Below are 49,371 nucleotides of genomic sequence, written 5' to 3' on the forward strand. Positions count from 1 at the left end.
GATACAAAGCTTCCTAATTACCGAAACTGGCTCCAGTCCAACACATTAAGAACTCATTGGAGCCTTCCATGCGCAAGCCGCTTCTCGCAGCCTCCCTTCTCGCACTTGCCGTCGCCTCTCCGCTGGCCCAGGCCCACAAGGCCGGCGACGTGATCGTCCGCGCAGGCGCAGCCACCGTTTCCCCGAACGAAGACAGCTCCAACCTGTCCCTTGCCGGTACCAAGGTCGGCGGCACCAAAGCCACCCTGGACAGCGACACCCAGCTCGGCCTGACCGGCACCTACATGCTGACCGACCATGTCGGTATCGAACTGCTGGCAGCCACCCCGTTCCAGCACGAAGTGGGCGTGAAAGGCCTCGGCGGCGCCCTTGACGGCAAACTGGCTGACATCAAGCACCTGCCGCCGACCCTGAGCCTCCAGTACTACCCGATGGACCCGAACTCCGCGTTCCAGCCCTATGTCGGCGCCGGCCTGAACTACACCCTGTTCTTCGACGAGGACCTGACCAGCTCGCGCAAATCCCAAGGCTTCAGCAACCTGGACCTGGATGATTCCTGGGGCCTGGCCGCGCAGGTCGGCATGGACTACATGCTGACTGACAAGATCCTGCTCAACGCCGCTGTCTGGTACATCGACATCGACACCCAGGCCACCACCGACCTGGCAGGCGTGGGCAAGGTAAAAGTCGATGTGGACGTCGACCCGTGGGTATACATGGTCGGCCTCGGCTACAAGTTCTGAGCGGGCTCTTCTTCAAGAGGAACACCCCCGCCAAAAGGCGCCTTCGGGCGCCTTTTTTTGTGCCTGGAGATTTATGAGAAAGCGGGGCCGCTTCCTTCATCGGGACCGAACGTAGGGTGCGCCGCGTGCACCGACCTCGCTTCCCGATCAGCGCAGCCTTCCGGTGCGTACGACCGCCCTACAGACTCAGGCAAAGCGCGGTTGGCGGCTCAACGCCCCAAGAGACGCGCCACACCCTCGCGCAGCGGAGTCGCCACTGGGAATTCGTAGCGCAGCAGGAGACGGGCGTTGTTGGCCCGTGAATGGCGAATGTCCCCGGCGCGGGCTTCGGCGTAGGTCACCGTTGGCATTTCGCCCAGCACATCACCGATGGCGGCGAGCAACTGTTTGAGGCTGGTGGCGCGGTTGAGGCCCACGTTCACTGGCCCGGCTTCCAGCCAATCCGCTTCCAGCGCCTGCACCAGCACCTGCACCAGATCGCCGACGTAAACGAAATCGCGGGTCTGCTCGCCATCGCCGAATACAGTGATCGGCAGGCCAGCCTGGGCGCGCTCGGTGAAGATGCTGATCACGCCGGAATAGGGCGAAGACGGGTCCTGGCGCGGGCCGAAGATGTTGAAGAAGCGGAATACCGCCGGCTCAAGACCGTGCTGGCGGCGATAGAAATCCAGGTAGTGCTCGCTCGCCAGTTTGTCCGCCGCGTAGGGCGTCAGCGGTGCCTTGGGTGTGTCTTCGTCGATGGCCATGCCTTCGCCGTTCTGGCCGTAGACCGCAGCGCTGGAGGCGAAGATCACCCGTTTCACGCCGTGCTCGCGCATGGATTCGCAGACGTTCAGGGTGCCGATGAAATTGCTCTGGTGAGTCGCCACCGGATCGTCCACCGACGCCTGCACTGAAGCCACTGCAGCCAGGTGGGCCACCGCCTTGCAGCCGGACATGGCGCGAGCCACCAGGGCAGCGTCGGCCACATCGCCTTCGATCAGTTCCAGGCGTGGATTGGTCAGCGCCAGGTTGGAGCGTTTGCCAGTGGAGAGGTTGTCCAGCACACGCACAGCGTGGCCCCTGGCAAGCAACGCATCGGCCAGGTGCGAGCCGATGAAACCGGCGCCGCCGGTGATGAGGATGGGGGAATCAGCCATGGCGATAGTAACGGTCCAGCAGGGTTGGCAACGCGGCGCGCCAGGCGCGCGGCTTGATACCGAAGGTGTGGAGGATTTTCTTGCAGGCCAGCACCGCGTTCTGCGGTTCGTCCGCCGCATCGGGACGGGCAGCGTGAGCCTGCGGGGTGATGTCCTGCACCTTCAGCGGATGCAGGTTGCGGGCCTCGCTGAGCAGGGCCTGACCGAGGGCCAGGGGCGTCGTGGCTTCGTGGCCGCCGTAGTGATAGGTGCCCCAGAGCGGCGCCTGGCAATCCAGTTGCTTGATCACCGCGAGCAGCACGCGCGCGGCATCGTCCACCGGCGTGGGATTGCCGCGACGGTCATCCGCCAGGCAGATTTCGTCCGCTTGCTCGGCACGGGTGAGGAAGCGCCCCAGGGAGCCTTCCCGGCTGTCGTCCAGCAACCAGCCGAAGCGCAGCAGCACATGCTTGGGGCAGGCCGCACGCACGCTCTGCTCCATGCGCCAGATAGCCTGGCCACGTTCGCTGAGCGGGGCGGACTCGTCCTTCTCGCTGTAGGCGGTGGCGCGGGAGCCATCGAATACCCGGTAGCTGGACGGTTGCAGCAGGATGATGCCGTGGTGTTGGCAGAGCTCGGCAAGTCGCTCCACACCGCGTTCCTGGGCTGCCAGGCGGACGTCACTGACCTCTTCGGCCTGGAACCAGTCGAAGTAGTAGGCGAGGTTGATCACGGCGTCGGGCCGGGTGTCATCGAGCAGCTGGGTCAGGCTGGCGGCGTCCCAGCCCTGCTCAGGCGGACGCGGAGCGAGAAAACCTATGTCTTCCTCGGCACCCAGGCGAATCAGCGCCTGTCCGAGTGAATTGCCGCCACCCAACAGCATCAAGCGCATTCGCATAGAGAAAAAGGTCGCTTAAAGCCGGTTAGAAGGAGTTGGCGGGAAAATTGCCCGCCACATAAGAGCCGCATTCTGCGGGTTTCACCGGCCCACGTCACTAGCCGCGTAGCGGTTACGCCTGGCCCGGGCGGTAGAGATGGGCATGGCTGGCGCGGTAGAGGGAGGAATCGGTGAAGCCATCTGCTGCCAGCACCTTGCCCACGAGGATCAACGCCGTGCGGCGGAAGTCCCGCGCCGCCACTTTGGGGAGGATGTCGCCGAGGGTACCGGTGACCTGCTCCTGGTCCGGCCAGCTGGCGCGATGGATCACGGCGATCGGGCATTCGGCGCCGTAGTGCGGCAACAGTTCTTCGACGATTTTCGCCAGTTGGCTCACACCCAGGTGGATGGCCATGGTCGCGCGATGCCGGGCCAGATCGCCCAGCGCTTCCCCTTCGGGCATGCGCGTTTTGCTGGCGTAACGGGTGAGGATCAGGGTCTGCGACACGTCCGGCAGGGTCAGCTCGCATCCCAGCAGCGCGGCGCACGCGGCAGTGGCGGTCACCCCCGGCACAATTTCGTAGGGGATATCCCGTTCGCGCAGGTGGCGGATCTGCTCGCCAATGGCGCCGTAGACCGACGGGTCGCCGGAATGCACCCGCGCCACGTCCTGGCCCTTCGCATGAGCCTCGGCAAGCAGGGTGACGATCTCGTCCAGGTGCAGCTCCGCCGTGTTCACCACCCGCTCGGCGCTATGCCCAGTCAACACGGCTTCGGGCACCAGGGAGCCTGCGTAGAGAATTACCGGGCAGGTGCGAATCAACCGCTGGCCCTTCACCGTGATGAGCTCCGGATCGCCAGGGCCGGCGCCGATGAAATAGACCGTCATGGCTGTTCAGCCTCCTGGGGGACACAGGCCAGGGCACAGGTGGCGCTGGCGCTGCAGCGTTTGTCGATGAGCAGGGTGGCGTGGCCGCCGAACAGGGCCTCGGCCTGGACCAGGGCGGCTGCCTCGGCGACTCCGGGACTGCCAACGACGTCCCGCACCCGTTCGGACGGCTGGCTCAGGCATGCCTCTTGGGCTGCGAGCGTATCCACGGGCAGGAAATACAGCGACAGGCCTAATCGCTCGGCCAGGGCGACCAGCCCCGGCTCTGCCGCCTTCACCTCACTGCTGGCCAGGGCGACCAGTTCATCGAGGGAGGCCCCAGCCTCGGCAAGGCACTGCAGCAGCAGGCCTTGCAGCTCATCCGCCGCGCAACCGCGTCGGCAGCCCAGCCCGGCGACCAGCTTCATGGGACGCATCATCGTAGGCCGTCATGCTTGAGAGTGACGCTGGTACAGCCAGGCAGCGGCCCAGCCGAGCACCATCCAGAACGCGGCATTGGTGATCAGCGAAGCCGCGATGAACTCGTGCCCCAGCGCTTCCGGCGCCAGGCTGGAGTGCACCTCCGGCTGCGGCGCGCCCACTACATGGGGGATCACCAGCAGCACGACGCCCGCCACACGCAGCCCCCAATGACGGCCGAAGGCGATCAGCGCGAGGCCAACGGCCGTGGAGGCGGCGGTGCCGATCCACCAGGTCTGGCGCTGGGCCAGTTCAGCGGCGGCGGTGCCCGGCAACTCCGGCGGCAGACCCAGGGAGGGCGCCAGCGCGAAGGTGGCGAAACCGCCCAGGCCCCACAGCAGGCCATGCCAGGCGCGGGTCGGGCCGCGCAGGCTGAACAGCCCGGCGAGGATCAGGGCGAAGCCCACAGCCACCACCAGGTTGCTGCCGCCCGTGGACAGAGTCCGCTGCCAACCATCTTCCGGGGCCCAGGCTTCGTCATTGTGTTCATGCACATGGGGAACAGCGGCGCCGCCGTGTTCATGGTCGTTGGCCTGCTCGACGGGGGCCGGCTCGGCGCTTTCATAGGTCTCCGCCTGGAGAATCAGCGGGGTGACCCACAGGCTCTGCAGCAGGGTCAGCACCAAGGCCGCGATGAGGCCGGCGAACCCTGCGGTCTGGGCGATGCGCTTGATCATGGATGCATCACTCAGTGGCAGGGGAAGGCGGCGCTGTGGCGGGTGTCGTGGGCAGCGTTGTGCACGGCCTCGATGTGCGAGAAACCGGCGAAGTACACCAGGGACAGGCCGACCAGGCCGGCACCGATGGCCAGCACCAGGCGTTGGGCCAGGGTCGAGGAGGAAGCGGCGGAATGGGACAGGGTGCGGCTGGACATGGAGGTTCCCTCTGCGTTGCTAGTGATACCGGCAGAGGAACGCGCGCGAGGGAAGCGGACGCACGGGCGCCCAGATTTCCGGCTTGCGCCCGCCCACCGCGGGTTGCCAAAACGTGATCAGGCCGGTCTCCGGGCTTGCGACGCCAGCCTTGGGCTGGATGGGCATGCCTTCCCATGCCGGATCGGCACAGTGGCGTACTTAACCCTACGATCGCTTACCGTTGCGGGGGCAGCGTCGGACTTGTCCGAAAACGGACGCACCGATTTCCCGTTTCACCTCGCGTACGGCGACGCAAGGCACCTGAAAAAACCGTGCTAGGACATCACGAGTCCGACCAAGCGTCAACTGCTGCGATTGACCGCTGCTGGCACGCTGCGTAGCCTTCGCTCTTTCGAGGTTCTCCGGATATACGCCGGAGCTAAGAGGGAACGTGGTCAAGGCCACGGCTGCCCCCGCAACTGTGAACGCCCCCAAGGCCCTTCGAAATGCCACTGCGCAAGCGGGAAGGCGAAGGTGCCGCGCAACGCGCAGGGTCGTGAGCCAGGAGACCTGCCTCGACGACATTCCAGACAACCGGGCGGGGTGATCCGGTGGCGAATCCGTTGCGCGGGGCCGGCCCCGCTGCGTTCGTCATGCCCGCCGACCGACCACGCAGAGGCGCGCATGAAAACCCTGGCCAAGCTCCCCGTCACCATCGTCACCGGCTTCCTCGGCGCCGGTAAGACCACCCTCCTCCGCCACATGCTCGACAACGCAGAAGGCCGCCGCATCGCGGTGATCGTCAACGAGTTCGGCGAACTGGGCATTGACGGCGAAATCCTCAAGCAGTGCTCCATCGGCTGCACCGAAGAAGAGGCCGCGGGCCGCGTGTTCGAACTGGCCAACGGCTGCCTCTGCTGCACCGTGCAGGAGGAGTTCTTCCCGGTGATGCGCGAGCTGGTAGCGCGCCGTGGCGACCTCGACCAGATCCTCATCGAGACCTCCGGCCTCGCCCTGCCCAAGCCCCTGGTGCAGGCCTTCCAGTGGCCGGAAATCCGCAACGCCTGCACCGTCGACGCGGTGATCACCGTGGTCGACAGCCCGGCCGTGGCCGCCGGCACCTTCGCCGCCCACCCGGAGCAGGTGGACGAACAGCGCAAGCAGGACCCGAACCTCGACCATGAATCCCCGCTGCACGAGCTGTTCGAAGACCAGCTCGCCAGCGCCGACCTGGTGGTGCTGAACAAGGCCGACCTGCTCGACGCCGAAGCCCTCGCCGCCGTGCGCGCCGAAGTGGCCGAAGAACTGCCGTCGGCGGTGAAGATCGTCGAAGCCCGCGCCGGCAAGCTGCCGCTCGATGTCCTGCTCGGGCTGAACGCCGAAGCCGAACTGCACATCGACAGTCGACCCACCCACCACGACCACGAAGGTCATGAGGACCACGACCACGACGAGTTCGACTCCTTCCACGTCGACCTGCCGGAAGTCGAGGAAGCTGCGCTGCTCACCGCCCTCGGCCAGTTGGTGGAGCGCCACGCCATCCTGCGCATCAAGGGCTTCGCCGCCATTCCCGGCAAGCCGATGCGCCTGCTGATCCAGGGTGTCGGCAAACGCTTCGACAAGCACTTCGACCGCAAGTGGCTGACCGATGAAACCCGCGGCACCCGCCTGGTGGTCATCGGCCAGGAGCTGGACCAGGCGGCCATCGCCAACGAACTGCGCACGGCGCTGGCATGAAACGCGTTCAACTCCCCTCTCCATCTGGGAGAGGGGCCGGGGGTGAGGGCAACCTCCGCGCGCTGGGACTTTCCCTCACCCCAACCCTCTCCCAAAGGGAGAGGGGGTAAAAACCATGCACCTCCTCCGCACCCAACCCGGCGGCTTCGTCCCCGACGACGGCATCGCCCACCTGGCCCAGACACCTGCCGAGCTGGTGATCCTCTGCAGCGGCGATTCGCACCTGGCCCTACTGGCAGAAGCCGCCCGCGAACTGCCGGAGGACTACCCGAGCCTGCGCCTGGCCAACCCCATGCAGTTGCAGAATCACGCCTCGGTGGACCTCTACGTCGACGAGGTGCTGCAGCACGCGAAAGTCATCCTCATCTCGGTGCACGGTGGCGTCGGCTACTGGCGCTACGGCATCGAACAACTGGTGGCGTTGGCTGAGCGCGGTGCAACGCTGATCCTGGTACCCGGCGACGATCGCCCCGATCCCGAGCTGGCGGGTCTCTGCAACGTCCCAGGGGAAGACGCCGAACGCCTGTGGCAGTACCTGCGCCAGGGCGGGCTGGACAACGCGCGGCAGCTCTTCAACTGCCTGGCCTCTTGCTGGTTGGAGCGTGATTACCCCTGGCGCGAACCGCAGGTCCTGCCCCGCGTCGCCCTCTACCACCCACTCATCCGCCCTGCGCAACTGCAGGACTGGCAGGCCGAATGGCTGGCGGATCAGCCCGTGGCCGCCCTGCTCTTTTATCGAACGCACCTGCAGGCGGCGAATACCGCCTTCATCGATGCCTTCTGTGAGCGACTGGCTGCCCAGGGCCTGAATCCCTTGCCGATTGCTGTCGCCAGCCTCAAGGAAGCCGAGTGCCTGGAGGTTGTGGAAAACTGGCTGGACGCCGCGGGCGCCGGGCTGATCATCAACACCACCGGCTTCGCCCAGTCCAACCCCGACGCCCCCAGCCTTCGCCCATTCCGCCGCGACATCCCGGTGCTGCAGGCCATCTGTTCCCTGGACAACGAGCCGCTCTGGCGCGACAACCCGCAGGGCCTGGGCCCGCGCGACCTGGCCATGCACATCGCCCTGCCAGAACTGGACGGCCGCATCATCACCCGCCCCATCAGCTTCAAGGGCATGGCCTGGCGCAGCGAGCGCAGCCAGAGCGACGTGGTGTGCTATCTCCCTCAACTGGAACGTATGGATTTCGTCGCCGAACTCGGGCGGCGTTGGTGCGAACTGGCGCGCAAGGCCAATGCCGACAAGCGCGTCGCGCTGATCCTGGCCAACTACCCCACCCGCGATGGCCGCATCGGCAATGGCGTAGGCCTGGACACCCCGGCCGCTGCGTTGAACATCCTCCGCGCCCTGGAAGACGAGGGCTATCCGGTCGCGGGCCTGCCGGACAGCGGCACAGCACTTATCCACAACCTGCTCGGCGGCGTCAGCAACGATCTGGACAGCCTCGACCTGCGCCCTTGCGCTCAGAGCCTCGCGCTTGCCGACTACCTCGCCTGTTTCTCGCGCCTGCCCGAGGCTAACCAGCGTGCCGTACTCGAACGCTGGGGCGGACCGCAGCAGGACCCGATGTTCCGCAGCGGCCGCATGATGATCGCCGGCCTGCGCCTGGGCCTGACCTTCGTCGGCATCCAGCCGGCCCGCGGCTACCAGCTCGACCCGGCGGCCATCTATCACGACGCCGACCTGGTGCCGCCCCACGGCTACCTCGCCTTCTACTTCTGGCTGCGCGAAGTGTTCGCCGCCGATGCGCTGATCCACGTCGGCAAGCACGGCAATCTGGAGTGGTTACCGGGCAAGGGCGTCGGCCTTTCCGCCGAATGCTGGCCGGACGCCGCGATGGGCCCGCTGCCGAACATCTACCCCTTCATCGTCAACGACCCGGGCGAAGGCGCCCAGGCCAAGCGCCGCACCCAGGCGGTGATCATCGATCACCTGATGCCGCCACTGACCCGCGCCGAGAACTACGGTCCGCTGCGCGACCTGGAACGCCTGGCCGACGAGTACTACGACGCCTCCCAGCTGGACCCGCGCCGCGCCGTGCAGCTGCGCGGGGAAATCCTCGAACTGGTGAAGGCCACCGCCCTGGACCGCGAGCTGAACCTCGCCATCAGCGATGACCCGGAAAGCTGGCTACCGCAACTGGACGCCTACCTCTGCGACCTCAAGGAGTCGCAGATCCGCGACGGCCTGCATGTGTTCGGCGAATCCCCAACCGGACGCCTGCGCGACGACACCCTGCTCTCCCTGGTGCGCATTCCGCGCGGCGACGGCAAGGGGGCCAACGCCAGCTTGCTACGCGCCCTCGCCAGCGACCTGCAATTGGGCACCGACCCGCTCGACCTCAACTTTGCCGAGCCCTGGCAAGGCCCACACCCGGCGGTGCTGGAAGCGGTCAGCGATGAGCCCTGGCGCAGCAACGGCGACACCCGCGAGCGCCTGGAATTGTTGGCGCTGGGTCTGATCGAGACTGCCGATATCGGTTCCATCGGTCCCGCCAGCGATGCGGTTATCCACAACCTGCGGGCCGTGATCGCCCCCACCCTGGATGCCTGCGGCAGCGCCGAGATTGGCGGCGTACTGGCGGCACTCAAAGGCCGCTTCGTGCCGCCCGGCCCCAGCAGCGCTCCCAGTCGCGGACGCCTCGACGTACTGCCCACCGGGCGCAATTTCTTCACCGTGGACGTGCGCAACCTGCCCACACCCACGGCCTGGCGCCTGGGATTCCAGTCCGCCAGCCTGCTGCTGGAACGCCACCTGCAGGACCACGGCGATCACCTGCGCCAACTGGGCATTTCCGTCTGGGGCACCGCCACCATGCGCACCGGCGGCGACGACATCGCCCAGGCCCTGGCGTTGATGGGCGTGCGGCCGGTATGGCAGGCCGGCAGTCAGCGGGTCGAGGACTTCGAAATCCTGCCGTTGTCCCTGCTGGACCGGCCTCGCGTGGACGTGACCTTGCGCGTCTCCGGTTTCTTCCGCGACGCCTTCGCCAACCTCATCCGCCTGTTCGATGCCGCGGTGCAGGCAGTCGCGGAGCTGGACGAGCCCGAGGACATGAACCCGCTGGCCGCGCGGGTGAAACAGGAAAGCGAACGTCTCGCAGCCGAAGGCCTGACCGAGGAGGATGCGCGGCTGCAAGCCGGCTGGCGGGTGTTCGGCGCCCAGCCCGGCGCCTACGGTGCGGGTGTGCAGGGCGCCATCGAAGAGCGCCAGTGGCAGGACCGTGCCGAGTTGGCCGAGGTCTACCTCAACTGGGGCGGCTACGCCTACGGCTCCCAGGACGCCGGCACCCCGGCGCGGGAACGCTTCGCCCAGCGGCTGCAACGGTTGCAGGCCGTCCTGCAGAACCAGGACAACCGCGAGCACGACATCCTCGACTCCAACGACTACTACCAGTTCCAGGGTGGCATGCTCGCCGCCGCCGAAACCCTGCGCGGCGAGAAGGTGGCGAGCTACCACGGCGACCACAGTCAGCCCGACCTGCCACGAATCCGCTCGCTCAAGGAAGAGCTGGGCCGCGTGGTCCGCGCCCGCGCCGCCAACCCGAAGTGGATCGCCGGCATGAAGCGCCACGGCTACAAGGGTGCCTTCGAGCTGGCCGCGACCGTGGACTACTTGTTCGCCTTCGACGCCACCAGCGAACTGGTGGACGACCACCAGTACCAGTTGCTGGCCGATGCCTACCTGCTGGACGAAGACACCCGCGAGTTCATCCGCCAGCACAACCCCGAAGCGCTGCGCGACATCGCCGAGCGGCTGGTGGAAGCCCAGCAGCGCGGAATGTGGGAGAACCCCGGGGAGTACCGCGAGGCGATCGAGAATCTGTTGCTGGATATCGAGGAACAGTGATTCGCACTGCGGTCCAGGCAACCTGTGGGCGAATTCATTCGAGAAATGGTTGGGCACCGAGCCGGCCGGCTGCTGCCCTCTCCCCCGGCCCCTCTCCCGCAGGCGGGAGAGGGGTGACTCTCGGCCCACCGCTGTCTCTCCCTGTGGGGCACATTCCCTGTGGGGGCGATTTCAATCGCCAAGCAGGACGTAGTCCTGCCTAGCTACAGGGGAAAACCTGTCGGGTCCTCACCCGCGCAACCGCTCCGCCGCCTCCCGCAGGATGCGCTCGGTGCCTTCCCAGCCCAGGCACCCATCGGTAATCGAAACGCCATAGCGCATGTCGCAGGACAGCGATTGCGCGCCATCGAACAGGTGACTCTCGATCATCACGCCGCGCAGGGCGTCCTGGCCGGCCAGGCGCTGATTGACCACATCTTCCAGCACGGCGGGCTGGCGAAGCGGGTCCTTGCCGCTGTTGGCGTGGCTGCAATCGACCAGGATGCGCGGTGCGATGCCGAGTTTCTCCAGCCCCTCGCGTGCCGCCTGCACGCTGGCGGCATCATGGTTCGGCCCCTTGTGGCCGCCGCGCAGCACCAGATGGGTGTCCGCATTGCCGGCGGTCTGCACCAGCGCCGGACGACCCAGGGTGTCGATGCCGAAATGCTGGTGGGCATGGGCGGCCGAGCGCATGGCGTCGGTTGCGATGCCGAGGCTGCCGTCCGTTCCGTTCTTGAAGCCCACTGGCAGGTCCAGCCCGCTGACCATCTCGCGGTGGATCTGCGACTCACTGGTGCGCGCGCCGATGGCGGCCCAGCTCAGCAGGTCATCCAGGTAGCCGGCCACCAACGGTTGCAGCAGCTCCGTGGCGACGGGAAGCCCCAGCTCAGCCATCTCCAGCATCAGCCGGCGGCTCAAGGCCAGGCCCCCGGCCATGTCGCCGCTGCCATCCAGATGCGGGTCGTAGACCAACCCCTTCCAGCCCACGGTGGTGCGTGGCTTCTCGACGTAGGCGCGCATCACCAGCAGCAACTGGTCGCTGACTTCCGGCGCCAGCCGGGCGAGGCGACGTGCGTAGTCGAGGGCGGAATCGGCATCGTGGATGGAGCAGGGACCCACCACCACCAGCAGGCGCGAATCCTCGCCGTCCAGCACAGCGCGCACAGCCTCACGCTGGGCGCGGATCTGATGGGCGAGCTCATGGGACAGCGGCAGGCGCTGGCGCAGTTCGGCGGGAGTGGGCAGTGGCTGGGTGCTGCGCGATGGGGGAAGGGCAGCCTCCAGTGCCATGGCATGGAGCGGCTGTACAGCGGTGGGAAGAACGGATTGGTGCGAATTCATGACTGGCGTCCTCAGCCGGCGCGGCTCGATCCGCGCGCGGCGCTATCTGGGTGTTCGATTCAACGGTGTCTGAGCGGTGCCTGCGCGGCTAAATCGCCAGTCGGAGTTGCGGTAATAGGTCTGATAGGTGCGGTAGCTGATCATGGTGCGATCCTCGAATCTCATGTGTTTGGCCTTGTGGGCCGGAAAACAAAAACCCCCGGTCGGGTTGCCGACCGGGGGTTTCGTGGAGCTTTGGCGGCGACCCTGCTGGAGTGGGCCGCCTGATTGGGTATCAGGCCAGCCCGTGGCTAAACCAATACCCATAGAAATAGCTGGCCGCAGCGGCCACACGCACACGCGCCAGGACCTGAGTCTGGCGAGCGGTGAGCGAAGTGGAAGCGAGTTGCGGCATGACAATCTCCAAAGCGAATGCTGGATAACCTACTGGATCGCCGCGCGCCGTTCAATCACTGATTTCTATCGGCCACCCCGACCTTTCGCTACCATGCGCGACACGCTTTCCCAGGATCCCGCCATGTCCGACCTTCTCCACTTTCCCCTGAGCGCGGTCGTCGGTTCCGACGAACTGAAGCTGGCGCTCTACCTCGCCGCCATCGACCCCGCCATCGGCGGCGTGCTGATCGAAGGTCCGCGCGGCATGGCCAAATCCACCCTGGCGCGCGGTATCGCCGACCTGCTGCCGGAAGCCACCTTCGTCACCCTGCCCCTGGGTGCCAGCGAAGAGCGCATCGTCGGCACCCTCGACCTGGACGCTGCCCTCGGCGAGGGCCGCGCGCGCTTCTCGCCCGGCGTGCTGGCCAAGGCCCACGGCGGCGTGCTCTACGTGGATGAAGTGAACCTGCTGCCCGACCACCTGGTGGACCTGCTGCTCGACGTGGCCGCCAGCGGTGTGAACCAGGTGGAGCGCGATGGTCTTTCCCATCGTCACCCCGCCCGCTTCGTGCTGATCGGCACCATGAACCCGGAAGAAGGCGAACTGCGCCCGCAATTGCTGGACCGCTTCGGCCTCAAGGTCCGCCAGGACGGCCAGCCGCAACCGGCCGACCGCGCCGAGATCGTTCGCCGCCGCCTGGCCTTCGATGCCAATCCGCAGGCCTTCATCGCCCAATGGAGCGGCGAACAAGAGGCCCTGGCCCGACGTTGCCAGGACGCGCGGGAACGCGTGCCCGGCATTCCCCTGGACGATGCTGCCCTCGATGACATCGCCCAGCGCTGCTTCGCCGCCGGCGTCGACGGCCTGCGCGCCGACCTGGTCTGGCTGCGCGCCGCCCGTGCCCACGCTGCCTGGCGCGGCGCCGAGCGCATCGAAGCCGAAGACATCGACGCCGTCGAAGACTTCGCCCTCGCCCACCGTCGCACCCACACGCCACCACCCGCCGCACAACCGCCGCAAGCTCCACCGGCTGCCTCGCAGTCGCAGGCTTCCGGCGGTGAGGGCCAATGGGGCGAACTGCCCCCGCAAGCGGTACCCACCGGCGAGCGACGCGACCTGCCGCGCTGGCCAAAAAAGCCCTGAGCATCCGCCCGCGCACGGTCACAGGGGCGGGTGCCCGGCCCAGACCCGGCACTCTTGGCAACGGCCGCAGCGGCGCTCGCCGTGCGGGTGCCAATGGAGCCATCCAGTGGTTGCCCACGCTCCTGCGTGGCCGTCCGCGCAAGGCCTCAGACCTGGTGCGTGCGCCACGCAGTCAGCGCCCCGACCAGCTCTGGCTGGTGGTGGTGGATGCTTCCGCCTCCACCCGCCGCCACGGCGCCCTGGCCCAGGCCAAGGGATTGCTCGCCACTCTGTTCGAAGCCGCCTACCGCGAGCGGGCGCGCCTTGCCGTACTCCACGCCACCGGCCACCAGCCCCGGTGGCTCTGGCAGGGCCAGAAGGCCTCCCCCGCTCTGCATCACTGGCTTGCGGAACTAGGCGCCGGCGGCGGTACGCCCGTCATCGAAGCGCTACAGCAATCCGCCCACTGGCTGGCCCGCCGGCAGCGGCAGAAGCCGGCCGAGGAACAGCGTTTGCTGGTGCTCACCGATGGGCGTTTGAAGGACTGGTCGTCACTGCAGCCGCCGGGCTGCCCGACGCTGCTGGTGGATATCGAAAGCGGGCCGATTCGGCTGGGCCGGGCGAAGAAGCTGGCGGAGGAATTGGGCGCGGAATACCGGGTCATTTCCGAGCTGTGAGTCGATGGGTTTCGCTACTCAGCGGAACGCCCACGCCCCTTCCGGCGAACTAGATCCCGGTAATCAGCAGGTCCAGAGCCGCAATGATTTCATTGCGCATGCAAGATAGATCGGCGACCTGCTTTCCCAGTACTTTCCTGGACACCCCGGCCAGCTGAGGAGTGAGCATGACGACGGGCGTTCCCTCCACCTCGAAGACCGGCATCAGGGTCTTCAGCACCTTGTCCTTCATCACCTCGACCGTATAGAGAGGCACGACGACACGGGTACTCAACTCGGCGATCAGGTCGCTCTGTACATCGAGCAAGTAAGGAATGGTCGTACGGGTCGCAGGATTGGCGTTCAGGTAAACGGCGAATTGCGGCATCAGAAGCTCCGCAGGTCGTCGCTGAAGACGCCTTCGTCTTCCACGTACTGGTTGTAGGCGGCAATCGCCGCGCGATTTTCAGCCAGCCAGGATTCACGCTGCTTGAGCCTTAGCTCTTCCGCCAGGGCGTGTTCCAGTGCGGCGGACAGATTGATATCCAGCGCCCGCGCCTTGTTGAGGAGGTCGCTGTTGATGCTGAGGTTCGTGGCCTTCTTTGGGGCATGAGGATCGTAGATGGGACGCATGAGCAGGTTTCCCAGGCAAGCTATGCGCATACCCTATGCGCATAGCAATACGACAGTCAAAGCCGGGGGCCGGACGGTCACTGCGTGTGCATCAACATCTCCGGCACCTGCTGATCCTCGAGGATCCGCTCCTGCACCCAGCGCAGCACCTCTTCCTCATCGCGAATGCGGTACCACTCGCCTTCCGGGTAGAGGCTGGCGGTTGGGCCTTCATCGCAGGGGAACTGGCATTGGGTGCGGGTGATGTGCACGCCGCCTTCGCACTCCAGCTTGCCGGCGGCCTTGAGGGTTTCCCGCAGTTTTTTCCACAGCGGCAGCGCGCCGCGACGGGTGCAGCGCGGGCCGTTGCACAGCAGCAGACGGCGGTCGTGGGGCGGGATGCAGGACCAGGAATGGCTCTCCGGCAGTGCCGGTACGTCCACGCAAGTCAGATGCAACTCACGGCGTTCAGCCAGGGTGCAGGCGGCGCCGGCCGGGTCGGCGTCGAACTGGCCCAGCAGGCTGGCGGCGAAGAGCTGCTCAGGGGCATCCAGCCGGCCCAGCTCGCTGCGCAGCCAGTCCAGGTGCTGGGACGAGGATTGCGGTTCGAGGTCGATCACCAGCAAGGGGCGCGGGCTCGCTTGAACGCGCTGCCACAGCAGGTCGTGACCGGCGCTGGTATCGACGATATCGGCCAGGGCTGACTCGCCACGCAATGCCAGAAGCTGGCGGCGGAACAGCTCAGCGAAAGAGCCTTGGGCGAGGTCCGGCCCGGCGAACAGCACGCGGGCGTAGGGTGTTGCGTTCATGGGGTTTCCAGGTAGGTAGCGAGGGCCTGCCAGAGGCGCTCGACGGATTCGAATTCGCGGGTGACGGCAGGCAGCTTCGGGCGTTCGAGGATCAGCACCGGCAGCCCGAGCTCGCGGGCGACCTGCAACTTGGGTTCAGTGGACTGGCTGCCGCTGTTCTTGCTGATCAGCACGTCGCTGCGCAAGCGGCGGAACAGCTCACGCTCGCCGTCGAGGCTGAAGGGGCCACGGGCACCGATCACCTCGTAGCGTTCCCCGGCTGGTTGCCCTTGCAGGCAGCGCACGGTCCAGTGCTGCTCTGGTGGGATCTCCTGCAGGTGCTCCAGCGGTTCGCGGCCGAGGGTGAAGAAAGGACGTTGGAAGGATTTCAGCGCCTCGATCAGCCCGGCCCAGTCGGCCACGTTGCGCCAGTCGTCATCAGGGCCTGCCTGCCAGCCGGGGCGCCGCAGGGCCCAGCAGGGAACATCGGCCATGCCGGCAGCCGCCGCCGCGTTGTGGCTGATCTGCGCGGCATAGGGATGGGTGGCATCCACCAGCAACCCGATGCCCTCGTCGGCGATGAAACGCGCCAGCCCCTCGGCACCGCCATAGCCGCCGACGCGAACCTGGCAGTCGAGGTCATCCGGCACTTTGCCGAGGCCGGCAAGGCTGTAGACGTGTTCAGGCCCAAGGCGGCGCGCCAGCGCCAGCGCTTCGGCAACGCCGCCCAGCAGCAGGATGCGCTTCATCGCGGCTCCACCGCTTCGCCGACGATGTTGCCCTGACGGTCGATGGCGAAGACCTCCAGCGCCACGCTGGCCGGCACCGTCTTGCGGGCGAAAGCCAGGGCATGGGCGCAGACTGCGTTGCCCAGCGGGATGCCGGCGTCATGGGCCATGACCAGCGCCAGCTGGCTGGTATTGGCGCCGCGCATGGCCTCCTGCAACTCGACGCTGGCGCCCAGTTCGGCAGCCCATTGCGCCAGCAGCGGCAGGTCGATGCTGGAGCTGCGGCTGTGCAGGTCCATATGGCCGGCGGCGAGCTTGCTGATCTTGCCGAAGCCCCCGCACAGGCTGAGCTTATCCACAGGCGCCTTGCGCAGGTGCTTGAGCACGGCGCCGGCGAAGTCGCCCATCTCGATCAGGGCGGTGTCGTCCAGGTGATAACGACGGCGCATGGCATCTTCGCTGGCATTGCCGGTGCACGCCGCGAGATGGGTGAAACCGTTGGCGCGGGCGACGTCGATGCCCTGATGGATCGAGGCGATATAGGCCGAGCAGGAAAAGGGCCGGACGATCCCGGTGGTGCCGAGGATGGAAAGGCCACCGAGGATGCCAAGGCGCGGGTTCATGGTCTTCAGCGCCAGCTCGGCGCCGCCCTGCACGCAGATGGTCACCTCGAAGCCGCCGGGGTAGTGGTACTCGGCGGCGAGGCGGGTCAGGTGCTCGGTCATCATCTGCCGGGGCACCGGATTGATCGCGGGCTCCCCCACCGCCAGGGTCAGGCCCGGCTTCGTGACGGTACCGACGCCCGGACCTGCGTGGAAGCGCACGCCAGGTGCCGCGTCCAGGCGCACCTGTGCGTAGATCAGCGCGCCGTGGGTCACGTCCGGATCATCGCCGGCATCTTTCAGGGTGCCGGCTTCGGCGCCGTCGTTGCTCAGGCGACAGAACTCCAGGCGCATCAGCACCTGCTGGCCCTTGGGCAGGACGATCTCCACCGCATCCGCCGCCTCGCCACCCAGCAGCAGGCGCGCCGCTGCCAGGCTAGTGGCGGTGGCGCAACTGCCGGTGGTGTAGCCGCTGCGCAGGGGCGCGGGTTGTTCGGGGGTTTCGTCACGCATGGGGCTAAGGTCTGCTCAGGAGGTGATGTCGACTGACGCCGGGAGGACGAGCCCCAATGTCGGAGTAATCCCGTATCCCGATACGTTGGGCTTCGCTGCGCTCTGCGCCAACCTACGCATCCTTGACCACTTCCAGCAAGGTAATTGGCAATGCCGAACGCCAGGTGTCGAAACCGCCCAGTGGCTGGGCCTGGGCGATGGCGATACGGGTGAGTTCACCACCGTGCCGCTCACGGAAAGCCACCAGCGTGGCTTCGCTTTGCAGGGTCACCGCGTTGGCGATCAGCCGGCCGCCGGGCTTGAGCTGGTTCCAGCAGGTGTCCAGCACACCGGGTTCAGTAACGCCGCCGCCGATGAAGATGACATCCGGCGCGGGCAGCCCGTCCAGCGCTACAGGTGCCTGGCCGGCCACCAGTTGCAGGCCGGGCACGCCGAGGGCATCGCGGTTGTGGCGGATGTGAGCCTGGCGGCCTTCGTTGGCCTCGATGGCAATGGCGCGGCAATCCGGGTGCGCGCGCATCCACTCGATGCCGATGGAACCGCAGCCGGCGCCCACGTCCCAGAGCAGTTCGCCGGGACGCGGCGCCAGGCGCGCGAGGGTAACGGCGCGGACGTCGCGCTTGGTGAGCTGGCCGTCGTGGCGATAGGCGTCGTCCGGCAGGCCGGTGGTCAGCGGCAATGGACGGGTGCCTTCACCGGGCAGAACTTCGACGGCCACCAGGTTGAGTGCGGCAACCTCACCGAGGGACCAGTCGCAGGCAATGCCGTCGATGCGTCGCTCACGCTCGCCGCCCAGGTGCTCCAGCACGGTAATCCGGCTGGGACCGAAGCCACGTTCGGTCAGCAGTGCAGCGATGGCCGCCGGGCTGCTGCCGTCATTGCTCAGCACCAGCAGACGGGCGCCGTCGTGCAGATGGGCATTGAGGGCCGCCAGGGGACGCGCAACCACAGAGAGCAGGGTGACGTCCTGCAATGGCCAACCCAGGCGAGCCGCCGCCAGGGAATAGGACGAGGGTGCGGGGATCACACGCAGTTCTTCCGCCGACACCTGCCGCGCAAGGCTGGCGCCCACACCGAACAGCATGGGATCGCCGCTGGCCAGCACGCAGATCGGCGTGCCGCGCCGTTCCAGCACCGGCGCCAGCGAGAAGGGGCTGGGCCAGGGCGTGCGACGGGCGCGGATGCAGCGCGGCAGCAGGTCGAGTTGGCGCGGGCCGCCCACCACCTCAGCGGCGCCCAGCAGGGCATGACGTGCGGCCTTGCCCAGGCCTGCATAACCGTCTTCGCCAATCCCCACCACTGTCAGCCAGGGCTGCATTTGCTCTCCTCGATTCTGAAAACGCCAAGGTCATTCGGCTTCCGACAGGCAGCCTTTTCCCCGGTCCGGGCAAAGCGGGCATAATAGCGCCCTTCATCGGTCGCTGGCGCTCACCTGACGAGCCCCAGCCTAAGAGGGAACACGGTCGAGCCGTGGCTGCCCCCGCAACTGTAAGCAGCGAGTCCATGCAATCTGGCCACTGAGTTATCGGGAAGGCCGCACGGGACGACGACCTGCCAGCCAGGAGACCTGCCGGTGGAACCAGTCGCGTGTGTACGCATCGAGCGGGGTGTATCGGTGCAACGTTGTCCCTAGCCTAGGGACCCGGGTCGCCGCGACGCCAACCATGGTGACCTGAGTGAAGCACGCCCAGCCCACATCGCTATCCGTTCGCCCCTCGGCTTGCCCGGGGCTGCTGCGCATCGTCCAGGCGAAGGACGGCGGCATCTGCCGGATCAAGCTGCCCTGCGGCCGCCTGCGCTCCAGCCAGGCACGCGCCGTGGCCGCCGCCGCGACGGCCCATGCGGGCGGCGTGATCGAGGCTACCAACCGTTCCAACCTGCAGATTCGGGGCGTGAAACCGGGCGCGGAACAGGCGCTGATCGCGGCCCTGCTGGCCGCGGATCTGGGGGCTGGCTCTGCGGGCGCCGACGACGTTCGCAACCTGATGGTCAGCCCGCTGGCCGGCCTTGATTCCAGTGCGCTGGTGGATGTCTCGCCACTGGCCGAGCAGATCCTCAGCCTGTTGCAGGACAAGTCGCACTTCCACGCCCTGTCGCCCAAGTTCGCCCTGCTGCTGGATGGCGGCGAGGCCATGGCGATGCTGGAACACCCCCACGATCTCTGGCTCTCGGCCATGGGTGACGGCAACCACGCGCAGTTCGCCTTTGGCCTTGCCGGCTGCCCGCCCCTATCCGGCGACGATACGCCCGCCCTGGCCGCCGTACCGCGCGCCCAGGTCCCCGCACTGGTTGAAGCCGTGCTGGAACTGTTCCTCGAACTGGCGACGCCCGAGCAGACACGCATGCGCCACCTGCTCGCTGGACACCCACCGGGCGACCTGCTGCTGCGCCTGCAACAACGACTGGAATTTCCCCTGCTGCCGGCCGGCGACTGGCAACGCGCTGCCCCGCAACCCTTCGCTCACCTGGGTATTCGCGAGGGCCGCCATGTCGGTGGCGCGCCCACCCTCGGCCGACTGGATGCCGGGCAACTCGTCGCCCTCGCCGATCTTGCCGACCAGCAGGGCGACGGCAGCCTGCGCCTGACGCCCTGGCAATCGATCGTGCTACCCAACGCCGAAGACGCCGAGGCGGTCCTGCGAGCCATGCAGGACCTGGGCTTCGCCACCGATGCCCGTGAGTCCCTGGCCCGACTGATTGCCTGCACCGGCTCCGCCGGCTGCGCCAAGGGCCTGGCCGACACTAAATCCGATGCCTTGGCCCTGGCGCCGCTGCTGCCGCCCGGAGCAGTAGTCCACCTCAGCGGCTGCCCGCGTTCCTGCGCCGCCGCCCATGTGGCGCCCTTTACCCTGCTGGCCGTCGCCCCCGGCCGCTACGATCTCTTCCAGCGCGGTGGCGCCGGCTTCGGCCGCCTGCTGTCGCGCGATATCAGCATCATCGAGGCCGGCGAACGCCTGGCCGCCTCTCCTGACACCTGGAGTTCCACACCATGATCGAGTACATCCGCGATGGTCAGGAGATCTATCGCAACTCCTTCTCCATCATCCGCGCCGAGGCCAACCTCGCCGGCATTCCCGCCGACCTGGAAAAGCTCGCGGTGCGGGTGATCCACGCCTGCGGCATGGTCGATGTGGTGGAAGACCTGCGCTTCTCCCCCGGCGCCGGAGCTGCCGGCCGCGCCGCCATCGCCGCCGGCGCGCCTATTCTCTGCGATGCGCGCATGGTGGCCGAAGGCATCACCCGGGCGCGCCTGCCGGCCAACAACCAGGTCATCTGCACCCTCAACGATCCGGGCGTGCCAGAGCTGGCCCGCGAGCTGGGCAACACCCGCTCGGCGGTGGCCCTGGAGCATTGGCGCGAGCACCTGGAAGGCAGCGTGGTGGTGATCGGCAATGCCCCCACTGCGCTCTTCTACCTGCTGGAAATGCTCGATGCCGGCGCACCTAAGCCGGCGCTGATCCTCGGCTTCCCGGTGGGCTTTGTCGGCGCGGCGGAATCCAAGGACATGCTCGCCGCCGACAGCCGAGGCGTGCCCTATGTGATCGTGCGTGGCCGTCGCGGCGGCAGCGCCATGGCGGCGGCGGCGGTCAACGCCCTGGCCACGGAGGTGGAGTGATGACTGGCAAAGGACGGCTGATCGGCCTGGGCGTGGGTCCCGGCGACCCGGAACTGATTACCCTCAAGGCCCTGCGCCTGCTGCAATCGGCGCAGGTAGTGGGTTACTTCGTGGCCAAGGCGAAAGCCAGCCAGGGCCAGGGCGGCAACGCCTTCGGCATCATCGAGCAGCACCTCACCGACGCGCAGCAGCGCATGCCGCTGGTGTACCCGGTAACCACCGAGAAGCTGGAACCGCCGCTGACCTACGAAACCGTGATCAGCGACTTCTACGACACTGCCGCCGAGCAGGTGGCCCAGCACTTGGAAGCCGGCCGCGACGTGGCGGTGATCTGCGAGGGCGACCCCTTCTTCTACGGCTCCTATATGTACCTGCACGACCGCCTGGCCGATCGCTACGAAGTGGAAGTGGTGCCGGGCGTCTGCTCCATGCTGGGCAGCGCGGCGGTGCTCGGCGTACCGCTGGTGTACCGCAACCAGAGTCTTTCCGTGCTCTCCGGCGTGCTGCCGGAAGATGAACTCAAGGACCGTCTGGCGGACGCCGAAGCCGCCGTGGTGATGAAGCTCGGGCGCAACTTCGACAAGGTACGCCGCGTCCTCCAGGACCTCGGCATCGCCGGCCGCGCTCATTACGTGGAGCGCGCGACCATGGCCAACCAGCGCATCGTGCCGCTGGATGAAGTGGACCCGATGGCCTCGCCCTACTTCTCGATGATCGTCATCCCCGGGCAGAAGTGGAAGGGATGATGCCGCGCGGAATATCCGTGCCCGTAGGGTGCGCCGTGCGCACCAATGACTTCCGGTGCGCACGGCGCACCCTACCTGTGGAACTCTGCAATGCATAACCCACCGGCCATCGTCCTGCTCGGCAATGGCGGCCTGCCGATTGCGAGAAGCATCCAGGCGCTTTATCCACAGGCGCGCATCCTCGGTCTGGCCGGGCGTGTCGAGGGTGCCGACGACGTTTACGCCGAGTTCGGCGAAACCCTGCGCGAGCTCTACCGCACCGACACGCCGATCATCGCCCTGTGCGCCGCCGGCATCGTGATCCGCACCCTGGCGCCGCTGCTGGCGAGCAAGGGCGCCGAGCCGCCGGTACTGGCAGTCGCCGAAGACGGCAGCGCCGTGGTGCCGCTGCTCGGCGGCCTCGGCGGGGTGAACCGCATGGCGCGGGAAATCGCTGCCGCACTGGAGGTGTCGCCGGCCATCACCACCAGCGGCGAACTGCGATTCGGCACCTGCCTGCTGGAGCCGCCGGCGGGCTTTGCCCTGGCCGATATCGAGCAGGGCAAGCGCTTCGTCTCCGACCTGCTGGGCGGCCAAACGGTACGGGTACAGGGCGAAGCGCCCTGGCTGGACGACGTTCGTCTGCCCCTGGCGGATGAGGCGCAACGGGTCATCCACGTCACGGCCCAAGCGCGTGCGGCGGCAAGGGATGAGCTGCTGATCCATCCACGCGTGACCATTGCGCGCATAGATGGCGAGGCCAGCGCACAAGCTGTGCATCAAGCGCTGGCCGACGCCGGACTGTCGCCACTGTCCCTGGCCTGCCTGCTGGCGGATCGCTCGCGAATGGTCGATTCCAGACTGGCCGCCACCGCCGCCGAGCTGGGCGTGCCGCTGCGCTTCATCACCGACGAGTCCGCGCTACCGCCCCTGCACCAGCAAGTCGACGGCATCCGTCTCCACGTGGCCAATGAACCGCTGGACCCGGCCCTGATCGGCCAGCCGCGCGGACGCCTCACCGTGATCGGTCTCGGCCCCGGCGCCGCCGAGTTCATGGTGCCCGCCACGCGCCAGGCCCTGGACGAAGCCGAGGACCTGCTCGGCTACGAAACCTACATCCGCATGGCTGGCCCACTGCGCGCCGACCAGGTGACGCACTGCACCGATAACCGCGAAGAGCTGCAGCGTGCCCGCCATGCTTTCGAACTGGCCGCCAGCGGTCGCCGCGTGGTGGTGGTGTCGTCCGGCGATCCGGGTGTGTTCGCCATGGCCGCTGCCGTGCTGGAGGCCCTGGACGAGTCCCGCGATCCGGAATGGCTGCAGGTCGAACTGCAGGTATTCCCCGGGGTTTCCGCCGCCCTCGCCACGGCGGCCAAGGCCGGCGCGCCGCTGGGTCATGACTTCTGCCTGATCTCGCTGTCGGACAACCTCAAGACCTGGGACGTGATCGAGAACCGCCTCGACCACGCCGCCGCCGCCGACTTCGCCATGGCCTTCTACAACCCCATTTCCAAGGCACGGCCCTGGCAGTTGGGACGCGCCCTGGAAATCGTCGCCCGTCATCGCAAGCCGGAAACGGTGGTCGTGCTGGGTCGCGATATCGGCCGTCCGGCGGAGAAACTGACCCTCACCACGCTCGGCGAACTGACGCCGGAACAGGTGGACATGCGCACCCTGGTGATCATCGGCTCATCGCTGACCCGGCTCGTGCCGAAGGGCAACGGCGAGGACTGGGTCTACACGCCGCGCTGGTATCGCTAGAGGTAGGAGCGAGCTCTGCTCGCGAACAAAGGCTTCGCTCGATGCTTCGCGAGCAAGCTCGCTCCTACAAACGTGCCGTATTCCGACGACCGCATCAGGCAAGACCTACAGTCGCTGTTGCAAAAGCCGAAGCGCATCATGAAAATGCGATTAATTTTCATTTGTATCGCATCTCGCGGTGGCCTTCATGTCGTCTCACATCACCCTCCAGGCGCTGTACAGCGAGCACCACGGCTGGCTGAAGAACTGGCTGCGCAGCAAGCTGGGCAATGCCGCCGATGCGGCGGACCTCGCCCAGGACACCTTCCTGCGCCTGATGGGCAAGGGCGAGAGCCTGGAGCTGCGTACACCACGCGCCTTCCTGCGTACCGTGGCGCGCGGCTTGGTGATTGACCACTGGCGCCGCGAGGAACTGGAGCGCGCCTACCTCGAAGCACTGGCGCAGCTGCCCGAAGCCGAGGCGCCCTCCCCCGAGGAACGCGAGCTGATCCTCGAACTGCTGGAGCGCATCGCGCAGATGCTCGACTGCCTCAAACCCAAGGCGCGCACCGCTTTCCTGCTCGCCCAGTGCGAGGGGCTGACCCACAAGGAGGTCGCCACGCGCCTGGGCATTTCCCTGCGCTCGGTGGAGCGCTATGTGGCCGATGCCCTCTATCACTGCTACCTGCTGCGGTTCGAAAAATGAGCGCCCAGAGCCAAACCACCGCGCCCGATGAACAGGTAGTGCGCCAGGCCATCCAGTGGATGATGCGCTTGCGCGGCAATGGCGACGCCGAGCTGCAGAAGGCGTGCGAACACTGGCGCGGCCAGGACACCAATCACGAGCTGGCCTGGCAGCGGGTGCAGCAACTCAACCGCGAGCTGGGCATGGGCCTGAAGGCTCTGCCCGGCGCAGGCCTGGTGCTGGACAACGCCCGAGCCGGCCTGCGCAGGCGTCAGGCGCTGAAGCTTCTGTCCGGCGCTGCCGTGGGTGGCGCTGCGCTCTGGCTGACCCGCGACATCACCCCCTGGGAACGCCTCACCGCCGACCTCGCCACTGCCACGGGCCAGCGCCGCGGCCTGGTACTGGCCGACGGCAGCCAACTGCAACTGAACACCGACACGGCGGTGGATATCCGCTTCGATTCGCAGCAGCGACTGATCGAACTGCGGCGCGGGGAAATCCTCGTCAGCAGCGCCATCCAGCCCAGGCCGATGCGCGTGCACACCGCCCACGGCCTGGTGGAATCCCAAGCCGCGCGCTTCGTACTGCACCAGGGGAAAACCGCCTCGCGGCTCAGCGTGCTGCAGGGCAGCGTGGTGTTGAACCCGGCCAGTGGCCTGCCGCAGCAGGTCGTCGAAGCAGGACAGAGCTTCGACCTGAGCCGGGATGGCATCCACCCGGTAGCGGAGTTGGGCATGGAGGCCGGTGCCTGGGTCGACGGCCTGATCGTCACCCGCGACATGCGCCTGGCGGACTTCCTCGCCGAGGTAGCGCGCTATCGCCACGGCCGCCTGGCCTGCGCCGAAGCTATCGCCGATCTGCGCCTGTCCGGCGTGTTCCGCCTGGATGACACCGACAAACTGCTGGCCCTGCTACCCCGCACCCTGCCGGTGCAACTGCGCTACCGCACACGGTGGTGGGTGAGGGTGGAGGCGCTGGTTTGAAGCCGATTTTTCGCGATTGAAATCGCTCCCACAGGTGCAAGGCAACAGGCTTTTGTGGGAGCGAATTCATTCGCGAAACAAGCCGCTCTCGGGGGGAAGCTGCGCCGCCCTTGGCGATTGAAATCGCCCCTACAGGTTTTTCCTTCGAACGAATTTGATTCTTTTTTGGCGGGTTTTACCGCCTGCCCCGGCAAGGGGAATGAATCCCATTAACCTTTGCCGATCCCCACGGATGTTTTCATGACTGCACCCCGCGCTTCCCACCTTGCCCTCGCCGTTCGTGGCGCCCTGCTCTGCGCCACACTCGCCGCGCCACTGCTGCCCGCCAGCGCCATCGCCGAAGAGGCCACCGCCGTCGCCAGCCGCAGCTACGCCATCCCCGCCGGGGCCCTGGATGAGGCGCTGAACCGCTTCGCCCGCGAGGCCGGCATCGACCTCTCTGCCACCCCGGCGCAGACCCGTGGCCTGAACAGCAACGGCCTGAACGGCACCTTCTCGGTGGAAGCGGGCCTCGCGCGCCTGCTCGACGGAACCTCCCTGCAGGCGGAGAACCTCGGTGGCGGCAGCTTCGTGCTGCATGAAGTACCGGCCGGCAGCGCGCTGGAAGTGCCCAGCACCCAGGTATTCGCCCTGGGCAACGCACTGGGCAGCGAGGACGGCTACCTGGCCACCCACAGCCAGATCGCCACCAAGACCAGCAAATCGCTGATGGAGACCTCGCAATCGGTGTCGGTCATCACCCGCGAACAAATCGACGACCAGGGCTCCAAGACCGTCCAGCAATCCATGCGCTACACCCCCGGTATCTTCACCGGCCAGGTGGGCGCCTCGAACCGCTACGACTACATCGTGATGCGCGGCTTCGCCGACAACAGCGTCGACAACGTCTACCTCGACGGCCTGAAGACCATGGGCGACAGCGGCACCTTCAGCTCGATGCAGGTGGACCCGTACTTCCTCGAACGCATCGATGTGCTCAAGGGCCCATCTTCAGTGCTCTACGGCCGCAGCCTGCCAGGTGGCCTGGTGGCGCTGACCAGCAAGAAGCCGCTGTATGAGGATTACCACCAGGTGCAGGCAATGGTCGGCAACATGAACCAGAAGGGCGTGGGTTTCGACTTCAGCGGCCCGCTGGACGAGGAGAAGCGCATCGCCTACCGCCTGGTGGGCCTGGGCAAGGGTGGCGACACCCAGTTCGACCACACCAAGGACGAGCGCTACGCCATCGCCCCGACCCTCGCCATCGACTTCAGTGAAGACACCACCCTGACCCTGCAGGGCTACCTGCAGCACGATCCGAACGGCGGCTACCACAGCGGCGTGCCGGCCGACGGCAGTGTGTTCCAGCACAACGGTCAGCGCATCAGCCGCGAGTTCTTCGACGGCGAGCCGGGCCTGGACGACTTCGACCGCATGCAGCGCATGTTCGGCTACCAGCTGGAGCACCGCTTCAACGACGTCTGGACCGCGCGCCAGAACTTCCGCTACCTGAGTTCGGACGTCGAGCTCTCGCAGGTCTACGGCTACCAGTGGACCGCGCCCGACAGCAACGAGCTGAACCGCTACTTCTCCGGCGCCAGCGAGGAGCTCGAGGCCTACATCATCGACAACATGGTGCAGGCCGAATTCGACTGGGGCAGCACCCGCCACACCCTGCTCACCGGCCTCGACTACCAGCGCCGCCGCACCCATGTGGACTGGACCAGCGGCGTCTCCACCCCGCTCAACGCCTTCGACCCGGTGTACGGCAACGAGAGCCTGAGCTTCCTTTCCGAGGACAACCACACCCGTCGCCTGGAACAGACCGGCCTGTACATGCAGGACCTGATCGATCTGGACCAGTGGCGTTTCTCTCTCGGCATCCGCCAGGACTGGGTGGAAGTCTCCGACGAGAACCGCACCGCCCATACCAAGAGCGACGAGCGCTGGAACAAGTTCACCGGCCGCGCCGGCGTGCTCTACCTCTTCGAGAATGGCATCGCGCCGTACATCAGCTACTCCGAGTCGTTCAACCCGAACGCCTACTCCGACGCATCCGGCAAAGCCCTGGAACCCACCGAGGGCAAGCAGTGGGAAGCCGGCCTGAAGTTCCAGCCGCAAGACAGCAACAGCATGTACACCGCCTCGGTGTTCCACATCACCCAGGAGAACGTCGCCTCCAAGCTGCCCCAGGACAACTTCTTCACCTCGGTGGGCAAGGTGCGCTCCCAGGGCTTCGAGCTGGAAGCCCACACCCAGGTCACCGAGAACTTCAAGGTCCTGGCCAGCTACACCTACACCGACATCACCTACGCCAAGGCACTGGACGGCAACCAGGGCAACACCCCGAACCAGGCACCCAAGCACATGGCTTCCATCTGGGGTGATTACAACTTCAACGCGGGCGCTTTGGACGGCCTGCGTACCGGGCTCGGCGTGCGCTATGTCGGCAAGACCTGGGCGGACAAGGAGAACACCCTGCACGTGCCCTCCTACACCCTGGTCGACGCCCTCATCGGCTATGACCTCGGCAAGCTGGGCATGCAAGGCCTGGACCTCAGCCTGAACGCCAACAACCTGCTGGACGAGGACTACGTGGCGTCCTGTTACAGCCTCGATTTCTGCTACTTCGGCGAGAAGCGCAACGTGACGGCGACGCTGAGTTATCAGTTCTGAGCTGACCGACTTCCAGCTCTGGGTCAGCATTTCCCCCTGGGCTGGCGATCGGCCTCAGAAACGAAAAAGGCGCAGCCCGAGGGCTGCGCCTTTGTCTTTCCGCTTACGCGATTCGACTTAAAACGGGATGTCGTCGTCGAAGCTGTCGTAGTCCGGAGCCGGCTGGGCGGCGGGCTGCGGAGCCGGGCGCTGCTGCGGGGCGGACTGCTGCGGCTCACGCTGCGGGCGCGGAGCGCGCGGGGCGTCGCCTTCGCTGCCAGGACGGCCGCCGAGCAGCTGCATCTGGCCGTTGATGTCGACCACGATCTCGGTGGTGTAGCGCTTTACGCCGTCCTTTTCCCACTCGCGGGTGCGCAGGGCACCTTCGACGTAGACTTGCGAGCCCTTGCGCAGGTACTCACCGGCGATTTCGGCGAGGCGGCCGAAGAACACCACGCGGTGCCATTCGGTACGCTCCTGCTGCTGGCCGGTCTGCTTGTCCTTCCAGGACTCGCTGGTGGCCAGGGTGATGTTGGTCACCGCGTTGCCGTTGGGCAGATAGCGGGTTTCCGGATCACCACCGACGTTACCAACCAGAATGACTTTGTTAACCCCACGGGCCATGACGTTCTCCTAGGCTTCAGCACATTCCGGGCCCGATTCGATCAGGCGCTCCAGGGATGTGCGGTCCAGTTTTTCAGAATCCACTTTGATATAGATGGCCGCCTCTTCGGCCACCACGACGGCATCCGCCACTCCGGGCAGTGCCAACAAACGCGCAACCAGGCCGGTATCGGCTACAGCGGCGGCGCCTAGCGGCAGGCGCAGGCTGGTTACGTACGGAGGTTCACGCATAGTAACAGCAATGGCCAACCAAATCGCACAGACCACCGCACAACCGACGAACACCGTCGACAGGCCGCCGTGCTGGAACAGCCAGCCGCCCAAAATGCCCCCTACAGCCGCTCCGAGGAACTGGCTGGTGGAGTACACGCCCATGGCGGTGCCCTTGCCACCGGCCGGCGCCACCTTGCTGATCAGCGACGGCAGCGACGCCTCCAGCAGGTTGAATGCGGTGAAGAAGACAATGGCGCCGAACACCAGCGCACGCAGGCTGTCGCCGAACTGCCAGAAGAACAGCTCGCAGGCACAGAGCACGGCGACCGCACCGACCAGCACACGCTTCATCTGGCGCTTCTTCTCGCCGTAGATGATGAAGGGAACCATGCCGAAGAAACCCACCAGCAGCGCGGTGAGGTAAACCCACCAGTGCTCTTCCTTGGGCAGGCCGGCTTTCTCAACCAATGCCAGTGGCAGCGCGACGAAGCTGGCCATGAGGACGGCGTGCAGGGCGAGGATGCCGAAGTCCAGGCGCAGCAGGTCCGGGTGCCGGAGGGTGGGCAGCAGCGCCTGCCGCGCCACGCCTGACTCACGGTGCTGCAGCGGGTGGGCGGCACGCGGCACCATGGTGGCGATGATCACGATGCCGAACAGCGCCATGACGGCGGTGGCCCAGAACAGCCCGGACAGGCCGAAGGCACGGGTCAGCAGCGGCCCGACCACCATGGCAACGGCGAAGGACACGCCGATGCTCATGCCGATCATGGCCATCGCCTTGGTGCGGTGCTGTTCGCGGGTGAGGTCGGACAGCAGGGCCATCACCGCGGCGGAAATGGCGCCGGCGCCCTGCAGCACACGGCCGGCGATCACACCCCAGATGGAGTCGGCGTTAGCCGCCAGGGCTGCACCGGCAGCGAAGATCAGCAGGCCGATGTAGATCACCGGCAGACGGCCGATGCGGTCGGAAATGACGCCGAAGGGAATCTGCAGTACTGCCTGGGTCAGACCGTAAGCGCCGATGGCCAGGCCGATCAGGGCCGGAGTGGCGCCGGCAAGGTCCTGGCCATAGGTGGCCAGTACTGGCAATACCATGAACATGCCGAGCATGCGGAACGCAAACACCAGGGCCAGGCCGCTGGCTGCGCGCGTTTCGCTGCCGCTCATGCGTTCTGAGTGGGAATCGTGCATAGGTGCCTCGAGGGAAAGCGATCGGGAGCTGCGTCATGCGCCCCTGTCTGGCTGGCCACCCGTCCTGGGTGCCCGGCTGTCGCCGGTGCCTGAAAAATGCCGCGCATTCTAGCAGTCCCGGCGAATTGCGACACGCTTGTGACGCTTTGCCGCGTTCAAGCGGCGGGCCGTATAATCGCGGGTTTCCGCCCGCCAAGTGAGGCCGTTGTGGACAAGATCCTGATCCGTGGGGCACGTACCCATAACCTGAAGAACGTCGACCTCACCCTGCCCCGCGACAAGCTGATCGTGATCACCGGCCTGTCCGGTTCGGGCAAGTCGTCGCTGGCCTTCGATACCCTCTACGCCGAGGGCCAGCGCCGCTATGTGGAGTCCCTGTCGGCCTATGCCCGGCAGTTCCTGTCGATGATGGAAAAGCCCGATGTGGACACCATCGAAGGCCTGTCTCCGGCGATTTCCATCGAGCAGAAGTCCACCTCCCACAACCCGCGCTCTACCGTCGGCACCATCACCGAGATCTACGACTACCTGCGCCTGCTCTATGCCCGCGTCGGTACGCCGCGCTGCCCGGACCACGATGTGCCGCTGGAAGCCCAGACGGTCAGCCAGATGGTCGACCAGGTCCTGGCCCTTCCCGAAGGCCGCAAGCTGATGCTGCTGGCCCCGGTGGTGCGCGAGCGCAAGGGCGAACACCTGGCCGTGTTCGAGGAACTGCGTGCTCAGGGCTTCGTGCGTGCCCGAGTGAACGGCAAGCTGTACGAGCTGGATGAGCTGCCCAAGCTGGACAAGCAGAAGAAGCACTCCATCGACGTGGTGGTCGACCGCTTCAAGGTGCGTGGCGACCTGCAGCAGCGCCTGGCGGAATCCTTCGAAACGGCGATCAACCTGGCCGACGGCATCGCCCTGGTGGCGCCCATGGATGACGAGGAAGGCGACGAGATCATCTTCTCCGCGCGCTTCGCCTGCCCCCATTGCGGCCACTCCATCAGCGAGCTTGAGCCCAAGCTTTTCTCCTTCAACAACCCGGCTGGTGCCTGCCCCACCTGCGACGGCCTGGGCGTGAAGCAGTTCTTCGACGCCAAGCGCCTGGTCAACGGCGAGCTGACCCTGGCCGAGGGCGCCATCCGCGGTTGGGACCGGCGCAACGTCTACTACTTCCAGATGCTCGGCTCCCTGGCCGCGCATTACGGCTTCAGCCTGGAGATGCCCTTCGACCAACTCTCCGCCGAACACCAGAAAGTGATCCTCTTCGGTAGCGGCCGCGAGGACGTCGACTTCCGCTACCTCAACGACCGCGGCGATATCGTCAAGCGCTCCCACCCGTTCGAGGGAATCATCCCGAACCTGGAACGCCGCTACCGCGAAACCGAATCGGCGACTGTGCGCGAAGAGCTGGCCAAGTTCCTCAGCACCCAGCCCTGCCCCGACTGCCGTGGCACTCGCCTGCGCCGCGAGGCACGCCATGTCTGGGTTGGCGACAAGACCCTGCCGGCGGTCACCGGCCTTCCGGTGGGCGAAGCGGCCGACTACTTCGGCGTCCTGAGCCTGACCGGCCGACGTGGCGAGATTGCCGAGAAGATCCTCAAGGAAATCCGCGAACGCCTGCAGTTCCTGGTCAACGTGGGCCTCGACTACCTCACCCTGGATCGCAGCGCGGATACCCTTTCCGGCGGCGAGGCCCAGCGCATTCGCCTGGCCAGCCAGATCGGCGCCGGCCTCGTGGGGGTGATGTACATCCTCGATGAGCCCTCCATCGGCCTCCACCAGCGCGACAACGAGCGCCTGCTGGCCACCCTCACCCACCTGCGCAACCTGGGCAATACGGTGATCGTGGTCGAGCACGACGAGGATGCGATCCGCCTCGCCGACTATGTGGTGGACATCGGCCCGGGCGCCGGCGTGCACGGCGGCCAGATCGTCGCCGAGGGCACTCCGGATGAGGTCATGGCTCACCCGAACTCGCTGACCGGCAAGTACCTGTCCGGGCGGGTGAAGATCGAAGTACCGGCCAACCGTACCCCCCGCGACAAGAAGAAATCCCTCAAGCTCAAGGGCGCCAGCGGCAACAACCTGCAGCAGGTGAACCTGGAGATTCCGGTGGGCCTGCTGACCTGCGTGACCGGCGTATCCGGCTCGGGCAAGTCGACACTGATCAACAACACCCTGTTCCCCATCACCGCCACCGCGCTGAATGGCGCCACGTCGCTGGAGGCTTCGTCCCACGATAGCTTCGATGGCCTGCAGCATCTGGACAAGGTTGTGGACATCGACCAGAGCCCCATCGGCCGGACACCGCGTTCCAACCCGGCCACCTACACCGGCCTGTTCACGCCGATCCGGGAGCTGTTCGCCGGTGTGCCGGAGTCCCGCTCACGTGGCTACGGCCCAGGGCGTTTCTCCTTCAACGTGAAGGGTGGCCGCTGCGAGGCCTGCCAGGGCGACGGTGTGATCAAGGTGGAGATGCACTTCCTGCCGGACATCTACGTTCCCTGCGACGTCTGCAAGGGCAAGCGCTACAACCGCGAGACCCTGGAAGTCCGCTACAAGGGCAAGAGCATCACCGAGGTGCTGGACATGACCATCGAGGACGCGCGCGAGTTCTTCGACGCCGTCCCGGCCATCGCCCGCAAGCTGCAGACGCTGATGGACGTCGGCCTGTCGTACATCAAGCTCGGGCAGAGTGCGACCACGCTATCCGGCGGCGAGGCGCAGCGGGTCAAGCTGTCCCGCGAGCTGTCCAAACGCGATACCGGCAAGACGCTGTACATCCTCGACGAGCCCACCACCGGCCTGCACTTCGCGGATATCCAGCAACTGCTGGACGTACTGCATCGCCTGCGTGACCACGGCAATACGGTCGTGGTCATCGAGCACAATCTGGACGTGATCAAGACCGCCGACTGGCTGGTGGACCTTGGGCCGGAAGGCGGTTCCAAGGGCGGCCAGATCATCGCCACCGGTACGCCGGAGGACGTCGCGGACATGCCGCAATCCCACACCGGCCGCTTCCTCAAGCCGTTGCTGGAGCGCGATCGGGCCTGATCCAGGCGACGCGACGAAAAAAGGCCGGGCAGTAATGCCCGGCCTTTTTCATTCAGGGTGAGATACAGATCAGTTGCCGGCTGCCAGAGCCGCGCGAACTCCGTTGCCGTAGTCCGGGTGAACCTTGTCGAAGTGCGCCAGTTGGCGGTCGATGATGAACTGAGGCACGCCCGCCATGGACCCGGCGATATTCGCGAACAGCCGCTGCCGCTGACCTTCATCGAACAACAGGAACAAGGCGCGCGGCTGGCTGTAATCGTCATTGCCATCACGGTGGTCATAGCGATCGGCAGCACCGTCGATTGCCAATGCCGGCTCGGCATACTCCGTAGCCTGTGCCGGGCCAGCAAACGAGTTTGGCTCGTAGTAGGCGTCCGGGTTCTGGCTGCCGGCGAAGAAACGCATCGCACCGTCCTTGTGATAGTGGTGGACAGGGCATTTCGGCGCGTTCACCGGCAGCGCCTCGTAGTGGGTACCCAGGCGGTAGCGATGCGCATCGGCGTAGCTGAATACGCGAGCCTGGAGCATCTTGTCGGGCGAATGGCCAATGCCAGGCACGACGTTGGAGGGCGAGAAGGCAGCCTGTTCGATCTCGGCGAAGTAATTTTCCGCGTTGCGATTCAGCTCCAGGATGCCCACCTCGATCAGCGGGAACTCCCCATGAAGCCAGACCTTGGTCAGGTCGAACGGGTTATATCGGGTGTTACGGGCCTGCTCCTCAGTCATGACCTGGATGCAGAAGCGCCACTTCGGGAAATCGCCGTTCTCGATGCTGTAGAACAGGTCCTCCTGCGTGGTTTCACGACTGCGACCAACCACTTCAGCGGCCTCGTCGTTGGTCCAGTGCTTGTGGCCCTGCAGCGTCTTGAAGTGGAATTTGACCCAGAAGCGCTCGTTGGCTGCGTTGATGAAGCTGTAGGTGTGCGAACCGTACCCGTTGATATGGCGCACGTCGGTGGGCAGTCCGCGGTCCGACATCAGGATCGTCACCTGGTGCAGGCTTTCTGGAGACAGCGACCAGAAATCCCAGGCCGCGGTGCTGGAGCGCAGGTTGGTCTTCGGATGGCGCTTCTGGGTGTGAATGAAGTCGGGGAACTTGAGCGGGTCGCGGATGAAGAAAATGGGGGTGTTGTTTCCCACCACATCCCAGTTGCCTTGCTCGGTATAGAACTTCAGGGCGAAGCCGCGCACATCGCGCTCGGCATCGGCCGCTCCGAGCTCACCGGCTACGGTGGAGAAGCGCGCGAGCACCTGGGTCTTCTTGCCAACCTCGGAGAACACCGAAGCCTTGCTGTAGCGAGTGATGTCGTTCGTGATGGTCAACGTGCCGTAGGCGCCCCAGCCTTTGGCATGCACAACGCGCTCCGGAATACGCTCGCGGTTCTGGTGGGCCAGCTTCTCGATCAGGTGGTAGTCCTGAAGCAACAGCGCCCCGCGCGGCCCGGCACTGAGGGAATTCTGGTTATCCGCAACCGGATTACCGGCGGTCGTGGTGAGAATCGGCTTCTGGCTCATGCAACATCTCCTTATGGGCTCTTTTGATTCCGGCGTGACCGGATGAGCAGAAGTATCGATTCAGCCAGAACCAGGCTCCAATTTATTAACAGCAACCAATCAATAGATATCAACTAATTGAACAGGCATAAAAAAACCGGGCACGAGGCCCGGTTTTTCATGCAACGACCGACTTACTCGGCAGCAGCTTCGACTTCACCAGCGACCGGACGGTCAACCAGCTCGACGTAAGCCATGGGAGCGTTGTCGCCAGCGCGGAAACCGCACTTCAGGATGCGCAGGTAGCCGCCCTGACGGTTGGCGTAGCGCTTGCCCAGATCGTTGAACAGTTTGCCTACGGCAGCTTTCGAACGGGTACGGTCGAAAGCGAGACGACGGTTGGCAACGCTGTCTTCCTTGGCCAGGGTGATCAGCGGCTCGGCAACGCGGCGCAGTTCCTTGGCTTTCGGCAGGGTGGTTTTGATCAGTTCGTGCTCGAACAGCGACACCGCCATGTTCTGGAACATGGCCTTGCGGTGTGCGCTGGTGCGGCTGAGGTGACGGCCACTTTTACGATGACGCATGGTTCAATTCCTTACCAAACTTCTACGTTCGGTGATTACGGACGATCAGGCAGTCGCCTTGTCGTCCTTCTTGAGACTTGCCGGCGGCCAGTTGTCGAGGCGCATGCCGAGGGACAGACCACGGGAGGCCAGGACGTCCTTGATCTCGGTCAGGGACTTCTTGCCCAGGTTCGGAGTCTTCAACAGCTCTACTTCGGTGCGCTGAATCAGGTCACCGATGTAGTAGATGTTCTCCGCCTTCAGGCAGTTGGCCGAACGTACGGTCAGCTCGAGGTCATCAACCGGACGAAGCAGGATCGGATCGATCTCGTCTTCCTGCTCAACCACTACCGGCTCGCTGTCGCCCTTCAGGTCGACGAACGCAGCCAGTTGGTGTTGCAGGATGGTAGCGGCACGACGGATGGCCTCTTCAGGGTCCAGGGTGCCGTTGGTTTCCAGATCGATGACCAGCTTGTCCAGGTTGGTGCGCTGCTCCACACGGGCGTTTTCAACCACGTATGCAACACGGCGGACGGGACTGAACGAGGCGTCGAGCTGCAGACGACCGATGCTGCGGCTCTCGTCTTCGTCGCTCTGGCGCGCGTCGGCGGGCTCATAGCCACGGCCGCGGGACACCTTGAGCTTCATGTTCAGGACGCCGTTTTCCGCCAGGTTGGCGATCACGTGGTCGCCGTTGACGATTTCGACATCATGATCCAGCTGAATATCGGCAGCAGTGACCACGCCCGAGCCTTTCTTCGAAAGGTTCAGCGTTACTTCGTCACGGCCGTGCAGCTTGATAGCCAGACCTTTGAGGTTCAGGAGGATCTCGATGACATCTTCCTGAACACCCTCGATGGCACTGTACTCATGGAGTACGCCGTCGATTTCGGCCTCGACTACTGCACAGCCAGGCATGGAGGACAACAGGATGCGACGCAGCGCGTTGCCCAGGGTATGGCCGAAACCACGCTCGAGAGGCTCGAGCGTGATCTTGGCGCGGGTCGGACTGACCACCTGCACATCAATGTGGCGGGGGGTCAGGAACTCATTTACCGAACTCTGCATGGATGCACCTATTTTCTAGCCCTTACTTGGAGTAGAGCTCGACAATCAGGTTTTCGTTGATGTCGGCGGACAGATCGCTGCGAGCCGGCACGCTCTTGAACACGCCGGACTTCTTGTCTGCGTCGACCTCGACCCACTCCACGCGGCCACGCTGGGCACACAGTTCGAGGGCCTGGACGATACGCAGTTGGTTCTTCGACTTCTCGCGAACGGCAACCACGTCACCAGCTTTGACCTGGTAGGACGGAACGTTCACGGTCTGACCGTTCACGCTGATGGCCTTGTGGGAAACCAGCTGACGGGACTCGGAACGAGTAGCGCCGAAGCCCATGCGGTACACGACGTTGTCCAGGCGGCACTCGAGGAGTTGCAGCAGGTTTTCGCCGGTAGCGCCTTTGCGGGCAGCAGCTTCTTTGTAGTAGTTACCGAACTGACGCTCCAGGACACCGTAGATGCGGCGTACTTTCTGCTTTTCGCGCAGCTGGGTGCCGTAGTCGGACAGACGGCCACGACGGGCGCCATGCTGGCCAGGAGCGGATTCGATGTTGCACTTGGATTCGAGCGCGCGAGCACCACTCTTCAGGAAGAGGTCGGTACCTTCACGACGGGACAGTTTGCACTTGGGACCAATGTAACGAGCCATTTCTCACTGTCTCCTTTTACACGCGACGCTTCTTCGGCGGACGGCACCCGTTGTGCGGGATAGGCGTCACGTCGGTGATGCTGGCGATCTTGTAGCCGCAGGCGTTCAGTGCACGCACGGCGGATTCGCGACCCGGACCCGGGCCCTTGACGTTCACGTCGAGGTTCTTCAGGCCGTATTCCAGAGCAGCCTGACCGGCGCGCTCGGCTGCAACCTGGGCAGCGAACGGGGTGCTCTTACGGGAGCCGCGGAAACCGGAACCACCGGAGGTCGCCCAGGACAGAGCATTGCCCTGACGATCAGTGATGGTAACGATGGTGTTGTTGAAAGACGCGTGGATATGGGCGATCCCATCCACCACTGTCTTTTTGATTTTCTTACGAGGACGAGCAGCAGGCTTAGCCATGACTTAATTCCTGTCGATTCGCGGGCGCAATTACTTGCGGATCGGCTTACGCGGGCCCTTACGGGTACGCGCGTTGGTCTTGGTGCGCTGGCCATGAACAGGCAGACCGCGGCGATGACGCAGACCGCGGTAGCAGCCCAGGTCCATCAGACGCTTGATGTTCATGTTGATTTCGCGACGCAGGTCACCTTCAGTGGTGAGCTTCGCGACTTCGCCACGCAGCTGTTCGATCTGCTCGTCAGAGAGATCCTTGATCTTTGCCGCCGGGTTTACGCCGGTGACAGCGCAGATTTTCTGCGCAGTGGTGCGACCAACACCGTAGATGTAGGTCAGCGAGATAACAGTGTGCTTGTTATCTGGAATGTTGACGCCTGCAATACGGGCCATTCAGTGAAACTCCAGTTGACAGCTACCTACGCCCCGGAAGCCAAGAAAAGGGCGCGAGATATTAGCGCTGTAGAAACGAATAATCAACCCGGCAGCGCACTAGCTGCCGGGTTCATAACGCGTGAATCACACTCAGCCTTGGCGCTGCTTGTGACGCGGTTCCGCGCTGCAGATCACGCGAACGACACCGTCGCGACGAACGATCTTGCAGTTGCGGCACAGCTTTTTCACCGATGCACGAACTTTCATCAGTAACTCCTAGAACCTTACGGAACCGGGTCAGCGGAGCATGCCGCTGCCGTAGCCCTTCAGGTTGGCTTTCTTCATCAGGGATTCGTACTGGTGCGAAACGAGGTGGGATTGTACTTGGGCCATAAAGTCCATAACAACCACTACCACGATCAGCAACGAGGTCCCGCCAAGGTAGAACGGTACATTCGCTGCTACCACCAGGAACTGGGGCAGCAGGCAAACAGCCGTCATGTACAGAGCACCGAACATGGTCAAGCGGGTCAGTACGCCATCGATATAGCGCGCCGACTGCTCGCCCGGTCGGATACCCGGGATAAAGGCACCGGACTTCTTCAGGTTCTCCGCCACGTCTTTCGGATTGAACATCAGAGCTGTGTAGAAGAAGCAGAAGAATACGATCCCTGCACTAAACAGCAAAATGTTCAACGGCTGACCAGGAGCGATAGCCTGTGCGACGTCCTGCAGCCAGCCCATGCTTTCGGACTGACCGAACCAGGCGCCCAGAGAGGCCGGGAACAGCAGGATGCTGCTGGCGAAAATAGCCGGGATAACGCCGGCCATGTTCACCTTCAACGGCAGGTGGCTGGTCTGCGCAGCGAAGACCTTGCGGCCCTGCTGACGCTTGGCGTAGTGCACCGCAATGCGACGCTGGCCACGCTCAATGAACACCACAAAACCGATGATCGCTACTGCCAACAACCCGATGGCGACCAGAGCGAAGATGTTGATATCGCCCTGACGTGCAGACTCGAAAGACTGCCCGATCGCCCTCGGCAGACCGGCCACGATGCCAGCAAAAATCAGCATCGAGATACCGTTGCCGACACCGCGCTCAGTGATCTGCTCGCCCAGCCACATCATGAACATCGCACCAGCCACGAAGGTGGTGACAGCCACGAAGTAGAAGCCGAAATCAGACGAGAAAGCGACGCCTTGACTGGCCAGACCAACGGACATGCCGATGGCCTGGACCAATGCCAGGGCTACAGTGCCGTAGCGGGTGTACTGGCTGATCTTGCGACGGCCAGCTTCACCTTCCTTCTTCAACTGCTCTAGCTGCGGGCTGATCGCGGTCATGAGCTGCATGATGATCGACGCCGAGATGTACGGCATGATCCCCAGTGCAAAGATGCTCATCCGCTCCAGCGCGCCACCAGAGAACATGTTGAACAGGCTAAGAATGGTCCCCTCGTTCTGCCGGAACAGCTCGGCCAGCCGGTCAGGGTTGATACCGGGCACTGGGATGTGCGCGCCGATCCGGTAGACGATGATCGCCAGGAACAGGAAACGCAGTCGAGCCCAGAGCTCGGACAACCCGCCATTGCTGAGCGCGGAGAGAGCACCTTGCTTAGCCATTTAGTCCTCGAACTTACCGCCAGCTGCTTCGATAGCCGCACGCGCACCTTTGGTGGCGGCGATACCTTTCAGGGTGACCGCGCGAGTAACGTCGCCGGACAGCATGATTTTCACACGCTGTACGTTCTGGTTAATCACGTTGGCATCCTTCAGCGCCTGCAGAGTGATGACGTCGCCTTCGACCTTGGCCAGCTCGGAAGTACGCACTTCTGCGCGATCCATAGCCTTCAGGGAGACGAAGCCGAACTTCGGCAGACGACGGTGCAGCGGCTGTTGACCGCCTTCAAAGCCCGGAGCAATGGTGCCACCGGAGCGGGAGGTCTGACCTTTGTGACCACGGCCACCAGTCTTACCCAAACCGCTACCGATGCCACGGCCCGGACGGTGCTTTTCGCGACGGGCACCCGGCGCGGAACGCAGATCGTTCAGTTTCATGGATTAACCCTCGACACGCAGAAGGTAGTAAGCCTTGTTGATCATGCCGCGGTTTTCAGGAGTGTCCTGAACTTCTACGGTGTGACCAATGCGACGCAGGCCGAGACCTTTGACGCAAGCCTTGTGGTTAGCCAGACGGCCGTTAACGCTCTTGACCAGCGTCACTTTGACAGTTGCCATGATTAGAGAATCTCCTCGACGCTCTTACCACGCTTGGCCGCAACGGACTCAGGGGACTGCATGTTCTTCAGACCCTTGAAAGTGGCGTAAACCACGTTCACCGGATTGGTGGAACCGTAGCACTTGGCCAGAACGTTCTGCACACCGGCCACTTCCAGAACGGCACGCATGGCGCCGCCGGCGATGATACCGGTACCTTCGGAAGCCGGCTGCATGAACACCTTGGAGGCGCCATGGGCGGACTTGATCGGGTACTGCAGGGTGGTGCCATCCAGGTCAACCTGGATCATGTTGCGGCGGGCAGCTTCCATCGCCTTCTGGATCGCAGCAGGCACTTCGCGGGACTTGCCACGACCGAAGCCAACACGACCTTTGCCATCACCAACCACGGTCAGCGCGGTGAAGGTGAAGATACGACCACCTTTTACGGTCTTGGCAACGCGGTTAACCTGAACCAGCTTCTCGATGTAGCCTTCGTCGCGCTTTTGCTCGTTATTTGCCATAACTTAGAACTCCAGCCCGCCTTCACGAGCAGCATCAGCCAGCGCCTTGACGCGGCCGTGGTACTTGAAGCCAGAACGATCGAATGCCACCTGAGTGACGCCGGCGGCCTTAGCACGCTCGGCAACCAGCTGACCAACCTTCTTGGCCGCGTCGACGTTGCCAGTGGCGCCGTCACGCAGTTCTTTGTCCAGGGTCGAGGCGCTGGCCAGGACCTTGGCGCCGTCGGCCGAAATGACCTGGGCGTAGATGTGCTGGGAAGAGCGGTACACGCAGAGGCGTACGGCTTCCAGCTCGCGCATTTTCAGGCGTGCCTTGCGAGCGCGACGCAGACGAGTTTCTTTCTTTACGCTCATTTGCTATGCCCTACTTCTTCTTAGCTTCTTTACGACGGACGACTTCGTCCGCGTAACGTACACCCTTGCCTTTGTAAGGCTCCGGCGGACGGAAGTCGCGGATCTCAGCGGCCACTTGACCAACCAGCTGCTTGTCGATGCCCTTGATCAGGATATCGGTCTGGCTGGGGGTTTCAGCGGTGATGCCTTGCGGCAGTTCGTAATCCACCGGATGCGAGAAGCCGAGAGCCAGGGACAGCGTTTGACCTTTGGCCTGAGCTTTGTAACCAACGCCGACCAGCTGGAGCTTGCGCTCGAAGCCCTGGCTGACGCCGATCACCATGTTGTTAACCAGCGCACGGGTGGTACCGGCCATGGCGCGGTTCTGCTGATCACCGTTGCGAGCAGCGAAACGCAGCTCACCGGATTCTTCCAGAACTTCCACAGACGGATGCACTTTCAGTTCGAGAGCGCCTTTGGCACCCTTCACCGAGAGCTGCTGACCGGCGATCTTGACTTCTACGCCAGCGGGCAGCTTGACGGGGTTCTTAGCAACGCGAGACATGCTTTCAACCCCCCTTAGAACACAGTGCAAAGCACTTCGCCGCCAACACCAGCAGCGCGGGCAGCACGATCAGTCATCACACCTTTGTTGGTGGAAACGATCGATACGCCCAGACCGCCACGTACTTTCGGCAGCTGATCGACGGACTTGTACTGGCGCAGACCAGGACGACTTACGCGCTTCAGCTCTTCGATTACCGGACGGCCTTCGAAGTACTTCAGCTCGATGGACAGCAGAGGCTTGATGTCGCTGCTGACTTGGTATCCCGTGATGTAACCCTCGTTCTTCAGAACGCTGGCTACTGCCACCTTCAGCTTGGAGGACGGCATGCTTACGACAGACTTTTCAGCCATCTGGGCATTACGGATACGAGTTAGCATGTCCGCTAACGGGTCCTGCATACTCATGGGCTAGATGCTCCTGATACAAAAAGAAATAGCCTTGCGGCTAGTGTCACACGCGAGCACTGGACGGATTTCGGCCAGACTCGGCGAGCCGGACATTCTAGAGATACTCCAGAAACGAATCAAGCCCCAAAAGGGGCTTGATTCAGATGACCTGGGCTGGGCCGACCGGAGGGTCGGCCTAACCGACGATCATTACCAGCTGGCTTTCACCAGGCCGGGTACATCACCGCGCATAGCAGCTTCACGCAGCTTGTTACGGCCCAGGCCGAACTTGCGGTAAACGCCGTGCGGACGACCGGTGATGCGGCAGCGGTTACGCAGGCGCGAGGCGCTGGCGTCACGTGGCTGCTTCTGCAGGGCTACCTGAGCTTCCCAACGAGCTTCCGGAGTGGAGTTCGGGTTGGCAATGGTAGCTTTCAGCTCAGCGCGCTTCTTAGCGTACTTAGCAACCGTCTGCTGACGCTTCAGCTCGCGGTTTTTCATGCTCTGTTTGGCCATATTCCTACTCCAATCAGTTGCGGAACGGGAAGTTGAAGGCGCGCAGCAGCGCACGACCTTCGTCATCCGTACGGGCGGTGGTGGTCAGGGTGATATCCAGACCGCGCAGCGCATCGATTTTGTCGTAATCGATTTCCGGGAAGATGATCTGCTCTTTCACACCCATGCTGTAGTTGCCACGACCGTCGAAGGACTTGGCATTCAGGCCGCGGAAGTCACGCACGCGCGGCAGGGAGATGGCCAGCAGACGATCCAGGAACTCGTACATGCGATCACGGCGCAGGGTGACCTTGACGCCGATCGGCCAACCTTCACGAACCTTGAAGCCTGCAATGGACTTGCGGGCGTAGGTCACGACGGCTTTCTGGCCGGTGATCTTTTCCAGGTCAGCTACAGCGTTTTCGATGATTTTCTTGTCACCGATCGCTTCGCCCAGACCCATGTTCAGGGTGATTTTGGTGATGCGCGGAACTTCCATCACGTTCGCAAGCTGAAGTTGTTCCTTCAGCTTCGGCGCGATTTCTTTCCGGTAAATCTCTTTCAGTCGTGCCATGGTTATCTACCTAGCAGTTCTCAAGCATCAACCGGTTTTTGGGTCGACTTGAAGACACGAATTTTCTTACCGTCTTCAACTTTGAAACCAACGCGATCAGCCTTGTTGGTTTCGCCATTGAAGATGGCCACGTTGGAGAGGTGCAGAGGCGCCTCTCGCTCGACGATACCGCCCTGGACACCGGCCATAGGGTTAGGCTTGGTGTGGCGCTTGATCAGGTTTACACCACTGACCAGCACGCGGCTGTCAGCGAGAACCTTGAGCACCTTGCCACGCTTGCCCTTGTCCTTGCCGGCGATGACGATGATCTCGTCGTCACGACGAATCTTTTGCATGACGGCTTCTCCTTACAGCACTTCGGGGGCGAGCGAGACGATCTTCATGAACTTCTCGGAACGCAGTTCACGGGTCACGGGCCCGAAGATACGGGTGCCGATCGGCTCCTGCTTGTTGTTAAGCAGGACGGCGGCGTTGCCGTCGAAGCGGATGATCGAGCCGTCAGGGCGACGAACGCCGTGCTTGGTACGGACCACAACAGCGGTCATTACCTGGCCTTTCTTCACCTTGCCACGCGGAATCGCTTCCTTCACGGTCACTTTGATGATATCGCCGATGCCGGCATAGCGACGGTGCGAACCACCAAGGACCTTGATGCACATAACGCGACGAGCACCGCTGTTGTCAGCGACGTCGAGCATGGATTGAGTCTGAATCATATCTTTCTCCGACCCTTAGTCCTTAGACTTCCACGGCACGTTCGACGACTTCCACCAGGGACCAGGATTTGGTCTTGGCCAGCGGACGGGTCTCACGAATGGTGACCTTGTCGCCGATGCGGCACTGGTTGGTTTCGTCGTGGGCGTGCAGCTTGGTCGAACGCTTCACGTATTTACCGTAAATCGGGTGCTTTACGCGGCGCTCGATCAGAACGGTGATGGTCTTGTCCATCTTGTCGCTGACGACGCGGCCGGTCAGCGTGCGGACGGTTTTCTGAGCTTCAGCCATGATTACTTACCTGCTTGCTGGTTGAGCACAGTTTTCACGCGAGCGATGTCGCGCTTCACTTGCGAGAGCAGGTGAGACTGCCCCAACTGGCCAGTTGCCTTCTGCATACGCAGATTGAACTGGTCGCGCAGCAGGCCGAGCAGTTGCTCGTTCAGCTGCTGTACGGATTTTTCACGAAGTTCATTCGCTTTCATCACATCACCGTCCGCTTAACAAAGGAGGTGGCGAGCGGCAGCTTTGCAGCGGCCAGGGCGAATGCCTCACGCGCCAGCTCTTCGGAAACACCCTCGATCTCGTACAGGACCTTGCCCGGTTGAATCTGGGCTACCCAGTACTCGACGCCACCCTTACCTTTACCCATACGTACTTCCAGGGGCTTCTTGGTAACGGGCTTGTCCGGGAACACACGGATCCAGATCTTGCCGCCACGCTTCACGTGACGGGTGAGGGCACGACGTGCAGCCTCGATCTGGCGGGCAGTGAGACGACCACGGCCAGTAGCCTTCAGCGCGAACTCGCCGAAGCTGACCTTGCTACCGCGCTGAGCCAGACCACGGTTGTGGCCGGTCATCTGCTTGCGGAACTTCGTACGCTTTGGTTGCAGCATTTGGCGTACCCCTTACTTAGCAGCTTTTTTACGAGGAGCGGGCGCTACCGGCTTCAGCTCTTCCTGGCGGCCACCAATGACCTCGCCCTTGAAGATCCAAACCTTCACACCGATCACACCGTAGGTGGTGTGCGCTTCGTAGGTTGCGTAGTCAATGTCGGCGCGCAGGGTATGCAGGGGCACACGACCTTCGCGATACCACTCGGTACGGGCGATTTCAGCGCCACCCAGACGACCGCTTACCTGAATCTTGATGCCCTTGGCACCAATACGCATGGCGTTCTGTACAGCGCGCTTCATGGCGCGACGGAACATTACGCGACGCTCCAGCTGCTGAGCTACGCTCTGCGCAACCAGCATACCGTCGAGCTCCGGCTTGCGGATCTCTTCGATGTTGATGTGCACAGGCACACCCATTTGCTTGGTCAGGTCCTGGCGCAGCTTCTCAACATCTTCACCTTTCTTGCCGATCACGATGCCGGGACGAGCGGTGTGGATGGTGATACGTGCGGTTTGAGCCGGACGATGAATATCGATACGGCTTACGGACGCGCTTTTTAGTTTGTCTTGGAGGTACTCACGCACCTTCAGATCGGCAAACAGATAATCGGCATAAGTGCGCTTATCTGCGTACCAAACGGAGGTGTGCTCCTTGACGATACCCAGGCGAATGCCAGTGGGATGTACTTTCTGACCCATCTGATCGACTCCGTTACTTGTCCGCAACCTTGACAGTGATATGGCAAGACCGCTTGACGATGCGATCAGCACGGCCTTTGGCACGCGGCATGATGCGCTTCAGCGAACGCCCTTCGTTGACGAAAACGGTGGAAACCTTCAGGTCATCCACGTCTGCGCCTTCGTTGTGCTCAGCGTTGGCCACGGCCGACTCCAGCACTTTCTTCATGATTTCAGCGGCTTTCTTGCTGCTGAAGGTCAGCAGGTTGAGCGCTTCGCCCACCTTCTTCCCGCGGATCTGGTCGGCGACCAAGCGGGCTTTCTGGGCGGAGATTCGAGCGCCCGACAGCTTAGCGGCTACTTCCATCGTTCCTTACCCCTTAACGCTTGGCTTTCTTGTCCGCAGCATGACCGCGATAGGTGCGGGTAGCAGCGAACTCGCCGAGTTTGTGGCCGACCATGTCTTCGTTCACGAGAACCGGGACGTGTTGACGACCGTTATGAACAGCGATGGTCAGACCAACCATCTGCGGCAGTACGATGGAGCGACGCGACCAGGTTTTCACCGGCTTGCGATCGTTCTTTTCCACCGCCACTTCGATCTTCTTCAGTAGGTGAAGATCGATAAAAGGACCTTTTTTCAGAGAACGCGGCACTGTCGTATCCTCAGTTATTTACGGCGACGGACGATCATGTTGTCGGTGCGCTTGTTCGCGCGGGTCTTCGCACCCTTGGTCGGGAAGCCCCACGGAGACACCGGATGACGGCCACCAGAGGTACGACCTTCACCACCACCATGCGGGTGGTCTACCGGGTTCATCGCCACGCCGCGAACGGTCGGGCGAACACCACGCCAGCGCTTGGCACCAGCTTTACCCAGCGAACGCAGGCTGTGCTCGGAGTTCGAGACTTCGCCCAGGGTCGCACGGCACTCAGCCAGGACTTTGCGCATTTCGCCGGAACGCAGACGCAGGGTCACGTAGGCGCCTTCACGAGCAACCAGCTGAACGGAGGCACCAGCGGAACGGGCGATTTGCGCGCCTTTGCCGGGCTTCAGTTCGATACCGTGAACGGTGCTACCAACCGGGATGTTGCGCAGCGGCAGGGCGTTACCAGCCTTGATCGGTGCATTGACGCCCGAGATCAGCTGGTCGCCAGCACTCACGCCTTTCGGCGCGATGATGTAGCGACGCTCGCCATCGGCGTACTTCAGCAGAGCGATGTGAGCAGTACGGTTCGGGTCATATTCGATACGCTCAACGATGGCAGGAATGCCATCCTTGTTGCGACGGAAGTCGACCAGACGGTAGTGCTGCTTGTGACCACCGCCGATGTGGCGAGTGGTGATGCGGCCGTTGTTGTTACGACCACCGGATTTCGATTTTTTCTCGACCAGCGGTGCGTAGGGAGCGCCTTTGTGCAGCTCCTGGTTGACCACCTTGACCACGAAACGGCGGCCAGCGGAGGTCGGCTTGCATTTAACGATTGCCATGATGCACCCCTTTACTCAGCGCTGCTGGCGAAATCGAGATCTTGGCCCGGCTGAAGAGCGATGTACGCCTTCTTCCAGTCGTTACGCTTGCCCAGACCACGAACGGTACGCTTGGTCTTGCCCTTTACATTAAGGGTGGTGACACGAGCGACCTTCACGCTGAACAGGCTTTCAACGGCCTTCTTGATTTCCAGCTTGGTTGCATCGGTGGCAACCTTGAAAACGAACTGGCCCTTGCTGTCTGCCAGCATGGTGGCCTTCTCGGAGACGTGCGGACCAACCAGCACCTTGAATACGCGTTCCTGGTTCATGCCAGCAGCTCCTCGAATTTCTTCACGGCGGACACGGTGATCAGCACCTTGTCGTAGGCGATCAGGCTGACCGGATCAGAACCCTGGACGTCACGAACATCAACGTGCGGCAGGTTGCGAGCGGCCAGATACAGGTTCTGATCAACGCCTTCGGAAACGATCAGCACGTCGGTCAGACCCAGGCCATTCAGCTTGCCCAGCAGAGTTTTGGTTTTCGGGGCCTCAACAGCGAAGTCCTCAACCACAACCAGACGGTCCTGACGAACCAGCTCAGCGAGGATGGAACGCAGCGCAGCGCGATACATCTTCTTGTTGAGCTTCTGGGAGTGATCCTGAGGCTTGGCAGCAAAGGTGGTACCACCGGAGCGCCAGATGGGGCTGCGAATGGTGCCAGCACGAGCACGACCAGTGCCCTTCTGACGCCACGGCTTTTTGCCACCACCGGAAACTTCGGAACGGGTCTTCTGCGCGCGAGTGCCCTGACGGCCACCGGCCATATAGGCAACAACAGCCTGGTGAACCAGGGTTTCGTTGAACTCACCGCCAAAAGTACGCTCGGAGACTTCGATAGCCTGAGCGCCATTTACATTCAGTTGCATCTCAGCTTCCCCTCTTAACCGCGAGCCTTGGCTGCCGGACGCACAACCACATCACCACCGGTAGCGCCGGGAACGGCACCTTTGACCAGCAGCAGATTGCGTTCTGCATCGACACGCACAACTTCCAGGGACTGAACAGTCACACGCTCGGCACCGAGGTGACCGGACATCTTCTTGCCCTTGAAGACACGACCAGGAGTCTGGCACTGGCCAATAGAACCCGGGGCGCGGTGGGAAACGGAGTTACCGTGGGTGTTGTCCTGACCACGGAAGTTCCAGCGCTTGATGGTACCGGCATAGCCTTTACCCTTGGACTGACCGGTAACATCTACCAGCTGACCAGCCTGGAACAGCTCGGCAGTCAGTTGATCGCCAGCCTGGTATTCACCTTCTTCAAGACGGAATTCCCAGACACCGCGACCAGCAGCCACGCTTGCCTTGGCGAAGTGACCGGCTTGCGCCTTGGTCACGCGAGAGGCACGACGCTCACCGACAGTTACCTGTACGGCGCGATAGCCATCGCTTTCTTCGTTTTTGAACTGGGTCACACGATTCGGCTCGATCTCAATGACCGTAACCGGAATGGAGACACCTTCTTCGGTGAAAATGCGGGTCATGCCGCACTTACGACCGACTACACCAATAGTCATGTTGTAAACCTCATGAGTGTACGGGGCTTTCACCCGCTATGGCCGCCCATTTCAGAGCGTTACACGACTAAAACCCGAAGGTTATTAGCCGAGGCTGATCTGCACTTCCACGCCTGCCGCAAGGTCGAGCTTCATCAGCGCATCGACGGTTTTATCCGTCGGCTGGACGATGTCCAGAACACGCTTATGGGTACGAATTTCGTACTGATCGCGCGCGTCTTTGTTGACGTGCGGGGAGATCAGAACGGTGTACCGCTCTTTGCGAGTAGGCAGAGGAATAGGACCACGCACCTGAGCACCAGTACGTTTCGCGGTTTCCACGATTTCCTGGGTGGATTGATCGATCAGGCGATGGTCAAAAGCCTTCAACCGAATACGGATTTGTTGGTTTTGCATTTTGACCTCAGACTCTATCTCTGCTTCCCCAACGGACGGACTACGCCCGTTAAAAGGAGGCGTGATTGTACGGATGCTCTAGAGGGGTGTCAACTTTTGATCAACCAAAAGAAAAGGGCCCCGAAGGGCCCTTTTCTTTAGCTAGATCTTCGATTACTCGATGATCTTGGCAACCACGCCGGCACCAACGGTACGGCCACCTTCGCGGATCGCGAAGCGCAGGCCATCTTCCATGGCGATCGGAGCGATCAGGGTGACAACCATCTTGATGTTGTCGCCCGGCATTACCATCTCTACGCCTTCCGGCAGTTCGCAGTTACCGGTCACGTCAGTGGTACGGAAGTAGAACTGCGGACGGTAGCCCTTGAAGAACGGGGTGTGACGACCGCCTTCTTCCTTGGACAGCACGTACACTTCGCACTCGAACTTGGTGTGCGGCTTGATGGTGCCCGGCTTGGCCAGAACCTGACCACGCTCTACGTCGTCACGCTTGGTGCCGCGCAGCAGGACGCCAACGTTCTCACCGGCACGACCTTCGTCGAGCAGCTTGCGGAACATTTCAACGCCGGTGCAGGTGGTCTTGGTGGTCGCACGAATGCCGACGATCTCGACTTCTTCCTGAACCTTGACGATGCCGCGCTCAACACGACCGGTAACCACGGTACCGCGGCCGGAGATGGAGAACACGTCTTCGATCGGCAGCAGGAACGGCTGATCGATGGCACGCACCGGCTCCGGAATGTAGGAGTCCAGGGTCTCAACCAGCTTACGAACGGCGGAAACGCCGATTTCGTTGTCGTCCTTGCCTTCCAGGGCCATCAGAGCGGAACCGATGATGATCGGAGTGTCGTCGCCCGGGAAATCGTAGGTGTTCAGCAGGTCGCGAACTTCCATTTCGACCAGTTCCAGCAGCTCGGCGTCGTCAACCATGTCGGCCTTGTTCAGGAACACGACGATGTAAGGAACACCCACCTGACGGGACAGCAGGATGTGCTCGCGGGTCTGCGGCATGGGGCCGTCAGCAGCCGAGCAAACCAGGATAGCGCCGTCCATCTGCGCAGCACCGGTGATCATGTTCTTCACGTAGTCAGCGTGACCGGGGCAGTCAACGTGAGCGTAGTGACGAACAGCGGAATCGTACTCAACGTGGGAGGTGTTGATGGTGATACCGCGAGCCTTCTCTTCCGGCGCGTTGTCGATCTGGTCGAAAGCGCGAGCGGAACCGCCCCAGGTCTCGGAGCAGACCTTGGTCAGAGCAGCAGTCAGAGTGGTCTTGCCATGGTCAACGTGACC

General features: G+C 63.8%; 58 protein-coding genes and 3 riboswitches. Of the genes, 13 read left to right on the forward strand and 45 right to left on the reverse strand.

What is annotated here, in order from left to right:
- Window positions 1–68: 68 nt before the first annotated feature.
- Window positions 69–743: an OmpW family outer membrane protein gene (locus E8E91_RS14670; RefSeq protein ID WP_190826550.1), complete on the forward strand. Its 675-nt coding sequence runs from the start codon at window positions 69–71 to the stop codon at window positions 741–743.
- A gap of 209 nt (window positions 744–952) precedes the next feature.
- Here E8E91_RS14670 and E8E91_RS14675 read toward each other — a convergent pair whose 3' ends face one another.
- From E8E91_RS14675 to E8E91_RS14700, 6 genes are all read right to left on the reverse strand, one after another.
- On the reverse strand, window positions 953–1,882 hold the full coding sequence (locus tag E8E91_RS14675) for an NAD-dependent epimerase/dehydratase family protein (protein ID WP_280376356.1): 930 nt from the start codon (window positions 1,880–1,882) through the stop codon (window positions 953–955).
- A complete protein-coding gene (locus E8E91_RS14680; protein ID WP_280376357.1) occupies window positions 1,875–2,759 on the reverse strand; it encodes a sugar nucleotide-binding protein in 885 nt (294 codons plus the stop codon). The genes E8E91_RS14675 and E8E91_RS14680 overlap by 8 nt, the downstream gene beginning before the upstream one ends.
- A 112-nt stretch (window positions 2,760–2,871) precedes the next feature.
- A complete protein-coding gene (gene cobM / locus E8E91_RS14685; protein ID WP_280376358.1) occupies window positions 2,872–3,627 on the reverse strand; it encodes a precorrin-4 C(11)-methyltransferase in 756 nt (251 codons plus the stop codon).
- On the reverse strand, window positions 3,624–4,034 hold the full coding sequence (locus tag E8E91_RS14690; protein WP_280376359.1) for a cobalamin biosynthesis protein: 411 nt from the start codon (window positions 4,032–4,034) through the stop codon (window positions 3,624–3,626). Before E8E91_RS14690 ends, cobM begins: the two co-directional genes overlap by 4 nt.
- Before the next feature lie 21 nt (window positions 4,035–4,055).
- Window positions 4,056–4,763: a CbtA family protein gene (locus tag E8E91_RS14695; protein WP_280376360.1), complete on the reverse strand. Its 708-nt coding sequence runs from the start codon at window positions 4,761–4,763 to the stop codon at window positions 4,056–4,058.
- Between the two features lie 11 nt (window positions 4,764–4,774).
- Window positions 4,775–4,960, reverse strand: a complete 186-nt coding sequence (locus E8E91_RS14700; protein ID WP_151131602.1) for a CbtB-domain containing protein — start codon at window positions 4,958–4,960, stop codon at window positions 4,775–4,777.
- 102 nt (window positions 4,961–5,062) lie between these two features.
- Window positions 5,063–5,280, reverse strand: a riboswitch (cobalamin riboswitch).
- A gap of 58 nt (window positions 5,281–5,338) precedes the next feature.
- Window positions 5,339–5,533, forward strand: a riboswitch (cobalamin riboswitch).
- Between the two features lie 91 nt (window positions 5,534–5,624).
- Between E8E91_RS14700 and cobW the strand changes: the two genes are divergently transcribed.
- Window positions 5,625–6,677 carry a cobalamin biosynthesis protein CobW gene (gene cobW, locus E8E91_RS14705; RefSeq protein ID WP_280376361.1) on the forward strand — a complete coding sequence of 351 codons (1,053 nt, stop codon included), beginning with the start codon at window positions 5,625–5,627 and terminating at the stop codon, window positions 6,675–6,677.
- A 115-nt stretch (window positions 6,678–6,792) separates the two neighbouring features.
- A complete protein-coding gene (gene cobN / locus E8E91_RS14710; RefSeq protein WP_280376362.1) occupies window positions 6,793–10,527 on the forward strand; it encodes a cobaltochelatase subunit CobN in 3,735 nt (1,244 codons plus the stop codon).
- Window positions 10,528–10,755: 228 nt separating this feature from the next.
- Here cobN and E8E91_RS14715 read toward each other — a convergent pair whose 3' ends face one another.
- The gene (locus tag E8E91_RS14715) at window positions 10,756–11,847 is read right to left on the reverse strand and encodes a 3-deoxy-7-phosphoheptulonate synthase (RefSeq protein WP_280376363.1); all 1,092 of its coding nucleotides are present in this window, start codon (window positions 11,845–11,847) and stop codon (window positions 10,756–10,758) included.
- Between the two features lie 517 nt (window positions 11,848–12,364).
- Between E8E91_RS14715 and E8E91_RS14720 the strand changes: the two genes are divergently transcribed.
- Window positions 12,365–13,366 (forward strand): AAA family ATPase, encoded by a 1,002-nt coding sequence (locus E8E91_RS14720; protein WP_280376364.1) that lies wholly within the window; start codon window positions 12,365–12,367, stop codon window positions 13,364–13,366.
- On the forward strand, window positions 13,291–14,022 hold the full coding sequence (locus E8E91_RS14725; protein WP_280376365.1) for a VWA domain-containing protein: 732 nt from the start codon (window positions 13,291–13,293) through the stop codon (window positions 14,020–14,022). Before E8E91_RS14720 ends, E8E91_RS14725 begins: the two co-directional genes overlap by 76 nt.
- Window positions 14,023–14,071: 49 nt before the next feature.
- On the opposite strand, the gene E8E91_RS14730 is transcribed toward E8E91_RS14725, so the two are convergent.
- The 6 genes from E8E91_RS14730 to cbiE form a co-directional block, all read right to left on the reverse strand.
- Complete coding sequence (locus E8E91_RS14730) at window positions 14,072–14,389, reverse strand: CcdB family protein (RefSeq protein WP_280376366.1); 318 nt, start codon at window positions 14,387–14,389, stop codon at window positions 14,072–14,074.
- The gene (locus E8E91_RS14735) at window positions 14,389–14,634 is read right to left on the reverse strand and encodes a type II toxin-antitoxin system CcdA family antitoxin (RefSeq protein WP_280376367.1); all 246 of its coding nucleotides are present in this window, start codon (window positions 14,632–14,634) and stop codon (window positions 14,389–14,391) included. Before E8E91_RS14735 ends, E8E91_RS14730 begins: the two co-directional genes overlap by 1 nt.
- A 77-nt stretch (window positions 14,635–14,711) precedes the next feature.
- Window positions 14,712–15,422, reverse strand: coding sequence for a (2Fe-2S) ferredoxin domain-containing protein (locus E8E91_RS14740; RefSeq protein WP_280376368.1), 711 nt, complete (start codon window positions 15,420–15,422; stop codon window positions 14,712–14,714).
- The gene (locus E8E91_RS14745; protein ID WP_280376369.1) at window positions 15,419–16,150 is read right to left on the reverse strand and encodes a cobalt-precorrin-6A reductase; all 732 of its coding nucleotides are present in this window, start codon (window positions 16,148–16,150) and stop codon (window positions 15,419–15,421) included. The genes E8E91_RS14740 and E8E91_RS14745 overlap by 4 nt, the downstream gene beginning before the upstream one ends.
- A complete protein-coding gene (locus E8E91_RS14750) occupies window positions 16,147–17,244 on the reverse strand; it encodes a cobalt-precorrin-5B (C(1))-methyltransferase (RefSeq protein WP_280376370.1) in 1,098 nt (365 codons plus the stop codon). Before E8E91_RS14750 ends, E8E91_RS14745 begins: the two co-directional genes overlap by 4 nt.
- Before the next feature lie 112 nt (window positions 17,245–17,356).
- On the reverse strand, window positions 17,357–18,562 hold the full coding sequence (cbiE, locus tag E8E91_RS14755) for a precorrin-6y C5,15-methyltransferase (decarboxylating) subunit CbiE (RefSeq protein WP_280376371.1): 1,206 nt from the start codon (window positions 18,560–18,562) through the stop codon (window positions 17,357–17,359).
- Window positions 18,563–18,642: 80 nt separating this feature from the next.
- A riboswitch (cobalamin riboswitch) is annotated at window positions 18,643–18,834 on the forward strand.
- 86 nt (window positions 18,835–18,920) lie between these two features.
- Between cbiE and cobG the strand changes: the two genes are divergently transcribed.
- From cobG to E8E91_RS14790, 7 genes are all read left to right on the forward strand, one after another.
- A complete protein-coding gene (gene cobG / locus E8E91_RS14760) occupies window positions 18,921–20,237 on the forward strand; it encodes a precorrin-3B synthase (protein ID WP_280376372.1) in 1,317 nt (438 codons plus the stop codon).
- Window positions 20,234–20,860: a precorrin-8X methylmutase gene (locus tag E8E91_RS14765; protein ID WP_226283405.1), complete on the forward strand. Its 627-nt coding sequence runs from the start codon at window positions 20,234–20,236 to the stop codon at window positions 20,858–20,860. The genes cobG and E8E91_RS14765 overlap by 4 nt, the downstream gene beginning before the upstream one ends.
- Entirely contained in the window at window positions 20,860–21,606 is a 747-nt protein-coding gene (locus E8E91_RS14770; protein ID WP_280376373.1) for a precorrin-2 C(20)-methyltransferase, read from the forward strand. Before E8E91_RS14765 ends, E8E91_RS14770 begins: the two co-directional genes overlap by 1 nt.
- A gap of 90 nt (window positions 21,607–21,696) precedes the next feature.
- The gene (gene cobJ / locus E8E91_RS14775; protein WP_280376375.1) at window positions 21,697–23,346 is read left to right on the forward strand and encodes a precorrin-3B C(17)-methyltransferase; all 1,650 of its coding nucleotides are present in this window, start codon (window positions 21,697–21,699) and stop codon (window positions 23,344–23,346) included.
- Between the two features lie 187 nt (window positions 23,347–23,533).
- The gene (locus E8E91_RS14780; RefSeq protein WP_280376377.1) at window positions 23,534–24,031 is read left to right on the forward strand and encodes a sigma-70 family RNA polymerase sigma factor; all 498 of its coding nucleotides are present in this window, start codon (window positions 23,534–23,536) and stop codon (window positions 24,029–24,031) included.
- A complete protein-coding gene (locus E8E91_RS14785) occupies window positions 24,028–24,993 on the forward strand; it encodes a FecR family protein (RefSeq protein WP_280376378.1) in 966 nt (321 codons plus the stop codon). Before E8E91_RS14780 ends, E8E91_RS14785 begins: the two co-directional genes overlap by 4 nt.
- A gap of 240 nt (window positions 24,994–25,233) precedes the next feature.
- A complete protein-coding gene (locus tag E8E91_RS14790; RefSeq protein WP_280376380.1) occupies window positions 25,234–27,648 on the forward strand; it encodes a TonB-dependent siderophore receptor in 2,415 nt (804 codons plus the stop codon).
- Between the two features lie 117 nt (window positions 27,649–27,765).
- Here the strand turns inward: E8E91_RS14790 and E8E91_RS14795 are convergent, their stop codons facing one another.
- Together E8E91_RS14795 and E8E91_RS14800 are read right to left on the reverse strand one after the other, a co-directional pair.
- A complete protein-coding gene (locus tag E8E91_RS14795; RefSeq protein WP_190826507.1) occupies window positions 27,766–28,251 on the reverse strand; it encodes a single-stranded DNA-binding protein in 486 nt (161 codons plus the stop codon).
- Between the two features lie 9 nt (window positions 28,252–28,260).
- On the reverse strand, window positions 28,261–29,655 hold the full coding sequence (locus E8E91_RS14800) for an MFS transporter (protein ID WP_280376382.1): 1,395 nt from the start codon (window positions 29,653–29,655) through the stop codon (window positions 28,261–28,263).
- 207 nt (window positions 29,656–29,862) lie between these two features.
- Between E8E91_RS14800 and uvrA the strand changes: the two genes are divergently transcribed.
- A complete protein-coding gene (gene uvrA, locus E8E91_RS14805) occupies window positions 29,863–32,697 on the forward strand; it encodes an excinuclease ABC subunit UvrA (RefSeq protein ID WP_280376384.1) in 2,835 nt (944 codons plus the stop codon).
- A 69-nt stretch (window positions 32,698–32,766) separates the two neighbouring features.
- Here uvrA and E8E91_RS14810 read toward each other — a convergent pair whose 3' ends face one another.
- The 30 genes from E8E91_RS14810 to tuf form a co-directional block, all read right to left on the reverse strand.
- On the reverse strand, window positions 32,767–34,212 hold the full coding sequence (locus E8E91_RS14810) for a catalase (RefSeq protein ID WP_280376385.1): 1,446 nt from the start codon (window positions 34,210–34,212) through the stop codon (window positions 32,767–32,769).
- A gap of 173 nt (window positions 34,213–34,385) precedes the next feature.
- The gene (rplQ, locus tag E8E91_RS14815) at window positions 34,386–34,775 is read right to left on the reverse strand and encodes a 50S ribosomal protein L17 (RefSeq protein WP_004419938.1); all 390 of its coding nucleotides are present in this window, start codon (window positions 34,773–34,775) and stop codon (window positions 34,386–34,388) included.
- A gap of 45 nt (window positions 34,776–34,820) precedes the next feature.
- Window positions 34,821–35,822, reverse strand: a complete 1,002-nt coding sequence (gene rpoA / locus E8E91_RS14820; protein WP_190826499.1) for a DNA-directed RNA polymerase subunit alpha — start codon at window positions 35,820–35,822, stop codon at window positions 34,821–34,823.
- Between the two features lie 22 nt (window positions 35,823–35,844).
- Window positions 35,845–36,465: a 30S ribosomal protein S4 gene (gene rpsD / locus E8E91_RS14825; RefSeq protein WP_151131580.1), complete on the reverse strand. Its 621-nt coding sequence runs from the start codon at window positions 36,463–36,465 to the stop codon at window positions 35,845–35,847.
- Between the two features lie 16 nt (window positions 36,466–36,481).
- Entirely contained in the window at window positions 36,482–36,871 is a 390-nt protein-coding gene (gene rpsK, locus E8E91_RS14830; protein WP_039806105.1) for a 30S ribosomal protein S11, read from the reverse strand.
- 30 nt (window positions 36,872–36,901) lie between these two features.
- Entirely contained in the window at window positions 36,902–37,258 is a 357-nt protein-coding gene (rpsM, locus tag E8E91_RS14835; protein ID WP_003448758.1) for a 30S ribosomal protein S13, read from the reverse strand.
- Window positions 37,259–37,390: 132 nt separating this feature from the next.
- Window positions 37,391–37,507, reverse strand: a complete 117-nt coding sequence (rpmJ, locus tag E8E91_RS14840) for a 50S ribosomal protein L36 (RefSeq protein WP_037025762.1) — start codon at window positions 37,505–37,507, stop codon at window positions 37,391–37,393.
- 30 nt (window positions 37,508–37,537) lie between these two features.
- Window positions 37,538–38,866, reverse strand: coding sequence for a preprotein translocase subunit SecY (gene secY, locus E8E91_RS14845; RefSeq protein ID WP_280364799.1), 1,329 nt, complete (start codon window positions 38,864–38,866; stop codon window positions 37,538–37,540).
- Window positions 38,867–39,301, reverse strand: a complete 435-nt coding sequence (gene rplO, locus E8E91_RS14850) for a 50S ribosomal protein L15 (RefSeq protein WP_280364802.1) — start codon at window positions 39,299–39,301, stop codon at window positions 38,867–38,869.
- 3 nt (window positions 39,302–39,304) lie between these two features.
- Window positions 39,305–39,481, reverse strand: a complete 177-nt coding sequence (rpmD, locus tag E8E91_RS14855; protein WP_036991154.1) for a 50S ribosomal protein L30 — start codon at window positions 39,479–39,481, stop codon at window positions 39,305–39,307.
- Between the two features lie 2 nt (window positions 39,482–39,483).
- A complete protein-coding gene (rpsE, locus tag E8E91_RS14860) occupies window positions 39,484–39,984 on the reverse strand; it encodes a 30S ribosomal protein S5 (RefSeq protein WP_003448746.1) in 501 nt (166 codons plus the stop codon).
- A gap of 3 nt (window positions 39,985–39,987) precedes the next feature.
- The gene (rplR, locus tag E8E91_RS14865; RefSeq protein WP_044872684.1) at window positions 39,988–40,338 is read right to left on the reverse strand and encodes a 50S ribosomal protein L18; all 351 of its coding nucleotides are present in this window, start codon (window positions 40,336–40,338) and stop codon (window positions 39,988–39,990) included.
- Between the two features lie 10 nt (window positions 40,339–40,348).
- Window positions 40,349–40,882, reverse strand: coding sequence for a 50S ribosomal protein L6 (rplF, locus tag E8E91_RS14870; protein ID WP_028629281.1), 534 nt, complete (start codon window positions 40,880–40,882; stop codon window positions 40,349–40,351).
- A 14-nt stretch (window positions 40,883–40,896) separates the two neighbouring features.
- On the reverse strand, window positions 40,897–41,289 hold the full coding sequence (gene rpsH / locus E8E91_RS14875; RefSeq protein ID WP_016490543.1) for a 30S ribosomal protein S8: 393 nt from the start codon (window positions 41,287–41,289) through the stop codon (window positions 40,897–40,899).
- A gap of 192 nt (window positions 41,290–41,481) precedes the next feature.
- Window positions 41,482–41,787, reverse strand: coding sequence for a 30S ribosomal protein S14 (gene rpsN, locus E8E91_RS14880; RefSeq protein WP_028629283.1), 306 nt, complete (start codon window positions 41,785–41,787; stop codon window positions 41,482–41,484).
- 13 nt (window positions 41,788–41,800) lie between these two features.
- Window positions 41,801–42,340: a 50S ribosomal protein L5 gene (gene rplE, locus E8E91_RS14885; protein ID WP_151131575.1), complete on the reverse strand. Its 540-nt coding sequence runs from the start codon at window positions 42,338–42,340 to the stop codon at window positions 41,801–41,803.
- Window positions 42,341–42,360: 20 nt separating this feature from the next.
- Window positions 42,361–42,675, reverse strand: a complete 315-nt coding sequence (rplX, locus tag E8E91_RS14890) for a 50S ribosomal protein L24 (RefSeq protein ID WP_028629285.1) — start codon at window positions 42,673–42,675, stop codon at window positions 42,361–42,363.
- A 12-nt stretch (window positions 42,676–42,687) separates the two neighbouring features.
- On the reverse strand, window positions 42,688–43,056 hold the full coding sequence (gene rplN / locus E8E91_RS14895; protein WP_003448734.1) for a 50S ribosomal protein L14: 369 nt from the start codon (window positions 43,054–43,056) through the stop codon (window positions 42,688–42,690).
- Window positions 43,057–43,078: 22 nt separating this feature from the next.
- Window positions 43,079–43,345: a 30S ribosomal protein S17 gene (rpsQ, locus tag E8E91_RS14900; protein ID WP_003448733.1), complete on the reverse strand. Its 267-nt coding sequence runs from the start codon at window positions 43,343–43,345 to the stop codon at window positions 43,079–43,081.
- Between the two features lie 2 nt (window positions 43,346–43,347).
- Window positions 43,348–43,539: a 50S ribosomal protein L29 gene (rpmC, locus tag E8E91_RS14905; RefSeq protein WP_016490538.1), complete on the reverse strand. Its 192-nt coding sequence runs from the start codon at window positions 43,537–43,539 to the stop codon at window positions 43,348–43,350.
- A complete protein-coding gene (rplP, locus tag E8E91_RS14910) occupies window positions 43,539–43,952 on the reverse strand; it encodes a 50S ribosomal protein L16 (protein WP_016490537.1) in 414 nt (137 codons plus the stop codon). Before rplP ends, rpmC begins: the two co-directional genes overlap by 1 nt.
- 12 nt (window positions 43,953–43,964) lie before the next feature.
- Window positions 43,965–44,651: a 30S ribosomal protein S3 gene (gene rpsC, locus E8E91_RS14915; RefSeq protein ID WP_028629286.1), complete on the reverse strand. Its 687-nt coding sequence runs from the start codon at window positions 44,649–44,651 to the stop codon at window positions 43,965–43,967.
- Between the two features lie 13 nt (window positions 44,652–44,664).
- Window positions 44,665–44,997, reverse strand: coding sequence for a 50S ribosomal protein L22 (gene rplV / locus E8E91_RS14920; protein ID WP_007161246.1), 333 nt, complete (start codon window positions 44,995–44,997; stop codon window positions 44,665–44,667).
- A gap of 13 nt (window positions 44,998–45,010) precedes the next feature.
- Window positions 45,011–45,286: a 30S ribosomal protein S19 gene (rpsS, locus tag E8E91_RS14925; RefSeq protein ID WP_016490535.1), complete on the reverse strand. Its 276-nt coding sequence runs from the start codon at window positions 45,284–45,286 to the stop codon at window positions 45,011–45,013.
- Window positions 45,287–45,300: 14 nt separating this feature from the next.
- Window positions 45,301–46,122 carry a 50S ribosomal protein L2 gene (gene rplB, locus E8E91_RS14930; protein WP_280364805.1) on the reverse strand — a complete coding sequence of 274 codons (822 nt, stop codon included), beginning with the start codon at window positions 46,120–46,122 and terminating at the stop codon, window positions 45,301–45,303.
- An 11-nt stretch (window positions 46,123–46,133) separates the two neighbouring features.
- On the reverse strand, window positions 46,134–46,433 hold the full coding sequence (gene rplW, locus E8E91_RS14935; protein ID WP_028629287.1) for a 50S ribosomal protein L23: 300 nt from the start codon (window positions 46,431–46,433) through the stop codon (window positions 46,134–46,136).
- Window positions 46,430–47,032 carry a 50S ribosomal protein L4 gene (gene rplD, locus E8E91_RS14940; RefSeq protein WP_190826497.1) on the reverse strand — a complete coding sequence of 201 codons (603 nt, stop codon included), beginning with the start codon at window positions 47,030–47,032 and terminating at the stop codon, window positions 46,430–46,432. Before rplD ends, rplW begins: the two co-directional genes overlap by 4 nt.
- A 14-nt stretch (window positions 47,033–47,046) precedes the next feature.
- Complete coding sequence (gene rplC, locus E8E91_RS14945) at window positions 47,047–47,682, reverse strand: 50S ribosomal protein L3 (RefSeq protein WP_077525959.1); 636 nt, start codon at window positions 47,680–47,682, stop codon at window positions 47,047–47,049.
- An 84-nt stretch (window positions 47,683–47,766) separates the two neighbouring features.
- Window positions 47,767–48,078: a 30S ribosomal protein S10 gene (gene rpsJ, locus E8E91_RS14950; RefSeq protein ID WP_003243886.1), complete on the reverse strand. Its 312-nt coding sequence runs from the start codon at window positions 48,076–48,078 to the stop codon at window positions 47,767–47,769.
- 153 nt (window positions 48,079–48,231) lie between these two features.
- Window positions 48,232–49,371: elongation factor Tu (gene tuf / locus E8E91_RS14955; protein WP_280375002.1), on the reverse strand; the 1,140-nt coding region annotated here is incomplete at its 5' end.

This window comes from Pseudomonas sp. BN515 (genome assembly GCF_029873155.1).
Lineage (GTDB): Bacteria > Pseudomonadota > Gammaproteobacteria > Pseudomonadales > Pseudomonadaceae > Metapseudomonas.

Bases quoted from the DNA above. Each gene is read 5' to 3' on its own strand.
- rplR (WP_044872684.1), bottom strand. From the start codon at position 40,338: ATGAGCGTAAAGAAAGAAACTCGTCTGCGTCGCGCTCGCAAGGCACGC.
- cobW (WP_280376361.1), top strand. From the start codon at position 5,625: ATGAAAACCCTGGCCAAGCTCCCCGTCACCATCGTCACCGGCTTCCTC.
- E8E91_RS14725 (WP_280376365.1), top strand. From the start codon at position 13,291: ATGGGGCGAACTGCCCCCGCAAGCGGTACCCACCGGCGAGCGACGCGA.
- E8E91_RS14690 (WP_280376359.1), bottom strand. From the start codon at position 4,034: ATGAAGCTGGTCGCCGGGCTGGGCTGCCGACGCGGTTGCGCGGCGGAT.
- cobM (WP_280376358.1), bottom strand. From the start codon at position 3,627: ATGACGGTCTATTTCATCGGCGCCGGCCCTGGCGATCCGGAGCTCATC.
- rplN (WP_003448734.1), bottom strand. From the start codon at position 43,056: ATGATTCAGACTCAATCCATGCTCGACGTCGCTGACAACAGCGGTGCT.
- rpsH (WP_016490543.1), bottom strand. From the start codon at position 41,289: ATGAGTATGCAGGACCCGTTAGCGGACATGCTAACTCGTATCCGTAAT.
- E8E91_RS14695 (WP_280376360.1), bottom strand. From the start codon at position 4,763: ATGATCAAGCGCATCGCCCAGACCGCAGGGTTCGCCGGCCTCATCGCG.
- E8E91_RS14765 (WP_226283405.1), top strand. From the start codon at position 20,234: ATGATCGAGTACATCCGCGATGGTCAGGAGATCTATCGCAACTCCTTC.
- E8E91_RS14720 (WP_280376364.1), top strand. From the start codon at position 12,365: ATGTCCGACCTTCTCCACTTTCCCCTGAGCGCGGTCGTCGGTTCCGAC.
- rpsK (WP_039806105.1), bottom strand. From the start codon at position 36,871: ATGGCTAAGCCTGCTGCTCGTCCTCGTAAGAAAATCAAAAAGACAGTG.
- rpoA (WP_190826499.1), bottom strand. From the start codon at position 35,822: ATGCAGAGTTCGGTAAATGAGTTCCTGACCCCCCGCCACATTGATGTG.
- E8E91_RS14810 (WP_280376385.1), bottom strand. From the start codon at position 34,212: ATGAGCCAGAAGCCGATTCTCACCACGACCGCCGGTAATCCGGTTGCG.
- E8E91_RS14745 (WP_280376369.1), bottom strand. From the start codon at position 16,150: ATGAAGCGCATCCTGCTGCTGGGCGGCGTTGCCGAAGCGCTGGCGCTG.
- rplD (WP_190826497.1), bottom strand. From the start codon at position 47,032: ATGCAACTGAATGTAAATGGCGCTCAGGCTATCGAAGTCTCCGAGCGT.
- E8E91_RS14700 (WP_151131602.1), bottom strand. From the start codon at position 4,960: ATGTCCAGCCGCACCCTGTCCCATTCCGCCGCTTCCTCCTCGACCCTG.
- rplE (WP_151131575.1), bottom strand. From the start codon at position 42,340: ATGGCACGACTGAAAGAGATTTACCGGAAAGAAATCGCGCCGAAGCTG.
- rpsC (WP_028629286.1), bottom strand. From the start codon at position 44,651: ATGGGTCAGAAAGTACATCCCACTGGCATTCGCCTGGGTATCGTCAAG.
- E8E91_RS14740 (WP_280376368.1), bottom strand. From the start codon at position 15,422: ATGAACGCAACACCCTACGCCCGCGTGCTGTTCGCCGGGCCGGACCTC.
- E8E91_RS14670 (WP_190826550.1), top strand. From the start codon at position 69: ATGCGCAAGCCGCTTCTCGCAGCCTCCCTTCTCGCACTTGCCGTCGCC.
- E8E91_RS14735 (WP_280376367.1), bottom strand. From the start codon at position 14,634: ATGCGTCCCATCTACGATCCTCATGCCCCAAAGAAGGCCACGAACCTC.
- rplO (WP_280364802.1), bottom strand. From the start codon at position 39,301: ATGAAACTGAACGATCTGCGTTCCGCGCCGGGTGCCCGTCGCGAAAAG.
- rplX (WP_028629285.1), bottom strand. From the start codon at position 42,675: ATGCAAAAGATTCGTCGTGACGACGAGATCATCGTCATCGCCGGCAAG.
- rpsD (WP_151131580.1), bottom strand. From the start codon at position 36,465: ATGGCTCGTTACATTGGTCCCAAGTGCAAACTGTCCCGTCGTGAAGGT.
- E8E91_RS14770 (WP_280376373.1), top strand. From the start codon at position 20,860: ATGACTGGCAAAGGACGGCTGATCGGCCTGGGCGTGGGTCCCGGCGAC.
- rplB (WP_280364805.1), bottom strand. From the start codon at position 46,122: ATGGCAATCGTTAAATGCAAGCCGACCTCCGCTGGCCGCCGTTTCGTG.
- rpsN (WP_028629283.1), bottom strand. From the start codon at position 41,787: ATGGCCAAACAGAGCATGAAAAACCGCGAGCTGAAGCGTCAGCAGACG.
- rpsQ (WP_003448733.1), bottom strand. From the start codon at position 43,345: ATGGCTGAAGCTCAGAAAACCGTCCGCACGCTGACCGGCCGCGTCGTC.
- E8E91_RS14680 (WP_280376357.1), bottom strand. From the start codon at position 2,759: ATGCGAATGCGCTTGATGCTGTTGGGTGGCGGCAATTCACTCGGACAG.
- secY (WP_280364799.1), bottom strand. From the start codon at position 38,866: ATGGCTAAGCAAGGTGCTCTCTCCGCGCTCAGCAATGGCGGGTTGTCC.
- rpsJ (WP_003243886.1), bottom strand. From the start codon at position 48,078: ATGCAAAACCAACAAATCCGTATTCGGTTGAAGGCTTTTGACCATCGC.
- E8E91_RS14795 (WP_190826507.1), bottom strand. From the start codon at position 28,251: ATGGCCCGTGGGGTTAACAAAGTCATTCTGGTTGGTAACGTCGGTGGT.
- E8E91_RS14750 (WP_280376370.1), bottom strand. From the start codon at position 17,244: ATGCGTGACGAAACCCCCGAACAACCCGCGCCCCTGCGCAGCGGCTAC.
- cobN (WP_280376362.1), top strand. From the start codon at position 6,793: ATGCACCTCCTCCGCACCCAACCCGGCGGCTTCGTCCCCGACGACGGC.
- E8E91_RS14730 (WP_280376366.1), bottom strand. From the start codon at position 14,389: ATGCCGCAATTCGCCGTTTACCTGAACGCCAATCCTGCGACCCGTACG.
- E8E91_RS14785 (WP_280376378.1), top strand. From the start codon at position 24,028: ATGAGCGCCCAGAGCCAAACCACCGCGCCCGATGAACAGGTAGTGCGC.
- E8E91_RS14675 (WP_280376356.1), bottom strand. From the start codon at position 1,882: ATGGCTGATTCCCCCATCCTCATCACCGGCGGCGCCGGTTTCATCGGC.
- rplP (WP_016490537.1), bottom strand. From the start codon at position 43,952: ATGCTGCAACCAAAGCGTACGAAGTTCCGCAAGCAGATGACCGGCCAC.
- cbiE (WP_280376371.1), bottom strand. From the start codon at position 18,562: ATGCAGCCCTGGCTGACAGTGGTGGGGATTGGCGAAGACGGTTATGCA.
- rplQ (WP_004419938.1), bottom strand. From the start codon at position 34,775: ATGCGTCATCGTAAAAGTGGCCGTCACCTCAGCCGCACCAGCGCACAC.
- E8E91_RS14790 (WP_280376380.1), top strand. From the start codon at position 25,234: ATGACTGCACCCCGCGCTTCCCACCTTGCCCTCGCCGTTCGTGGCGCC.
- rpsM (WP_003448758.1), bottom strand. From the start codon at position 37,258: ATGGCCCGTATTGCAGGCGTCAACATTCCAGATAACAAGCACACTGTT.
- cobJ (WP_280376375.1), top strand. From the start codon at position 21,697: ATGCATAACCCACCGGCCATCGTCCTGCTCGGCAATGGCGGCCTGCCG.
- rpmJ (WP_037025762.1), bottom strand. From the start codon at position 37,507: ATGAAAGTTCGTGCATCGGTGAAAAAGCTGTGCCGCAACTGCAAGATC.
- rplF (WP_028629281.1), bottom strand. From the start codon at position 40,882: ATGTCTCGCGTTGCTAAGAACCCCGTCAAGCTGCCCGCTGGCGTAGAA.
- rplC (WP_077525959.1), bottom strand. From the start codon at position 47,682: ATGACTATTGGTGTAGTCGGTCGTAAGTGCGGCATGACCCGCATTTTC.
- rplW (WP_028629287.1), bottom strand. From the start codon at position 46,433: ATGAACCAGGAACGCGTATTCAAGGTGCTGGTTGGTCCGCACGTCTCC.
- E8E91_RS14715 (WP_280376363.1), bottom strand. From the start codon at position 11,847: ATGAATTCGCACCAATCCGTTCTTCCCACCGCTGTACAGCCGCTCCAT.
- rpmC (WP_016490538.1), bottom strand. From the start codon at position 43,539: ATGAAAGCGAATGAACTTCGTGAAAAATCCGTACAGCAGCTGAACGAG.
- rpmD (WP_036991154.1), bottom strand. From the start codon at position 39,481: ATGGCAACTGTCAAAGTGACGCTGGTCAAGAGCGTTAACGGCCGTCTG.
- rplV (WP_007161246.1), bottom strand. From the start codon at position 44,997: ATGGAAGTAGCCGCTAAGCTGTCGGGCGCTCGAATCTCCGCCCAGAAA.
- rpsE (WP_003448746.1), bottom strand. From the start codon at position 39,984: ATGGCAAATAACGAGCAAAAGCGCGACGAAGGCTACATCGAGAAGCTG.
- E8E91_RS14780 (WP_280376377.1), top strand. From the start codon at position 23,534: ATGTCGTCTCACATCACCCTCCAGGCGCTGTACAGCGAGCACCACGGC.
- E8E91_RS14800 (WP_280376382.1), bottom strand. From the start codon at position 29,655: ATGCACGATTCCCACTCAGAACGCATGAGCGGCAGCGAAACGCGCGCA.